Here is a 46,936-nt window from a genome sequence, read left to right on the forward strand (position 1 = left end):
GGACCCGCTGATGCTGCGTCTTCTGGGGGGTAACCCCCAGACCCCCAGCCGCCTACGTGGTGTCCCGGGAACGTCGAAGGACCCCCCGCTCCCACGAGAGGCCCTTCTGTGGTGCGCCGCCAGGGACTCGAACCCCGGACCCGCTGATTAAGAGTCAGCTGCTCTAACCAACTGAGCTAGCGGCGCGTGACTCTCGTCGACTGCGTTTTGCGGCTTTTGCCGTGTCTCGCGGTCGGCGACGAAGAAAATAGTACCTGGTCCGGGAGGGTGCTTCTGACCACCCTCAGATGGTGAGGGAGAGCAGTAGCGGTGCCGCGTTCCGGTTGAGGGTGTCCGCGGCCTGGCGCAGGCGGTGGGCGTGTTCGACCGGGAGGGACAGGGCCAGGCAGCCCACTCGGGAGCCCGCGGTGATCGGTACGGCCGCGCAGACCGTGCCGATCGCGTACTCCTGGAGGTCGAGGTGGGGCACGGTCGGCGGCTGGGACTCCAGGCGGGACAGCAGCAGCCGGTCGCTCGTGATGGTGCGCGAGGTGAGGCGGGGCAGCTTGTGGCGGGCGAGATGGTCGCGCCGGCCGTTGTGGTCGAGCTGGCCCAGCAGGCTCTTGCCGATCGCGGTGGCGTGAGCCGAGTAGCGGAAGTCCACCCACTCGTTGACCACGGGCGTGGTCGGCCCGTCGGCCCACTGGGCGACCTTCACCTCGCCGTCGACGTAACTGCTGAGGTAGACCGCCGCCCCCACCGAGTCCCGCAGCCGGTCCAGGGTGCGCTGGAGCTTGTCGCGCAGCGCGGCCTCGCGGCCCTGGGCGGAGCCCAGGCGGGTGAGGGAGTCGCCGGTGATGTAGGCGCCGTCGGTGATCTGCTCGATGTAGCCCTCGCGGCGCAGCATCCTCAGGAGGGTGGTCAGCCGCTCCGGGTCGAGGCCTGTCTCGCGGACGAGCTCGGTGTCGTTGATTCCGGTTGTGTGCCGTGCCACCGTCTCCAGTACGCGCAGGGCGTCCTGGGCCGAGTGGTACGGCGCGGTCGGCTCGTGCTTCAGCGCCACGGTTTCCCCCCGCGCTCGGGCCGTAGTCCAGTCAGCGAATCACTCCATGAATCTCTTTCACGATAACGGCCAAGAGGCTTGTTGTGGGCGGTTGTTGACGAGATTCCCGCGCCCCCGCACGGCTCTCAGCAGGGGCGCAGACACTCTGGCATATGCCGATGGAATGATCCGAAGCTTGGACCTCGGAGATTGAACCGCGTTCAATCCCTGCGGTCACAGCACCGCGCTCAAAAATTCCCGGGTCCGGTCCTGTTCGGGCTCGCTGAAGATCTTCTCCGGCGATCCCGACTCCACGACCCGGCCGGAGTCGAACATCAGGACCTGGTCGGAGATGTCCCGGGCGAAGTTCATCTCGTGGGTCACACAGAGCATCGTGATGTCGGTGGTGCGGGCGATGTCCCGCAGCACGTCCAGGACCCCCGCGACCAGCTCCGGGTCGAGCGCGGAGGTCACCTCGTCGAGCAGCAGCACCTGCGGCCGCATGGCCAGCGCCCGAGCGATCGCCACGCGCTGCTGCTGGCCGCCGGAGAGCTGGGTCGGGCGGGCGCCCGCCTTGTCGGCGAGACCCACCAGGTCCAGCAGCTCACGGGCGCGTTCCCCGGCCTCGTCCCGGGACATCCCGAGGACGGTCACCGGCGCCTCGGTGATGTTCCGCAGCACGCTCATGTTCGGGAACAGGTTGAACTGCTGGAAGACCATCCCGATGTTCTTGCGGACCTCGCGGACCTGCTTCTCCGGCGCGGGGAACAGCTTCTGCCCGGCGACCGTGATGGTGCCCTCGTCCGGCTTGGTGAGGGTCATCAGCAGCCGCAGGATCGTCGTCTTGCCGGAGCCGGACGGGCCGATCAGCGTGACGTGCTTGCCGGACTCGACGGAGAAGTCCAGCCGGTCCAGCACCGTGTTCTGCCCGAACCGCTTGGTGACCTGGTCGAACCGGATCAGCTCGCTGCCGTCCACCGGCGGGTTGGCGTGGGCGTCGGGTTCGTTCATCAGGGGGGCGTCAGTGGACAAGGCGTCGCTCCAGGGCTCGCAGAACAAGGGAGGCCAGATAGGAAATGACGATGAAGGCCACGCCGATCACCGTGAGGGGCTCGGTGAACTGGAAGTGCTGCTGGGAGAAGAGCCGTGCCTGCCCCAGCATCTCCAGCACGGTGATCGCCATCAGCATGGGCGTGTCCTTGAGCATCGCGATCACGTAGTTGCCGAGGGCCGGCACGACCCGGCGGATCGCCTGCGGCAGGATCACCACCCGCCAGGTCCGCAGCCGCGGCAGGTTCAGCGCCGTCGCGGCCTCCCACTGACCGGCCGGCACGGCCTCGATGCCGGCGCGGTAGACCTGCATGGTGTACGTCGAGTAGTGCAGGCCGATGCCGATGACACCGGTGGTCAGGGCGGACAGGGTCAGCCCCCACTCGGGCATCACGTAGAAGAGGAAGAAGAGCTGCACCAGCAGCGGGGTGTCGCGCACGAACTCGGTGACGACCCCGACCGGCCAGCGCACCCACCTGCTCGGCGTGCGCATCAGCAGCGCCCACACCAGCCCCAGCGCGAAGGAGATCAGCGAGCCGAGGGCGAGGGCCTGCAGGGTGACGAGCACACCGTCCCAGAAGTGCGGCATGAAGTCACCGACCGCGTTCCAGTCCCACTTCATCAGGAACCCCCTCCGATCCCGGCGCCGACCCCGGCACCGACGGGCCCGGGCTCGGTGACGGTCTTACGCGCCGGCCCCTTGCCCACGCCCGCCTTCAGCTTCTTCTCGAGGCCCCGCATCACACGGGTGAGCAGGAAGGCGATCACGAAGTAGATGAGCAGGACGTATGTGTAGATCTCCGCGCTCTGCTGCAGCGCGAGCCGCACCAGGTTGGCGCTGAAGGTCAGGTCGCCCATGCCGATGACCGAGACCAGGGCGGTGCCCTTGAGCAGCTCGATCAGCAGGTTGGAGAACGGCGGGATCATCTCCGGCACGGCCTGCGGGAGCAGGATGAGCCGCATCCGCTGCCAGGGCGTGAAGCTGAGCGCGATCCCGCCCTCCTTCTGCGCCGGGTCGACGGCGCTCAGCGCACCGCGCACGATCTCGGAGCCGTAGGCGCCGTACGTCAGCCCGAGCGCGAGCGTGCCCGCCCACAGCGGCACCAGCTGCCAGCCGAAGGCGAGGGGCAGCACGAAGTACACCCAGAAGATCATGATCAGCGCGGAGGTCCCGCGGAACACCTCGGTGTAGAAGCCCGCGAGGAAGCGGACGATCCACAGCCGGTGGGTGCGTGCGATGCCGACGACGAAGGAGACGGCCGCGGCGAGGAGCGAGCTGAACACGAGGAGCTGGACGGTGACCCAGATCCCCTTGAGTACGAGTTCCCAGAGTCCGGAGGTCATCGGTTCCCGCCTCCCCCGCACAGCTCCTCGGCCGTCAGATCGGTCATCTCGGCCCGGGTGAAGCCGAACGGCCTGAGGATCCGGAAGAGTTCGCCGCTCTTCTTCAGCTTGCGCAGCTCGACGTTGAAGGCGTCGCGCAGCCGGGTCTCCCCGAGCCGGAACGCGAAGGCGCCCCCGTCGATGTGCGGCTTGCCCCCGACGAGCGGGGCGAACGCCTTGGTGGCCTCCGCCTTGCGGGACTTCTTCACCACTTCCCGCGTGGTGAGCGCGGTACCGGCGAACACGTCCACCCGGCCCGCCTCGACCGCGTTCAGCCCGGCCACCTGGTCCTGCACGACGACGATGTCGCTCTGCTTGTACCCCGCCTCGACGGCGTACTGGATCTCGGCGTACCCGGTCCCGGTGGCGAACCTGGCCTTCTTCTCGACGACGTCCTTGTAGCTGTGCAGCCCCTTGGGGTTGCCCTTGCGCACGATGAAGGAGTCGAGCATCTGGTAGTCCGGGTCGGCGAAGACGACCTGCTGACACCGCTCGGGATTCACATACATCCCGGCGGCGACGACGTCGAACTGCTGGGAGTTCAGCCCGGGGATCAGGGAGCCGAACTCGGTGGGCACGGGCTGGACCCGGTCCACCCCCAGACGCTTGAAGACGACCTTCGCCAACTCCGGTGCCTCACCGGTGAGCTGACCGTCCTTGTCGATGTACCCGAAGGGAATCTCCCCCGCGATCCCGAGGCGTACGACCCCTGCGGCCCTCAGCCGCTCGAGCAGGTCACCCCCGTTCTTCGTCTCCGCGGTGGCCACACGACTGCAGCCCGCGGCACCCAGCGCGCCGAGCGCCGCCACCCCCGCGAGCAGCGATCGGCGTGTGGTCGCGGGTATGTCTCTCTCGGTCCCGATGTCGTGGTCGTGTGCGAAGTCGTTCTGGTTAGGTGGAGCCATGGCGGCGCGGCTACCCGAGAGCATGCGATGTATGCACCATGGAGGGCATGGCTGACCGCTACATCGAAGTCTCGCTGGTCAAGCGCGGAATCAGTTGCACCGCAAAACTCCTGGACGACCGCGCCCCGCTCACCTGCGCGGCCGTATGGGACGCACTCCCGCTGAGCAGCGACGTCTACCACGCGAAGTACGCCCGCAACGAGATCTACGCCCTGTTCCCACCCTTCGCGGACCGGGAACCCCCGCTGGAGAACCCGACCGTCACCCCCATCCCCGGCGACCTCTGCTACTTCTCCTTCGCCGGCACCGAACTCGGCACCAGGGCCTACGGCTACGACCGTGAGGTCCGCGCCGGCACCACCGTCGTCGACCTGGCCCTCTTCTACGAACGCAACAACCTGCTCCTCAACGGCGATGTGGGGTGGGTGCCCGGGATCGTCTGGGGGCAGGTCGTCGAAGGTCTTGAACAGATGGCCGACGGCTGCAACGACCTGTGGAGGTCGGGAGCGGCGGGCGAGACGCTCAGCTTCCGGCGGACCTGAGCTCCGGCCGTGGTGTTCCGGCGGCTCCCGCCTCGTACAGGGCGTGCGCGGCCCGCAGCACCAGGTCGTCCCGATGGCGGGCGGCGACGATCTGCAGGCCCACCGGCAGGCCCTCGCCGTCCACCCCGACCGGCACGGTCGCCGCCGGCTGCTGGGTCATGTTGAAGGGGTAGGTGAAGGGCGTCCACCCCGTCCACCTGCGGTGGCCCGAGGCCTTCGGCACCTCCGCGTCCGCCTCGAACGCCGTGAGGGGCAGGGTCGGGGTGACGAGGAGGTCGTAGGACTCGTGGAAGCGGCCCATGCGGCGGCCGAGTTCCATGCGGACGTCGACCGCGGCGAGGTAGTCGAGGGCGGACAGACGGGCGCCGGCCGCGCAGATCTCCCGCAGTCCCGGGTCGAGCAACTTCCTCTGGTGAGGGCCGAGTCGCTGGGTGACGCGGGCCGCGCCCGCGAACCACAGGGTGTGGAAGGCGTCCACGGGGTCGGCGAAGTCGGGGTCCGCCTCGGTGACATAGGCGCCCAGTTCGGCGAGGCGCTCCACCGCTCGCCGGACCGCGGCGGCCACGGCCGGCCGCACCGCCACCTGCCCGCCGAGGGAGGGGGAGTACGCCACCCTCAACCCCCTTGTTCCGTGCGGCAGTTCGGCGGTGAAGGGGCCGGGTGCCGCCGCCAGGGCCGACCAGTCGCGGGCGTCCGGCGCGCCGATCACGTCCAGCAGCAGCGCCGCGTCCGCCGCGTCCCGGGTCATCGGGCCCACATGGGACAGCGTGCCGAACGCGCTCGCCGGGTAGAGGGGCACCCGGCCGTACGTCGGCTTCAGCCCGAAGATCCCGCAGAAGGCCGCCGGGATACGGACACTGCCCCCGCCGTCCGTCCCGAGGGCCAGGGGACCCGCGCCGAGGGCCACGGCCGCCGCCGCGCCCCCGCTCGAACCGCCCGCGGTGCGCGTGAGGTCGTAGGGATTCCTGGTCGGCCCGGACAGGGGAGAGTCCGTCACGCCCTTCCAGCCGAACTCGGGGGTCGTGGTCTTGCCGACGAACACCGCGCCGTGCTCGCGCAGCCGGGCGACGGAGGGCGCGTCCTCGTCCCAACGGCCCTTCTCCGAGATGGTCTTGGAGCCCCTCAGGGTCGGTGCGCCGCGCAGCAGGATGATGTCCTTGACGGTCGTCGGCACCCCGTCGACCAGCCCTTTCGGCTCCCCTCGCCGCCACCGCTCCGTCGACTCCCGCGCCTGCGCCAGCGCCTCGTCGGCGAGCAGCCGTACGAAGGCGTTCACCTCCGGCTGGATCCGCTCGGCCCGCTCCAGGACCGCCCGCGTGGCATCCACCGGACTGAACTCGCCCTTGCGGTAACCCTCGACGAGCCGTACGGCGGTCAACTCCGTCAGGTCGAGGTCGAGGTCGAGACCGGAATCCGTCATCTGCCCTCCAGCGTCCGCAGGTTCACCGTCCGGGTACGTACCCACGTTCCTTGTCGACCACGTTCAGCAGCGGCCGGCCCGCCTCCCAGCGCTCGTACAACTCCACGAACTGCCTGCCCAGTTCGTCCCGCCAGCCGATCGTGTCGCCGCTCATGTGCGGGGAGACGATCAGGCCCGGGACCTCCCACAGCGGACTGTCGGGGGTGAGGGGCTCGTGCTCGAAGACGTCCAGCGCGGCCCCGGCGATCCACCGCTTGGCCAGCGCCTGAGCCAGCGCCTCCTCGACCACCAGCCCACCCCGCCCGATGTTGATGAACCGCGCCGACGGCTGCATCACGCCGAAGCGGCGGGTGTCGAACATGCCGGTGGTCTGCTCGGTGAGCGGCGCGGCCGCGATCACCCAGTCGGCTCGGGCGATCAGCCGGTCGAGGTCGTCCGGGCCGTGGATGCCGGTGTGCGGGGTCCGCCCGACGAGCGCCACGGTGATGTCCAGCGCCTTCAGCGTGCGGGCGATCGTACGGCCGATGGGGCCGGAGCCGACCACACAGGCGCGGGTGCCCGCCACCCGCTGGGACTCCCGGTGCCGCCAGGTCCGCTCCCGCTGCAGCCCCCAGGTCGTCGGCAGGTCCTTGGCCATGGCCAGGACGAGCGCGGCGACGTACTCCGCTATGGGCTGGTCGAAGATCCCGCGCGCGTTGGTCACCACGGTGTCGGAGGCGGCGAGTTCCGGACACATCAGATGGTCCACACCCGCGCTCGCGGTGTGCACCCAGCGCGGCCGCGGTCCCTCGCCCGGCCAGGCGGAACGCACCGCCCGGGACGCGAAGTCCCAGACCAGCAGCACATCGGCGGCCGGCAGCCGCTCGGCGAGCGTCGACTCGTCGGCGTGCTCGACACGGGCGCGACCGGTGAGGCGGCCGAGGCGGGGGAGAGGGTCGGCGTCCAGGACGAGGAGGGTGGGGACGGTCATGCGGAAGCCGTTTCTCGGGGTGGTTGCGGCCGTCTGACATGCGAGGTTTGACCACGCTCGCACCCGAACCTACCTTCGTCAACACGGGCGTGCGCACGGTCCGTTGCCCATCCACTTCTCACAGTGAGGGCGGTGTCCGTCATGGACGTTTCCTTCCTCGGTGGACCCCTGCCGCAGCGCGGTGTCGGGGTGGTCGCGCCCTTCGACTTCGCTCTGGACCGCGAGCTGTGGCGCTGGGTGCCGGACGACGTCTCGCTGCATCTGACCCGCACCCCGTTCGTGCCGGTCGAGGTGAGCCTGGACCTGGCGCGGCTTGTCAGCGAGCACGAGACCCTGGACGACGCCGTCCGCACCCTGATCGCGGTCTCGCCCGAGGTCGTCGCGTACGCCTGCACCTCGGGCAGTTTCGTCGGCGGGATCGCCGGCGAGCGGGCGATGTGCGAGGCGATGACGCGCGCGGGCGCCGTCCCCTCGGTCACCACCTCGGGCGCGCTCCTGGAGGCACTGGCGGCGCTCGGCGCCCGCCGGGTCGCCCTGGTCACGCCGTACACCGTGTCGGTGACCCGGGCGCTGGAGGAGTACCTGGCCGAGGCGGGCGTCACGGTCACCGGATGCGCGTTCATGGGGCTGACCCGGCACATCTGGAAGGTGCCGTACCGCGAGGTGGCCGCGATGGCCCGCAAGGCCGTACGGACCGGCGGGCGGCGGGGTGCCGACGCGCTGTTCATCAGCTGCACCAACCTTCCGACCTACGACGTCATCCCACAGCTGGAGGCCGAGCTGCGGATGCCGGTGATCTCGGCCAACCAGGTGACGATGTGGGCGGCGCTCTCCCTGCTGGGTACCCGGGCGATGGGGCCGTATCAGGCGCTGATCGATCCGGCGGCGCGTTCCGGTCCCGTACTGCCGGAACTTCCGGACGGTGAACAGCAGCAGGAAGGCATGGCATGACGGCACTCGGATTCCTCTACCCGGGCCATTCCGCCGAGGACGACTACCCGCGCATCGAGCAGTTGATCGGCAGCGACATCCGTCTCGACGTCGTGCACACCGACATCGGCGAGGACGCGCACCGGGTGGACGCGCTGCGGCGGATGGGCTCGCCCGAGCGGCTCGCGGCGGGCGTCGAGGAACTGCGCATGGCCGGCGCCGAGTCGGTGGTCTGGGCCTGCACCAGCGGCAGCTTCGTCTACGGCTGGGAGGGCGCCCACGACCAGGTCCGCACCCTTGCCCGCGCGGCCGGGATGCCGGCGTCCTCGACGTCGTTCGCCTTCGTGCACGCGCTGCGGGAGCTGGGGGTGCGGAAGGTCGCCGTCGGCGCCACGTATCCCGAGGACGTGGCGGGGCTCTTCGGGGAGTTCCTGACGGCGGGCGGCGCCGAGGTGACGTCGGTCCGCGGCGCCGGGATCGTCACCGCGGCGGAGGTCGGCACCTGGGGCGAGGCGGAGGTCTTCCTGCTGGCCCGCGACGCCGACCGGGACGACGCGGACGCCCTCCTCCTGCCCGACACGGCCCTGCACACCGCCGCCCATATCCCCGCCCTGGAGAAGGAACTGGGCAAGCCGGTCCTCACCGCCAACCAGGTCACCGTCTGGGAGGGCCTGCGACTGGCGGACCGCCGGGTGAACGCGCCGACCCTGGGCGCGCTGTTCACCCGGGAGCCGATCGTGCAGGTGTGAGGGCGCTTTCCAGCCGAACGGGGGGCCGGGGGCGTGGCCCGCGCGGCCCCCCGGGAATAAACGGAGAGTGCCTCCTGTTAATGCCGGACGGACAGCGCACGGCCGAAACAGGAGGCACCCACCGTGACCGCAGACGAGATCCGGGGTACGACCCATGGCACCGCCCCCGTCCCCCTCTCCGTACTGGACCTGGTCACCGTCGGCGCCGGCAGCACCGCCACCGACGCGCTGCGCACCAGCGTCCTGCTCGCCAAGCTGACGGAGTCCCGCGGCTTCCACCGCTACTGGGTCGCCGAGCACCACTCCATGCCGGGTGTCGCCTCCTCCTCCCCGGCCGTGATCCTCGCCCACCTCGCCGCCCACACCGACCGCATCCGCCTCGGCTCCGGCGGTGTCATGCTCCCCAACCACGCCCCGCTGGTCATCGCCGAGCAGTTCGGCACGCTGGAGGCGATGGCCCCGGGCCGTATCGACCTGGGCCTCGGCCGCGCCCCCGGCACCGACGGCGCCACCGCCGCCGCCCTGCGCCGCACGGACACCCTCAACGAGGGCGCCGACGACTTCCCCGAGCAGCTGGCCGAGCTCACCCGCTTCCTGGACGACGACTTCCCGGACGGCCACGCCTACCGCCGTATCCACGCGATCCCCGGCCCGGTCCAGGCCACCAGCCCCGGCGGCGTCCAGTCCCCGCACCGGCCCCCGGTCTGGCTGCTCGGCTCCTCCGGCTTCAGCGCCCGCCTCGCCGGCGTCCTCGGTCTGCCCTTCGCCTTCGCGCACCACTTCTCCGCGCAGAACACCGTCCCGGCGCTCGACCTGTACCGCGAGTCCTTCCGGCCCAGCGAGGTCCTGGACGAGCCGTACGCCCTCATCGGTGTCTCCGTCCTCGCCACCGACGACGAGCACGAGGCCCGCCGGCAGAGCCGGGCCATGGCCCTCAACATGATCCGGCTGCGCACCGGCCGCCCCGGCCTCTTCCCGGACCCGGAGGAGGCCGAGAAGCACGAGTTCAGCCCGTACGAGGAGGAGTTCGTCCGCTCCTGGACCGGCAACATCGTGCAGGGCGCCGTCGACGAGGTGCGCGAGGGTCTGGACTCCCTCCACAAGCGCACCGGCGCCGACGAGTTGATGCTCACCTCGCACGCGCACCGTGGGGAGCTGCGGTTGAGGTCCTACGAACTGATTGCGGACGCCTACGGGTTGCCGACCGCGTAGGTCTGACTGTCCATCAACTCCGAGATCCTCTCCGGCGACACCGGACGCGAGTACAGCCACCCCTGTCCGGTGTCGCAGCCGATCCGCCGCAGCCGGGACGCCTGGGCCAGGGTCTCCACGCACTCCGCGGTCACCGTCAGCCCCAGCCGGTGGGCGAGTTGGATCATCGCCTCCACCACGACCTCGTCGGCCGGGTTGGGCGGCACTCCCGCGCCCTCGTACTGGAAGCCCCGTACGAAGGAACCGTCCAGCTTCAGCACCGACACCGGCAGACGGCTGAGGTAGGCCAGGTTCGAGTACCCGGTGCCGAAGTCGTCGATGGCGATGTGCACCCCCATGTCGCTGAGGGCCTGCAGTGCCTGGAGCGGGCGGCCGGCCGAGCCCATCACGGCCGACTCCGTCAGCTCCAGCTGGAGCAGTCGGGGTTCGAGGCCCGTCTCCGCGAGGGTCTCGGCGACGTCCGCCACCAGGTCGGAGTCCCAGACCTGGCGGACCGCCACATTGACGCTGACGAAGAGCGGCGGCTCGGTCGGGTGGTCCAGCTGCCATCGGCGGGCCTGACGGCAGGCGGTGGCCAGGATCCAGCGGCCCAGCGGGACGATCGAGCCGTCCTCCTCGGCCAGTGCGATGAACCGATTCGGCGTCAGCACACCGAACTGCGGGTGGTTCCAGCGGATCAGCGCCTCGACCCCGCGCAGCCGCCCGTCCTCCATCCCCACGAGCGGCTGGTACTCCAGCACGAACTCACCGCGCTCGATGGCGGGGCGGAGGGTGGAGGCGAGGGCCTGGCGGGTCATCAGATTGGCGTTGCGCTCCGGGTCGAACAGCGTCCAGCGGGCCTTTCCGTCGGCCTTGGCCCAGTAGAGGGTGGTGTCGGCCGCCTGTACCAGCGCGGTGGGGGTGGTGCCGGCCGCGAGCCGCTCGACGACGCCGATCGACGCCGACACCGACAGACGCTGGCCGGCGATGTCGAAGGGCGCCTGGACGGCCTTGAGCAGCGACTCGGCCAGCTCGGCGAGTTGGTCCGTCCCGGTCGAGTCCTCCACCAGCAGCGCGAACTCGTCGCCGCCCAGTCTCGCCACCAGCGGTGCGCTCGTTCTGGCGTAACCCGCCTCGTCGGCGCAGCGCGTGAGGCGTTCCGCGACGGCGGCCAGCAGCCGGTCGCCGATCCGGTGGCCGAGGGTGTCGTTGATGGCCTTGAAGCCGTCGAGGTCCAGGTAGCACAGGCCGATCCGGCCCGTCCCGCCCTCGTCGTACGACTCCTCCTCCAGGGCCGCCGTCAGCCGCTCGAAGAACAGGGTGCGGTTGGGCAGCCGGGTTACAGGGTCGTGCATCTGCAAGTGCCGGAGCCGGCCCTGGAGTTCACGCTGGGCGCTGATGTCGCTGACCGACAGCAGGACGCCGTCGGCGGGGGCGGGCAGCGGGGTGACGGCGACCTGGACCCAGACGGACTGTCCGTCGGGGTGCTTGAGCCGCCGGGTGCAGCGCAGCCGGGCCTCCCGGCCGCGCAGCACCTCGCGGTAGGCGTGCCAGGTGCGCGCGTCGGACGACAGGTCCACCAGATCGGCGCCGATCCGGCCCACCAGGGTGTCCGGGTCGCTGCCGAGCAGGGCGCCGAACCCGTCGTTGGCGGTGACGACCAGGCCCTCCCGGTCCACGACCGCCATGGCCAGGGGCGCGGCCGTGAAGACCGAGCGATACGGCGGTGGCGGCTCGGTACCCACAGACGTGCGGCCATTACTCTCTGTTACGGCGTCCCGGTCGAGGTCTGCCGCGGGCGCCGGCCCTTCGGACGTTCCGCTCACCGCTAGCTCCCGCAGTGCACTCGTTACCTGCCGTGCCGGAAAGTGTGCCGATCATAGAGGCAGGCCCAGGGGCCTTCCAGCCACTGTCCAGTGTCCCGGATCGAGCGGCACTTCTGACAGATCGTTTCTGCCCGCAGCTGGACGGGTTCTCCGTGGCTCCGACCACTTGTGACGTTCCGTGAGCGATTCGGGGGTGTCGGACCTGACGGACTGTCGGTCGGCTCACTCGTCCGGGGCAGTCAAACAGGGCGCAGTATGACAAACCAACACAAGCTGGGTGCGGTGTCCCGTGTTACCGCTCCCGGAGGTGTCCGTGCCGCGTCAGTTCGCCCTCAAGTACCTCAGGGCCCCCCGACTGCGCAGCACCGCCGCCGTGTGCACCACCCTGTCCGCGCTCGCCGCGACCTCGCTGATCACCGGTCCCTCGGTCGCCGAGCCCTTCTCGTCCATCCCGTGCGCCCTGCAGCGCACCGAGGCCCATCACTCGGAGGGCCTCGACACCTGGAACGCCGCCTATCCGCGCCCGGCCCGCAGGCTGGACGCGGTCATGGTCTTCCTGTCCTTCCCGGACTCCACCCCGCGCACCACGCCCGCCCAACTCGCCGCGGACCACTTCCCCGCCACCAGCCGCTTCTTCGAACGCGCTTCGTACGGCAGGTTCACCCTGCGGCCGCACCCGCTCAAGCGGTGGATCCGGATGCCGAAGCCGTCGACGGCGTACGCCATACAGCGCGACTGGGATCCCGCGGACCGGGCCGCCTATCTGCGTGACGCGCTCGCGGTCGCCGATCCGCGGGTCGACTTCTCCCGGTACGACGTCGTGTACTTCGTCGCCGACCCGGACGCGCCCGGCGTGGACTCGGACGCGACGAAGGTCGTCAACCTGGACACCCCGCTCAGGGCCGACGGCACGGACATCCGCCGGGTCGTCACGGTCTTCGAGAAGCACCCGCCGGACCGTCTGGTGCTCGCCCATGAGACCGGGCACGTCTTCGACCTGCCCGACCTGTACCACCGGCCGGCCGACGGCAAGGGCGACTGGGACACGTACGTGGGGGACTGGGACCTGATGGGCAGCCAGTTCGGACTCGCGCCCGACCTCTTCGGCTGGCACAAGTGGAAGCTGGGGTGGCTGGAACCGCGCCAGGTGGTGTGCGTGAAGGAGGTCGGCGTCACCCGGCTGACGCTGGAACCGCTCGACGCGGGGCCCGGAATGCCGGTCACCGGTGCGGCCGGGTCGCCGATCTTCGGGTTCGGCCGCGGCACCAAGCTCGCGGTCGTCCGCACCGGCCCCGACAGCGTCCTCGCCTTCGAGGCACGCGGCCCGGTCGGCAACGACACCGCCGCCTGCCGCTCCGGCATCCTCGTCTACCGCGTCCGCAGCGGTACGGCGTCGGGCGGCGGCCCCATCCAGGTCATCGACGCCCACCCCCACACCGAGGCCTGCTGGGAGACCTCCGTCTACCCACCCCTGGCAGACGCCCCCATCACCCTCGGCCAGACCTTCCCGGTACCCGGCACAACCGTACGAGTAACCGCAGAATCCCGAACAGCGGCAGGCGCCTGGACAGTAAAGATCACAGCGGGGTGATACCGGGTTTGCGGGGGTGTCGGGGGTGGTGAGGCGGTGCGGGGGCGCCGAGGGGTGGGGAGTGGCGGGGAGGGGGTCGGGGTGCTGGGCCGCCTGCGGCTGCATTGGTGGGGGTGGGTACGTGCGGATGAGGCCGGATGGCAGCCGGGGATAGTGCGCGGGGCGGGCTGGGTGCTGGGCATGCGGCTGCATCGACCGGTGGCGAGGTGGGCGCCGATGTGCGGGTGGCGGGAGGGAGAGTGCGGCGCGGTGGGGGCCGGGTGCTGGGCCGCCTGCGGCTGCATCGGTCGGTGGTGAGGGTGGGTACGGGTTGATGCCGAGGGTGGATGGCGGCCGGGCGAGAGTGCGGCTGGGGCTGGGCCTACGGTCACCTCGGTCGGCGGTGAAGGGGGTGTGGGTGGCGGAGCCCCCACAACACGCGGCGAAGCCGCGCACAAACAACGATGGCGAGGCCGGTTCGCGCTTTCCGCGAACACACCTCGCCATCGCCATCGTGCGCCGCCAGGGACTCGAACCCCGGACCCGCTGATTAAGAGTCAGCTGCTCTAACCAACTGAGCTAGCGGCGCCTGCTGACGTCGTAGACCTTAGCATCCTGATCGGCGGGAGGAAAAATCGATATCCGTACGGCCGCCCGGGCCGCCCGCACCGCGGCCCAGAGCACGATTTCCGGGCCCGGCAGCCAGGGGTGACGGGTGTCCGGGGCGACCAGCCAGCGTGAGTCGCCGGAGGTCGGCGGGGTGGTGGAGAGCAGGGCCGGGACGGTGACCGCGTCGCCGACGCCGTGACACAGGAGGGGTGGGATCGCGCCCGTACGGCCGAACTCCTCCCATGCCAGCAGCGAGGGCAGCCGCTGGGCCGTACCCGGCGCGGCGAACAGCATCATCCGGCCCCGGAAGGCGGCCACCGGACCCGAGCCCGGTCCCTCCGACCAGAGCCGGTCGACCATACGGCGGCCGAAGACCGCGGGTACGCCGACGACATCGAAGACGGAGCCGCAGGGCAGCACGACCGGGGCGTCGGGGCGTTCCCGCCACAGGGCGAGCGTGCTGCGCGGAGACGTTCCTGCCGAGGCGAGCCAGGCGGCTCCGTCCGGGGTGGTGAGGTCACTGCTCATGGCATCTACATCTACCGGCTGTGAGCGGGCCGTTCCCGAGGGTTGTCGAAAGCCGGGACAGGGCGGGCAGGGGACGGGTATCTTGCCCACCTGGCATATGCCAGACCGAAGTGGTGTGTATTCAGAGTGGGCCGCAGGGCGAGGCGTGCGAGGGGTCAGGTCCGGGTTCCGCTCAAGGCGGTCACACCGGGTCCGCCGACCCCAGTTCGCCCTCGGCACCCCGCATCAGGTCGCGTCCGAACTCGACCATCTTCTTGGCGTAGTCCTCGGTCCACTCGGCCCGCTCCGCGATGTCCGCCGGCGTCAGCCGGTCGAACCGCCGCGGGTCCGCGAGCTGCGCGGCCGCCATCGCCTGGAACTCCACGGCCCGGTCCGCCGCCGCGCGGAAGGCGTGCGTCAGCTCCGTGGCGCGGGCCAGCAACGCCCGTGGGTCGTCGATCGACTCCAGGTCGAAGAAGTGCTCAGGATCCGAGGCCACCTCCGCGGGCTCGAAGAGCAGGGGCGCGGGGCGCAGCCGCGGTTCGTTCCGACGCGGCGTCTGCTCCGCCATGTCTTCTCCTCCTCGTACGTCACGCTCATCCGTCACAGCCGGCCGACCATGAACCGGCCACCGGGCCAACGTCCATTGTCTCGCGGCTGCGCAAGAGGGTCAGGGGTACGAGGGCTCAGCCCCCGCTCAGCCCCTCATCCCGGCATTCTCAAGGCCTCCGGACCACGCGATGTTCCCGCTCCCCCGCTTCACGGATCCGTCGCTCATGCCCCCCAGGCCACCCGGTGCTCCGCCAGCCTGGCGAGTACCGCGTGGTTCGCCTCCCAGCCGTCCGGGCTGTGTCCATTGGCCGCCTTCGGCGGCGTGCCGGACACCGTCCGGCGAGGAGGCGCCTGTCCGGCGTTCGTCGGCCCGCTTCAGGGATCCGTCGCTCATGCCCCCCAGGCCACCCGGTGCTCCGCCAGCCTGGCGAGTACCGCGTGGTTCGCCTCCCAGCCGTCCGGGAACTTCACCAGGGTTCCCAGCTGGACCGGTTCTGTGGACGGGTAGTCGTCGAGGAGGTCGCTCACGCCCGCGCGGCACACGACGATGCAGGCGTGGCGGTGGCGGGAGGCCAGGACGCAGAGGCGGCCCGTCTCCAGGTGGAAGGCGGTGGCGTCGGGGCGGCCGGAGAGAGGGTGGAGGACGACCGTGACGTCGTACTCACGGCCCTGGAGCCGGTTCGCCGTGTCGACGGTGACGTCCGTGACGCCCAGCTCGGCCAGTGCCGCCCGGACGGCCGCCGCCTGGTCGCGGTGGGCCGTGCCGACGGCGATGCGGTCGGGGGTGAGGGGCGCGGGCCGCGGGGAGCGCTCCGAGCGCGCCGCGCCCTCCCGGTCCAGCAGGCGCCGTACGACCGTCGCCACCGCCCGCACCGCCTCCGGGTCGGTGCGGGGCGTGTGCCGGGCGGGCAGCTCCAGCAGGCCCCAGCCCGACTCGGCGGCCGCGTCGATCACCCGGTCGGGGCCGGAGCCGTCCGAGGCGACCGCGAAGGACAGGCTCCGGTCGCCGTGGTCCGTGCCGCTGCGGAACGGTGTGTACGGGTAGAACGCGTCGGAGACCAGGGGCGCGGCCGACGCGGGCAGACGCCAGGAGACCGGCAGCCGGTGCTGCGGCAGTTCGGGGTTGTGGGCCAGAAGGGTGGTCACGGCGGAGGCGGAGGGGTCGTACGACAGTCCCGCCCACTGTTCGCCGCCGACGATCGAGAACGGGTCGAGCTGGCCGGGGTCGCCCACGAACAGGGCCCGCTCGAACAGGCCGGCGACGGCGAGGAGGGAGTCCGAGCGCATCTGGTACGCCTCGTCGACGATCGCGTGCCGCCATGGCTCGTCGACCTTCACATGCGCCCACTTGGCGGCGGTGGAGATCACGACCGGGAGGCCGGTGAGGTCACCCGCCTTCGCCGACTTGCGGACCTGCGGCAAGTCGTCCAGCGCCTTGTCGTACGGGTCGGCGTCGCTGCTGTGGAGGCGCCCGACGGGAAGTTCGGCGTTCTTCTCGGCGAGCCGCAGGACGAGATCGTCGACCTGCGCGTTCGTCTGCGCGACCACCATCAACGGGTGCCCCGCGTCCGCCAGTTCGAGGGCCGCCCGCACCACGAGCGTCGACTTGCCGGCGCCGGGCGGGGAGTCGACGACCACGCCTCGCGCGGTGCCGTGCAGGGTGTCGTGGAGGATCGCGTCGGTCGCCCGGGAGGCCGCGGTCCCGGGGTCGAGAACACCCTGGTCGGAAACCGTCGTCACAGCACGTCCTCCGCGGTCGTCGGGTCGGCGCTCTCCGCCACGGCCTCACCGGGCGGCCCGCCGTGCGTCCACGGCGTCTCCTCCGGGTCGGGCAGCTTGGGGCCGCCGCGCTGCTCGTGCTCGAAGAGGGTGAAGCAGAGCCGGTCGCCCTTCTCGGGGACCGATCCGGCCTCCGGCTCCTTGCCGCGGCCCATCCTGTCGAGGACCCGCAGCACCAGCAGGAAGCTGCCGTCGGGGGACTCCTCGTGGCCGACGAACTCGGTCGTCTGCGGCTTGCCGCCCAGCGAGCGGTACGCCTTCGCCCGCTCGCCGAGATGGGGGCGGTCGTCGGTGCGGACGGTGACCAGCGGGCGCGGACTGGGGCGCTTGCTCTCGCTGTACGCCATCACCACATCGGTGACCTCACCCGCGAACGCCTCCCCGGACAGCCGCCGACCCGCCATCACCAGCGGGTCGTCGAGGGCCTCCTGCGCCTCCAGACGGGCCTGTTCGCGCTCGCGCGAGGCCAGCTTGCTCGCGGCGGTCACCGCGTCGTCGCGGCGCGGCTGCGGGGGCTCGCCCGCGGTGATCCGGTCGCGGTGAGCGGTGAACGACCAGCGGTCGCGGGTCCACCGCCCCTCGACATGCGCGCCGACGGGGAGCGTGCGCAGCAGGTCCAGGCCGTCCCACACCTTGTCCCAGGTGGGCCGGGTCACGCTCGCGACGAGAGCGCGGATGTTCCGCTCGGCGTCGGTGAGTTCACCCAGCCGGTCGTCCGCCTCCAGACCGTCCTCGGCGGCGGCGAGGGCGGTACGCGCGCGGTCGTAGCGCTCGATGGCCGGGGCGAGGAGCTTGTTGTCGAACGCCGGGTCGGTGGCGGGGCCGGCGGGCGGGCAGAGCAGCCGGCCCCCGGGGTCGCGGGCGAGTTCGGCCCGCAGCGCCGCCTCGGCGCCCGTGCTTCCCTCCGGCGGGGCGATCCAGGCGAGCAGGGCGCCCAGATGCTGGTCCTCCAGAGTGGACTGGCCGGTGGCCCAGTGCCGGGACAGGACGTCGGTCATGGCGAGCAGCAGGGAGGAGCCGGGGACGCGGGCGCGCTCGCCGAAGTGGGTCAGCCAGCGGCCGAGGAGCGGTACGCGCGGGGGCGCGGGGTGCGGGGTCTCCGGGTCCTGCTCCGCCGTACGCCGGAAGCGCATGGAGCGGCCGAGGAGCCGTACGAAATCGGTGCCCGCGCGGGAGGGCACGATCAACTGCGGGGCGTCCGCGCACAGTTCGACCTCGACCTTGACCCGCTTGCCGGTCTCGGGGTCGGTCTCGTTGCGCTCGGCGGCCTCCACCTCGCGCGCGTACTCGTCGATGTACGGCAGGACGACGTCGGCGAGCTCGGCCAGGAACGCGAACCGCAGGTCGCGGTCGCGCGGCTGCGGTACGACGAGCAGGCGCGGCGCGTCCCGGTCGGTACCGACCAGCGCGCCGAGCGGGGCACCGGCCTCACCGGCGGTGGTCAGTGGCACGAGCACCAGGGGGCGGTCGGCGAGATGCCGGTGCCGGACGGTGGCGGCGGGCTGGGCGCGGCCGGTGGCGACGGCTTCGAGGCGGGCGAGGGTCGAGATCAGCGACATGGCGTGACCTCCCCGGCCGACTCGGCGTGTGCGGCCACGGGGGCGTGCGTGAGTCCGGTCATCCGGCCGCACCTCCCGCCGCCACGGCCCCGAGCGCCTCCGCCCGCAGCCGCGCCGCCCGCCGGAGGGCCGCCACCGCCGGGTCGTCCGGATCGCCGGCCTCCCCTCGGGCGGCCGCCAGGACGTCCGCCACCGTGGTGAGGCCGCCCAGTTCGGCGCGGACCGAGCGGCCCAGGGACGTCACCGCGCCCGACGCGCGGGAACGGTCTCGGCAGTGGAAGGCCAGTTCGCAGGCGGAGAGGCACTCGGGGGCGTAGGTCGCCGGGACCGACTCGACCGCGGAGGTGAGGTCGGCCGCGGGCAGGCCGGGGGAGAAGCAGGTGCCCTCGGGAAGGGTGTCGGCGATGTCCTCGACGCGGGTGAGCCGGGCCAGCTGCCGGCCGGTGACGGCGCGCTGCTTGCGGATGTCGACGGCCGAGGCGGTGGGGAGGTTGGAGAAGTCCTTGGGGCAGACGAGGAGGACGTGGGGGCTCACCTCCGGCACCGGGTCCAGCCGGGCGGCGACCTCCTCCAGGGCCAGCACGTACACCGCCGCCTGCCGGGCCGCCGCGCCGACCTTCGCCGGGTCGGCCGCACCGTCCAGCATCGGGAAGGACTTGATCTCCACGACCGTCCAGCGGCCGTCCGGGTGCACGACCACGGCGTCCGGCTCCAGGAAGGCGGGGGAGCCGGCCACGTCGAGGGCGAGCATGGGGTGGTCGAGGAGCGTCCAGGTGCCCGCGGCGGCGGTCGCCTCGCGCAGGGCGAGCGCGGTACGGGCGGTGCGGCCCTCGGGGCCGATCGCCGTGAGGTCGGGCACCTGCGCGCCGGCGGGCGGTTCGGCGCGACGGTCCAGCTTCTCGTGCACCAGCCGCAGCAGCTCCGCGCCGCCGTCCGCCTTGACCTTGGCCTCGAAGGCGTTGCCCCGCGTCAGCGCGAACTGCGACTGCCCGAAGGCGGACGGGGAGCCCAGCGCGCTCGCCAGGGCGGTCTTGTCCACCCCCGCGCCGTCCAGGAGCGCGCGGCGCCTGCACCCCGGGTTGGCGGCGAGGGCGGCCAGGGCGCGCGCGTCCAGCGCCTTGGCCGGTACCTCGGGACCGCGCAGCTCAGCGAGCCGCTGCCGGAGCGCCTTCCCCCGCGTCCGTGGGGGAGGCACCGGGCTCGGCCCTCGGTCCTGGCCCGGACCCGGCCCGGGACTCGCGCTGCCGTGGAAATCGCTCACCCGCGGAAGTCTGGCATCCGCCACTGACAATTGAGGAACCCGCGACCTGAGAGCCCCCTGTGGCGAAGGGCAACCGCTCCCTGATCCGGTCCGCGCCCCGCATCACATACGGCGTCAGGAACAGCCCCACCCCCATCACGGCCGCGCCCGCCACCGCGTCGAGGAAGTAGTGGTTCGCGGTGCCCATGACCACGATCGTCGTCAGCAGCGGATAGGCCACGGCGGCGACCTTCGTCGTACGCGTCCTGCCGTACCGCCACAGCATGACCCCGCACCACAGCGCCCAGCCCACATGCAGGCTCGGCATGGCCGCGTACTGGTTGGTCATGCCCCCGAGACCGCGCGGTGCGCTGGCCTCGCCGCCCCACCAGCCGTACGAGCTGTACTGGGCCATCGTGTCCACGAAGCCGTGGCTCGCGTCGAGGAGACGGGGCGGGCAGGTGGGCAGCAGGGTGAAGCCGATCAGGCCGAAGAAGGTCGACGTCATCAGCCAGGTGCGGGCCGCGCGGTAGTGCACGGCACGGGACCGGAACAGCCAGACCAGGATCGCGGGCGTGACCAGGTAGTGCAGCGACGCGTACCAGAAGTCGGCCGGCACGCCGAGCCACGACTCGCGCGTGAAGAGGCGGTTGAGCGGGTGCTCGGCGTTGATGTGCAGGAACTTCTCGATGCGCAGGATGTCCAGGCCGTGGTCGACGGCGCCGGTGCTGTTGCCGCGCGCCAGGAGCCGGCCGGCCGAGTAGCAGGCGTACACCAGCAGGATCAGCGGCAGCTCCGTCCACCAGCGCAGACGCACGCGCGGGGCCGCTTCCTCGATGCCCGGTGTCGTCTCGGTCTTCGGCATCCGATCGCCTCCCCCTTCATTCTCGCGTGGCGCCCGGTGGCCGGGGCGTGCTGATCGGTCGTGCCACTTTACGGCGTACGCGCGCGCCCTCCGTGGGGCGCCCTCGGTCACCGAAGACGCAGAGATCGGCCGCCGGGTTGCCCCCGGACAGCGTGCGCGATGATGGAGGGGTTCCGCCCCTGGTTTCTTCTGGAAAGGCCCCCTCCGCTCATGGCACCGCGCATCCTGCTGGCCCGGCACGGACAGACCGAGTGGTCACTGTCCGGCAAGCACACCGGCAGGACCGATGTACCGCTCCTGGAGGAGGGCCGCCGGGGCGCGAAGCTGTTGGGCGAGCGCCTGCACCGGGCGCCGTTCGAGGGGCTGGTGGACGTCGAGGTGCGGACCAGTCCGCTGGCACGCGCGCGTGAGACGTGCGAACTGGCCGGGTTCGGTGAGCGTGCGGCCTCCTGGGACACGCTGATGGAGTGGGACTACGGCGCCTACGAGGGCATGACGCCGGACGAGATCCAGGTGCTGCGGCCCGGCTGGCTCATCTGGCGGGACGGGGTCCCGGAGGGCGAGTCCCTCGCCGACGTCACCGCGCGGGCCGACGAGGTGGTGGCCTGGGCGCGGGAGGCCGACCGGGACGTGCTGGTGTTCGCCCACGGGCACATCCTGCGGTCGATCGGGGCGCGCTGGCTGGGCCTGCCGATCGACTTCGCGGCCCGGATCAGGTTGAACCCGACGTCCCTCTCGATCCTGGGATGGGCCTACGGGGAGCCGGCGCTCGAGACCTGGAACGACCTGGGGCACCTGGCCTAGGGCCTTTCTGGTGGATGTCCGCGGTGGAAGGAGCGGCGTCCGGTGCTTGCGATCGGCGTGCGGCATGGGGCCCCCGCTCGAGCGAAGCCGGGAGTGGGGGAGGGCGTGCCGGGCGCTGTGACGCCGCGGAGATCCACCAGAAGCGCCCTGGGGAGGGCTCGGCCGATGTCCCGGGCGGGTGGCTCAGGCCGTGCGTGGCAAGGAGGCGTGGCGTTCCAGGAAACCCGAGACGCCGGTCGCCCGGCGGTGTGGCAGCAGCACCCTCGCCGTGCCCGCGAGCATCGTCTGGATGCGGGAGGACTGGACCTGGTCGAGGAGGTCCAGGACGCGCATCCCGGCCGCCGCGGCCTCGTCCGGGCGGCCGCCCCGGGCCAGGTCGTCGGAGAGTTCCGCCGTGTACAGGGCGATGTTCCGGCTGAAGTGCGGGTCCTGGAGACGGGCCGCCTGCCGTGCGTGCCGGGCCGCGCGCCGCCAGTCGCCCAGCGTCGACCAGCACTGCGCCTCCAGGCCCTCCAGCTCGGCCTCTCCGTAGAAGCTCATCCACTCGGGGTCGGCGTCCGAGGGGCCCCGCTCGAAGAGGGCCTGCGCGCGGGCGAGTGCCTGCTCGCAGCCCGCCCGGTCGGCGAGCCCCGCCCAGCCGCCCGCCTCGCGCAGCGCGAGCAGGGACATCAGCCGGGCGGAGCCCAGGGGGCGCCCGACGCGCTGTGCGGCCTGCGCGGCCCGGACCGCCTCCCGCGGCCGTCCGGCGTCACGGGCGAGGAACGCCGTGTTGCAGAAGGCGTGCGCCTCCAGGGCGTCGTCGCCGGTCATCCGGGCGGTCGCGAGCGCCTCCGCGTAGTGCGAGCGGGCGTCGTCGAAGCGGCCGGAGTCATGGGCCAACCAGCCGACGGAGATGGCCAGTTCACCGGCGCCCGAGTGGAGTCTGTCCGCGGTCGCCTGCCGGGTCGCGCCGGCGTCCAGGAGCGCGTACGCGGCGCGCAACGGCGCCGACGCGCGCCGGTACAGGCCGTCCGCGCCGTGCCGGTCGTCGAGCAGCCGGATTCTGCGTACGGCGTCCTCGAGCGCGTACGCGTCGCTCGTCCCGGGCCGGCGGACGGCGCGTCCCGCCGCCGCGGCGTCGAAGGCGAGCCCGATGGGGCCCAGCGAGGCGGCGGCCACGGTGGCGCCCCCGCCGGTCATGAATGCGCGACGCAGCACGTCGCTCTCCTCGTAGTTGTCGTACGTCGGGTGGTTCTCGTGGTGCGCGTGGTGCACGTCCGGCTCGTCGTGCTCTCGGTCCTGCGTGCCGTACGGCTCCTCCCGCTCATACGGCTCGTACGCCCCCGGTGTCTCATCGGCCGTGTGGGTCCTGCGCCCGCGTACGGACGACCGGGGCGCGAAGCCCAGGTCGGTGAGGGTGCGGCCGGGGAACATGTGCAGGAACACCCGTTCGTACGCGTAGTTGGGGCAGCGGATCTCGCCCGCCTCCACCCGGCCCACATAGCGCGCGTCGCAGCTGACCCGCTCCCCGATCTCGCGCGCCGCGCGGCGCACCGCCGCGGCGAACTCGGCCGGCGAGCGCCTGCCGCGCAGCTGCCGGAAGGCGAGGTTGGGCCGGGGTGGTGGGGTGGGCATGGGCGGGGACGAGGTCGCCTCTGACGACGCCATGGCCGGGTCCTCTCGTGCGAACCGTCGAACCATGCCGGAATTGGGGTGAGTTGTTCGTGTGACACCCTGTTTCCGGCGGGCAAGAACGTACCCGCTGTGCCGGACCCGCCACGCAGGGTTTGCCTACAAACCGGATATCTCATCCGGGATCTGCCATGAACTGCCATCCTTTGTGGCTGACTTCCGCCGTAGCCGTTGACGGTCGCGAGCGTTTGACCCGGTGGACCGGGAGCCGCCCGACTCCCGACCCGCTTCGTTCAAGGAGGGGTTTTGTGGTGGAGACCGGGATGCGGACGACGATGCCATTGACGACGGAGCAGCTCACGGCGCCCTTGACGACGATGGGGCACCCGCCGACCCCGGACCACAGCGCGCCTCCTCTCCCCGAGGGCCCCTGCGATCTCGTCACCGTGCCGGCCCGGCAGGGTCTCGAGGCCGTCGACATCCTGCGGCGCGGGGCCTGCGACGCGGTGGGGCCCGTACTGCACGACGACGGCTGCGACACCCTCGGCTTCCTGGTGCCGCCCGGTACGGCCGCCGCGTGGGACGTCCCCGGCAGCACCTGTACGGAGACCGACGGGCGGGGGCTGAGCCTGAACCCCGAGCCGCCCGTGGAGGGCTCGGACTGGCTGCTGCCGCCCGGCGAGGCGGACCTCGCGACCGACCCGGCCGTGCTGCGGCAGGCCCTGGGGGAGGCGGCGCGGCTGATCGAGGCGGCGGACAACTGCCGGTGACCGTCGCCGCGCGGGCGGCCCCGCTCGCGGCCGTCGATAATGGGTCAATGGGAAAGTCCAGGAACCCCCGGCGGAACGGTGCCGGCGCCGAACCCGTCGTCGAGACCGTCGACGGTGGGCTCGCCGAGCTCATACCCGACCGGGACCGGGCGCGGGCCTGGACGCTGCTGATCGACGGGGCGCCGCAGTCGCACGTCGATCTGGACGAGCCCTCCTACCTCTCCTTCGAGTACCAGCGCCGCCTCGGGCATGTGATCGACCTCGCCGCACCTCCCGGCAAGCCCGTGCACGCCGTGCACCTCGGCGGGGGCGCCCTCACACTCGCCCGCTATGTCGCCGCCACCCGCCCCCGCTCCACCCAGCAGGTCGTCGAACGCGACGCGGCCCTCGTCCAACTGGTGCGCAGGCGGCTGCCGTTGGACCAGAACGCCCGGATCAGGGTGCGTGCCGTGGACGCCCGGGAAGGGCTGGCCAAGGTCCTCGACGGCTGGGCCGACCTCGTCATCGCGGATGTGTTCAGCGGCGCCCGCACCCCCGCCCACCTCACCTCGACCGAGTTCCTCGACGAGGTCCGCCGCACCCTCCGCCCCGGTGGGGTCTACGCCGCCAACCTCGCCGACGGTCCGCCGCTGGCCCACCTCCGCGGCCAGATCGCCACCGCCGCCGACCGCTTCCCCGAACTCGCCCTGGTCGCCGACCCGACCGTGCTGCGCGGCAAGCGGTTCGGCAACGCGGTCCTCGTCGCCTCCGACACCCCGCTGCCGGTCGCGGAACTCACCCGCAGGGCGGCGGGCGATCCGCACCCCGGCCGCGTCGAACACGGCCGCCCACTGGTCGACTTCACCGGAGGGGCCGCGCCGGTCACGGACGCGGCGGCGGTCGCCTCCCCGGCGCCACCGCCCTCGGTGTTCCGCTAGAGCGGTTTCCCGAACTCCGGGCCGACGGTCGGCACGCTTCGGGTGGACCCTAGTAGTTGCCCACCTCCACATGGGGCGGCCCGTCGTGCCACGTGCAGATCACCGAGACCTTGTTCGTGCCGGAGGTGAACTCCACGCGGATCCAGGTGTCCGTCTTCCACGTCTGCATCGACCAGCCGGCCGCCGGGGTCGCCATCACGAGCGACGCCGTGGTCTCGCCGAGGTCGAAGACCGCCCGCCCGCCGTCGGTGTCATAGCTCTTGACCTGGCCGGAGGCGGTGGGGGAGCCGGCCGGGGCGGGGCTGCTGGGCGCCGGTGTCCGCGACGCGGCGGGTGTGGGCGTCGGGGACGGCCTGCCCGCCGGGGTCCGCGACGGAGCGGGGCCCGCCGTCGACGACGCCAGCGGCTTCGACTCCTGTGTGGTCGCGTCGGCCGCCGTGATCGGCAGGGCGCGCGGCGGGTCGTACGCCGTGCCCGCCATCACCGTGTGGACACCCCACCACGACAGCGTGACCGCCGCGCCCGTGGCGAGCGACCAAGCCAGCATGTGTACGAGTCCTCTGCGCATCGCGGGCCATATTGCCTCACCCGCCCCACGGGCCGCACTCGGTCGGGAGTTGTCCACAGGCCCGGATGCGACCCGCCCGCATGGCGTACGGTGCCGCGCATGGCAAGTGTGCTCGTGGTCGAGGACGACCAGTTCGTACGCTCGGCGCTGATCCGGCACCTGACCGATGCCGCGCACACCGTGCGCAGTGTGGGGACGGCGCTGGAGGCGCTGCGCGAGGTCGCCCATTTCCGTTTCGACGTGGTCGTCCTCGACCTCGGACTGCCCGATCTGGACGGGTCCGAGGCGCTGAAGATGCTGCGCGGGATCACCGACGTACCGGTGATCATCGCCACCGCGCGGGACGACGAGACGGAGATCGTCCGCCTGCTGAACGCGGGCGCGGACGACTACCTCACCAAGCCCTTCTCGGTAGAACACCTGTCGGCGAGGATGGCGGCGGTGCTACGGCGGTCCCGTACCGCCCCCGGCGACGTCCCGCCCTCCTCCGTCCTGCGCGTCGGCGGCCTGACCGTGGACCCCCTGCGCCGCCAGGCGGAACTCGACGGCACGCGACTTGACCTCACCCGCCGGGAGTTCGACCTGCTCGCCTTCCTCGCCCGGCGCCCGGGCGTCGTCGTACCGCGCAAGGAGCTGCTCGCCGAGGTGTGGCAGCAGTCGTACGGCGACGACCAGACCATCGACGTCCATCTGTCCTGGCTGCGGCGGAAGCTGGGCGAGACGGCCGCGCGACCGCGCTATCTGCACACGCTGCGGGGCGTCGGGGTGAAGCTGGAGCCGCCGAGCGCATCGGAGCCGCCGCGATGAGATGGGCACTGGTCAAGGTCTGTCTGGCGGTCACCGCCATGGTCGTGGTCGCCTTCGCCGTGCCGCTCGGGCTGGTCATCAGGGAGATGGCCCGGGACCGCGCCTTCTCGAACGCCGAACGGCAGGCCGCCGCGGTCGCCCCGGCGCTGTCCATCACCACCGAACGCGACCAGCTGGAGCGGGTCGTCGCCTCGGCCGGCTCGGACTCCGGCATGGCCGTGCACATCCCGGCGGCGGGGGCCCAGGCGGCCGTCGACATCGGCCGGCAGCGCGCCGCCGACCAGGACATCGCGACCGTACGGAAGCTGGGGCGCGCCTCCACCACCGAGGTCGCCGGGGGCTCCACCCTGCTCTCGCCGGTGGCGCTCAGCTCCGGCGCGATCGCGGTCGTCGAGGTCTTCGTGCCCGAGTCCGAGGTCAGCAACGGGGTCGGCACGGCCTGGGCGGTGCTCGCGGGCGTCGGCGTGGCGCTGATCGTCGGATCCGTCGCGGTCGCCGACCGGCTGGGCGTGCGGATGGTGCAGCCGGCCCAGCGGCTGGTCGAGGGCGCGCACGAACTGGGGGAGGGCAAGCTGGGTTCCAGGGTGCCGGAGGAAGGGCCGACCGAACTGCGGCTCGCGGCGGTCGCGTTCAACTCCATGGCCGACCAGGTCGTACAACTCCTCGCCAATGAGCGGGAGTTGGCGGCCGATCTGTCGCACCGGCTGCGTACGCCGCTGACCGTGCTGCGGTTGAACGCGGCCTCGCTCGGAGAGGGGCCCGCCGCCGACCAGACGCGGGCCGCCGTCGCCCAGCTGGAGCGCGAGGTCGACACCATCATCCGCACCGCCCGGGACGCCAAACCGCAGACCGCGGCGGCCGGGCCCGGCGCCGGGTGCGACGCGGCCGAGGTGGTGCGCGAGCGGATGGGGTTCTGGTCGGCGCTCGCCGAGGACGAGGGCCGCAAGTGGCGGGTGGCCGGGGCCGACCGGCCGGTGCGGATACCCGTGGCCCGGGCCGACCTCGCGGCCGCGCTGGACGCGCTGCTCGGCAATGTCTTCCGGCACACCGCCGAGGGCACCGCCTTCGCGGTCGACGTGCACAACGGCGAGGACGCGGTGATCGTGCTCGTGTCCGACGCGGGCCCCGGGATATCCGACCCCGAGGCGGCGATGGCCCGCGGGCGGGGCTCGGGGCACGACGGCTCGACGGGGCTCGGCCTGGACATCGTCCGCCGTCTCGCCGAGTCCACCGGCGGCGACGTACGGATCGGCTCGTCCGTGCTGGGCGGGACCGAGGTGCGGATCTGGATCCAGCTGGACGGGCGGGAGCGGTCGCCCGGCGGGCGGGGGCACCGGTCGGCGCGGCGGCGCAGACAGAGCAAATTGGTCTCTACCTTTAACCGTCCCCGATCCCTTCCTTAAGCGCACCCTAAGATCCCCAACCCTCGTCCGGATCAGGCACTTTGCCCGTTTCCGGCTCGCTAGCGTGCTGCCGCACCCACCCCGGGAATCCCCCGTGAACAGCGAAGGCAGGCACGCGCATGAGCACGCACCGGCGCAAGGTCAGCGGCAGGAACAAGGCGATCGGCTCTCTCGTGGCCGCGGCCGTCGTGGGCGGTGGCGCCCTGCTCCTCACCGGCACCGCGCAGGCGGCCGGCGTGGCCGCCGCTTACACCAGGACCAGTGACTGGTCCACGGGTTACACCGCGCAGTACGTCGTGACGAACAACAGCGGCGGCCCGGAGAAGACCTGGAAGCTGGAGTTCGACCTGCCGTCGGGCGCCCGGCTCAGCTCCCTCTGGAACGCCGAGTCCAGCGTCAGCGGACAGCATGTCACCGTGACGCCGGCCAAGTGGGACACCGACGGTCTCGCGGTGGGCAAGTCGGTCACCGTCGGCTTCGTGGTCAACGGCAGCGGCGATCCGAGTGGTTGCCGTATCGACGGAGCCTCGTGTTCGGCGGACGGCGGCGCGACACCGGAGCCGAGCGGCCGCCCGACGCAGTCGCCGACCCCCACCCCGACGCCCACCACCCCGACCGCGACGCCCACACAGCCGGCGACCCCCACGCCCACGCCGACCCCGTCCCAGAGCACCGGCACCGGCACCACGGCGAGCGCCGGCTTCGCGCCCTACGTGGACACCTCCCTCTACCCGGCGTTCGATCTGCTCGCGAGCGCCGACGCGACCGGCGTGAAGACCTACAACCTGGCCTTCGTCACCGACGGCGGGGGCTGCACGCCCAAGTGGGGCGGGGTGACGGACCTCGGCAGCGACGGGGTCGCCTCCCAGATCGGCTCGCTCCGGGCGAAGGGCGGTGACGTCCGTGTCTCCTTCGGCGGCGCCTCCGGCTCCGAACTGGCGACGACCTGCTCCTCGGCGGACGCGCTGGCGGCGGCGTACGGGAAGGTGGTGGACGCGTACAAGCTGACCAAGGTCGACTTCGACGTCGAGGGCGGCGCGCTGCCCAACACCGCCGCCAACACCCGGCGCGCCCAGGCGATAGCGAAGCTCCAGGCCGCGCACCCCGGCCTGGATGTCTCCTTCACCCTCCCGGTGATGCCCGAGGGCCTCACCCAGGACGGCGTGAACCTGCTCTCCGACGCCAAGTCCAACGGCGTGCGGACCGGCACCGTCAACATCATGGCCATGGACTACGGCGCCTCGTACAGCGGCGACATGGGTACCTACGCCGAGCAGGCGGCCACCGCCACCCAGGCCCAGGTCAAGAGCGTGCTGGGCCTCTCCGACAGCGCGGCCTGGAAGACGGTCGCCGTCACCCCGATGATCGGTGTCAACGACGTCTCGTCCGAGATATTCAAGGTCGACGACGCCACCCAGCTGGTGGGCTTCGCCAGGTCCAAGGGCCTGGGCGGCCTGTCGATGTGGTCGGCGGCGCGGGACAAGCAGTGCGACGGCGGCGCGAAGAACTCCGCCGAGGCCACGTGCAGCTCGATCGTCCAGGACAGGTTCGCGTTCTCGAAGGCGTTCGGGGCGTTCAACTAGGCCGCGGACAAAGGCACCGGGAGAGAAGCCACGGGGGCACCGGGCAGGTGCCCCGTCCCGTCGTCGGATATTCGGGCGTGGAGGCCGGGTGCGCGGGGTCAAGGTGGGCGGATGCTGCTGTATCTGACCGGATCGAGCTGCTCGGGCAAGACCACGATCGCGTGCGCCGCGGCTCGGCGCTTTCCGGAGCTGGCCTTTCATGACGTGGACGAGTCCGGTGCCCCGCGTGACGCCCCGAGCGAGTTCTGGGTGCGTCGCGCTCTGGAGTGTCAGGAGCGCGGCACCGACCTGCTGGTGACCGGGCAGGCGCCCCTGGGCGAGGTGCTGGCCGCGCCGTCCGCGCCGCTGCTGGACGGCATCGCCATGTGCCTGGTCGACGTCGCCGACGACGAGCGCCGGGAACGGCTGGAGCGGCGCCAGCCGGGAACGTGGGACGCGCCGGCCGTCGACGCGTTCCTGAACTGGGCCGACTGGCACCGGGGTCACGCGCGCGACCCGCGCCACCGGCCGGAGGTCCTCGTCGAGAGCGGCCGTCAGGGGCCGGCATGGCACCGGTGGGCCGGCTGGGTCGCCGGGGACCCGCGATGGTCCGTCCAGGTGCTCGACACCACGGGCAGGCCGATCGACCGCTCCGTGGCCGCGGTCGAGGCCTGGATCACGGACCGGCGCGCCGCACGCACCGCCGGACTGCTTCCGCTCGGACGCGGCTGGGACACCCGCTGAACGGGGGCCGTCCCCTTCCGTGCGAACGGACAACCGGGGCGCGGCATCCCCCCTCGGCATGCCGCGCCCCGCCCCCCGGTCATGGGCCCCTACGGGGCGGTCTCCACCGGTGGCAGGGTGCCGGTCCGGGCCGCCTGCCCGTACCACAGGGCGCTCGACTTCGGTGTGCGGGTGAGGGTGGCGTAGTCGACGTAGACCGCGCCGAAGCGCTTGTCGTAGCCGTACGCCCACTCGAAGTTGTCCAGCAGGGACCACAGGTAGTAGCCCCGCACGTCCGCGCCGTCGGTGAGGGCGCGGCGGACCGCGGAGAGATGGCCGTGGAGGTAGGCGATGCGCTCCGGGTCGTGGACCTTGCCGTCCGGGTCGGGCTTGTCGTCGTAGGCCGCGCCGTTCTCGGTGATGTAGAGGGGCAGGCCGGGCGCCTCACGGGTGTAGCGCATGATCAGCTCGTGCAGGCCCGTCGGGTCGATCGTCCAGCCCATCTCCGTGCGCTCGCCCGGGGTCTGGTGGAAGGCGACGTCGTCGGCGCCGGGCCACGGGGAGTAGGAGCTCGCGCCGTGGCCGTCGGTGCGCGGGCCGGCCGGGGGCGCGTCGGCGGCCGAGACCAGGGTCGGCGTGTAGTAGTTGAGACCCAGCGCGTCCAGCGGCTGGTTGATCGTGCGCAGGTCGCCGTCGAGGACGTACGACCAGTCGGTGATCAGCTCCGTTGCCGAGAACAGGGTCTCCGGGTACGCGCCGCGCAGGATCGGCCCGTGGAAGACACCGTTCGCCAGGTCGTCGATCTTCTGGACCGCCGCCAGGTCCGCGGGGTCGGAGGGCGAAAGGGGGCGTACCACCGAGGAGTTGAGGCTGATGGCGACCGAGTTGCGGGCCGGCATCACCGAGCGGAGCGCCGAAGTGGCCAGGCCGTGCGCCAGGTTGAGATGGTGGGCGGCGCGCAGGGACGCCTCGGCGTCGGTGCGGCCCGGGGCGTGCACCCCGGAGGCGTAGCCCAAAAAGGCGCTGCACCAGGGCTCGTTGAGGGTGATCCAGTTCTCCACCCGGTCGCCCAGCGCCTCGCCGACGATCCGCGCGTAGTCGGCGAACCGCAGTGCCGTGTCCCGCTCCGGCCAGCCGCCCGCGTCCTCCAGCTCCTGCGGCAGGTCCCAGTGGTAGAGGGTGATCGCCGGCTTGATGCCGTGGGCGAGCAGTTCGTCGACCAGACGGCGGTAGAAGTCCAGGCCCACCTGCACGGCCGGGCCCCGGCCGGTGGGCTGCACCCGTGACCAGGAGATCGAGAAGCGGTACGCGGACAGGCCCAGGTCGGCCATGAGCGCCACGTCGTCGCGGTAGCGGTGGTAGTGGTCGACAGCGATGTCACCGTGCTCACCGCCGACGGTCTTGCCCGGCGTATGGCTGAAGGTGTCCCAGATCGAGGGCGTACGGCCGTCCTCCCGCACCGCCCCCTCGATCTGGTACGCGGAGGTCGCCGCGCCCCAGAGGAAGGCGGGAGGAAAGGTCACCGGGGTGGCCGGCGTCGCGGGTTGAGGCATGGAAGCGCTCCCAAAAAAGGTCGTCAGGACCGAAGGGTCGGAGGAGGGAGGGGTGGGGAGAGGAGGGGAAGGGAGGGGGCCGAGGCGGCGCTGACGCGGCCCCCGAAGCGGAACTGCCGTACGGACTCAGCCCTTGACCGCGCCCTGCATGATGCCGCCGACGATCTGCTTGCCGAAGATCGCGAACACCAGCAGCAGCGGCAGTGTGCCCAGCAGCGCGCCTCCCATGATCAGGGACTGGTCCGGTGTGTAGCCGCGGCCCAGGCCCGCCAGGGCGACCTGCACGGTCGGGTTGCCGTTCTGGGTGAGGACCAGGAACGGCCACAGGAAGTCGTTCCAGGACTGCACGAACATCAGCATGCCCAGGACGGCCATCGCGGGACGCGCCGCCGGGAACACGATGTGCCAGACCACCCGCCAGCTGCTCGCGCCGTCCACCCGCGCCGCCTCGATCAGCTCGTCCGGCAGCGCCTGGATCAGGTACTGCCGCATGAAGAACACACCGAACGCGCTCACCAGCGAGGGGAAGATGACCGCCTGCAGTTGGTCGGCCCAGTTCAGCTTGGCGACCATCATGTACAGCGGGATGACGCTCAGCTGCGGCGGGACCATCATCGTGCCGATCACCATCAGCATCAGGATGTTGCGGCCCTTGAAGCGCAGCTTGGCGAAGGCGAACCCGGCGACCGTCGACAGGACCACGACCGTCACGGCCGAAGTCCCCGCCACGATCGTCGTGTTGACGAAGGCCTTGCCCAGGTTGGCCTCGTTCCAGGCCACGTTCATGTTGTGGAAGAGGTTCCCGCCGAACCAGAACGGCGGCGGGGTCTGGGCCAGCCGGTTGTTGTCGCGGGAGGCGGCGATCGCCGTCCACACCAGCGGGAAGAGCGAACCGATGGAGAAGAGGATCAGGATGGCGTAGGCGATGGGGCCCGCGTGCAGGGTGCCGCCCGCCCGCGCCGCCTTGGAACGCCTCTGGCGGCGGGACTCCTTCGGGGCGGTGCCCACGGGGGTCGTCAGTGTCGTCGTCACGGCCGGTACTCCTAACTACTGGCGCGCAGCCGGCGCGAGATGACGTAGTTGACGATCCCGATCACGATCAGGATCAGGAACATCGTCCAGGCGATCGCCGAGGCCCGGCCCAGGTGCATGTTCACCCAGCCCTGCTCGTACAGATACAGACCGAGCGTCTGGAACTGGTGCTCCGCGCCGCCGGACGCCCCCTTGTTCGCGTCGAAGATCAGCGGCTCGCCGAACACCTGGCTCGCCCCGATGGTCGACACGACACAGGTGAACAGGATCGTCGGGCGCAGCTGGGGCAGCGTCACATGGATGAACTGCCGCCAGCGGTTCGCGCCGTCCAGGGCCGCCGACTCGTACAGATCGGTCGGGATCGCCTGCATCGCCGCCAGGTAGATCAGCGCGTTGTAGCCGGTCCACCGCCAGATGATGATGGTCGAGACCGCGATCTGCGAGGGCCACTTGTCGTTCTGCCAGTCGATCTTGCCGATGCCCACGTAGTGGAGCGCCCAGTTGATCATGCCGTAGTCGCGGCCGAACAGCAGGACGAAGACGAGGGAGGCCGCGGCGATCGAGGTCGCGTACGGCGCGAGCATGATGACCCGGTAGAAGGTCGAGGCGCGCAGCTTGTAGTTGAGGATGTGCGCGAGGCCCATCGCCATCGCCAGCTGCGGAACCGTCGAGATGATGCCGATCGTCAGCGTGTTGCGTGCCGCGTTCCAGAAGAAGTCGTCGTCGAAGATCCGGGTGTAGTTGTGCAGACCCGCCCACTGCATGTCGTTGGGCGCGGTCAGCTCCACCGTGTGCAGCGAGGCCCACGCCGTGTAGATCAGCGGGAACAGGCCGAAGGCGACGAAGAGCAGGAAGAACGGGGAGATGAACCCGTACGGGCTCCACCTGAGGTCCCGCTGCCAGCGACGCGAGAGACGGGCGCGGCGCCGCCGCTCCGCCTCCGTGGGTTCGGCGGGCGGGCGGGCCGGGGCCGCGCCCCCCTCCTTCGCGGGGGGCGCGGCGATGTCGTGCCGGGTGGCCATGCCGGTCACTTCTCCAGGTTGTTGTCGATGGTCTTCGTCGCGGTCGCCCACGCCTCGGCCGCCGACTTGCCCTTGGTGACCAGGATGACGCCGTTGTCCGTCAGACCCTGCTGCACGATCTGGTCCTTCGGGCCGATGACCTGCGTCGGGATGGCCTTGGCGGCGTCGGCGAAGATCTTGCCGATCGGCGCGTCGGCGGTCATGGCGTTCTTCGCGTCGGTGACGAGCGGCAGGGTGTACGAGCCCGGGGTGCTCGGGAAGCTGCCCTGCACGCTGAACAGCTTCGCCAGCTGGGCGGGCGCGGTCAGCCACTGGGCCAGCTTCTCGGCCTCGGTGACGTTCTTGCCGCTCTTGGGCACGGCCAGGAAGGTGCCTCCCCAGTTGCCGGCCTTCGGCGGTGCGGCCACGTCCCACTTGCCGGCCGCCTCGGGCTTCGACTGGCCCTTGAGGTAGCCGAGCATCCACGGCGGGCAGGCGATCGCGGCGAACTTGCTGTTGGCGATGGTCGAGTTCCAGGCCGGCTGGAACTGGGTCTGCGGCTGCGTCAGTCCTTCCGAGGCGGCCTTGGCGGTCAGGTCGAAGGCGCTCTTGATCGCCGGGTTCGACTTGTAGATGACCTTGCCGGAGGTGTCGTAGAACTTCTCCTGGTTGCTGCTGATCATCGCGTTCAGCAGACCGCCGGGGGAGTCCATGAAGTAGGTGCCCGCGGGGGCCTTCTTCTTGTACGACTCACCGGCCGTGACGAGCTTCTTCCAGTCGCCCGCCCACAGCTGGCCGACCTTGTCGCGGTCGGTCGGCAGACCGGCCTGCTGGAAGAGGTCCTTGCGGTAGCAGATCGCCATCGGGCCGATGTCGGTGCCGAGGCCTATGGTCTGGCCGTCCTTGGTGGTGGCCTGCTGCCACTTCCAGTCCAGCCAGTCGCTCTTGTTCACGCCGGCGACCTTGGAGAAGTCCACGAACTTGCTCGCGAAGGTCTGGGTCGCCTCGGCGATGTTGCCGACTTCGATGGCCTGGATGTCCTGGAGACCACTGTTGGTGGTGAGGTGGTTGACGAGGGCCGGGTAGTAGACCTCGTTGCGCTCGACCACGTTCTCCTGGATCTTGATGTTGGGGTGGAGCTTCTCGTACTCGGTGTAGAGACCCGCCTCCTTGAAGCCCTGGGTGCCGAAGAGGCCCAGTGTGATGGTGGTCTTGCCCTTGCTACCGCCACCGTTCGACGAGTCCGACTTGCCACCGCTGTCGTCGGCACAGCCGGCCAGCAGCCCCGCGCCCAGCGTCGCGACGGCCGCGAGGACCACCGTCTTGCGGGCGGTTCGGGTACTTGCTCGCATTGCGTCCTCCTGTTGCCCTGACGTGCCGACCCCCCGGCCAACTGCTTTGTTGGGCCCGTTTGTTCACGCTGCGGCTCGGGCGGGGAACGTGCGGGATGTGTATGTGTCAGGTACCGTGGGAGCGCTCCCACAGGTGATGTGTTGAAGGTTCGTCGGTTCGAGCGGGGGTGTCAAGGGAGCAGACGCCGAGATATGCGTTCAGTTATCAGGCCGTTAAGTGGAACAACGGAGTCCGTGACCGGGTCCCTTTGCAGGGGTTCCGGCCCGGGAACGCTTGCCCCCGGCGGCCGTCACCGCAGCTGGCGGGGCTGTTAGATTCCAGCCAACGTAGGTCCATGGGAGGGCGGAGCCAATGGCAACAGGCCACGGAGCGCGGAGCCGGAGCGGGGGTCGGCCCACCCTCGAGGAGGTCGCCGCGCGCGCCGGTGTCGGCCGCGGCACGGTCTCCCGGGTGATCAACGGCTCGCCCAGGGTCAGCGACGCGACCCGCGCGGCGGTGGAGGCCGCGGTCGCGGAACTCGGCTACGTCCCCAACACGGCGGCCCGCGCCCTCGCCGCGAACCGCACGGACGCGATCGCGCTGGTCGTCCCCGAGCCGGAGACCCGCTTCTTCGCGGAGCCGTACTTCTCCGACATGCTCAAGGGTGTGGGCGCGGAGCTCTCCGAAACGGAGATGCAGCTGCTGCTGATCTTCGCGGGCAGCGACCGTGAGCGCCGGCGGCTGGCCCAGTACCTCGCGGCGCACCGTGTGGACGGGGTGCTGCTGGTCTCGGTCCACGCGGACGACCCCCTGCCCGATCTGCTGGCCCAGCTGGAGATCCCGGCGGTCATCAGCGGCCCCCGCTCGGCCGGCGAGACCCTGACCTCCGTGGACTCCGACAACTACGGCGGCGGCCACTCGGCCGTGGAGCACCTGCTCTCCCGGGGCCGCCACAAGATCGCCCACATCACCGGCCGCCTCGACGTCTACGGCGCCCAGCGCCGCGTCGACGGCTACCGGGACGCCCTGCGGGAGGCGGGGCAGGAGGTGGACGAACGGCTGATCGAGCCGGGCGACTTCACCGAGGAGGGCGGGCGCCGGGCGATGACGAATCTGCTGGCCCGCTGCCCCGACCTGGACGCGGTCTTCGCCGGCTCGGACGTCATGGCGGCGGGCGCCCGCCAGGTGCTGCGCGAGGAGGGCCGCCGTATCCCCGACGACGTGGCCCTCGTCGGCTACGACGACTCGGCCATCGCCCGCCACATGGACCCGCCCCTCACCAGCGTCCGCCAGCCCATAGAGGAGATGGGCCGCCGCATGATCGACCTCCTCCTGGAGGAGATCGCGGACCGGCGCCCCGCGGTCTCCCGGGGCCTGGAACGACGCCAGGTGGTCCTGGCGACGGAACTGGAGACTCGGGCGTCGTCGTAGGGGGCGGCTCGGGGGCGGGTGCCTCGGTGGGCGCGGCCTTGCGGGGTTGCGTCGCGTCGGGTGGCTTTGGTGGCCGAGGGCATGGTGGGCGCGGCCTGCTGGGGTTGGCGGCGCCGGGTGGGTTCGGAAGTCGGGGGCGCGGTGGATGCGGCGGGGGGCAAGGTCGCGTCGGGGGTTTTGGAAGGCGGGGGCTCGGGGGGCGCGGCCCTGCCGGGTTGCGTTATGGCTGGTGGTTTTCGGGGGGTCTGGTGAGGGGGAGGTGCCAGCGGCGTTCGTCGGTTCGGGTCTTGTCGGTGGGGGTGAGACCTGCCGCTCGGGCCACCGCTTCCGAGGCGTGGTGGTCGGGGTGGATGTGGGCGATGACCGTGTGCAGCGTGGGCTGGTTCCGGAGGTGGGCCACGAGTGCTCGGGCCGCCTCCAACGCGTAACCCCGCCCCTGCCACGGGGTGCCGACGACCCAGGCGATCTCCGCGGTGGCGCCGGTGACCGTGGCCTGGACGGTGCCTACCAGGCGGGCGTTCTCACGGAGGCCGAGGACCCAGTTGCACCAGGAGACGGACGGGTCGGGGGAGCCGGCCACGAGACGCTCGTAGCGGAGCCTGAGGGCCTCGGGGGACGCCGGGCTGCCGCCGATGAACGAGTGCAGGGCCGGATCGGCCAGGACGGCGGCCATCTCCGGGGCGTGTTCCACGCGGAGGGGGAGGAGGTCCAGGCGGGGGGAGCGGAGGGTGCCGGTGGTCATGGCCATGAGACCGAGCCCCACACCCCGGCCGTGAGCCCAGGATCTGTGTCCGTCGCAGGCATGGGCCCCGCTCCCGGATCTGTGTCCGTCGCAGGCATGGGCCCCGCTCCCGGATCTGTGTCCGTCGCAGGCATGGGCCCCGCCCCCGGATCCGTGTCCGTCGCAGGCATGGGCCCCGCCCTCGGATCCGTGTCCGTCGCATCCTGGTCAGCCGTTCGGATTGTCCGTCGCGTCACAGTACCCTGAGCTACCGGACAGACCGGGGCCGTAGACCCGGCCGATGGGGGGACCGTGGAGTTCATCGGTCGGGATGGACAGCTGGATCTGTTGCGCCGGCTGCTGGCCGAGCCGCGGAGCCAGGACAGCGCGGTGCTGGTGCGCGGCGCGCCCGGCATCGGGAAGACGGCGCTGCTCGACGAGGCCGCCGCCCTGGCCCAGGCACTCGGGCACCAGGTCCTGCGCACCAGCGGGGCCGAGGCCGAGAGCGACATCCCCTACGCCGGTCTCCAGCTCGTCCTGCGCCCACTGGCCGCGGGAGCCGCCGAACTCGCCGCGCCGCACCGCCAGGCCCTGGACACCGCGCTCGGACTCGCCGGGGCCGGTGTCCCCGACGTCCACCTGGTGGGACTGGCGGTCCTCAACCTCCTCGCCGACGCGGCCGCCCTCGCACCGGTGCTGGTCCTGGTCGACGACGCCCACTGGCTCGACGACGCCACCGCCAGCGTCCTGGCCTTCGTGGCGCGCAGGGTCGCCACGGAGCCGGTGGTCGTCGTGGGAACCGCCCGCGAGGGCTACCGGTCGCGGCTGAACTCCGACGAACTCACCTCCCTGACCCTGGGCCCGCTCACCGACGGCCAGGCCACGCGACTCCTGGCGGACCGCGCCCCCGACCTTCGGCCGACCGCGCAGCGCCGCCTGCTGGCCGAGGCCGCCGGCAACCCCCTGGCCCTGACCGAGCTCTCCCGCACCCTGCGCGCGTCGGCCGACCCGCACATGGACCGACTACCGCTCACGGAACGGCTCGAACGGGCCTTCACCGACCGCCTGGAGACCCTGCCCGGCATCACCCGCAGCCTGCTGCGGATCGCCGCCCTCGACGACAGTCCCTCGCTCCCCGAGATCTACCGCGCGACCCGGCACTTCACCAGTGCGACGGCGGGAACCGCGGAACTCGACCCGGCCGTGCGGGCCCGGCTCGTCCAAGTCGTCGGTACGGAACTGCGGTTCGGGCATCCGCTGATGCGGTCCGCGATCCACCAGACCATGCCCACCGACGTCCGCCACGCCGCCCACGCCGCGCTCGCCGCCGTACTCGACGAACACCCGGACCGCCGGCTGCGGCACCTGGCCGCCGCGGCACAGGCACCTCAGGAGACGGTCGCCGCCGCGTTGGAGGACGCCGCCCACCGGGCGGCACGCCGTGGCGGCATCGCGGCGGCCGTCACCACGCTCGAACAGGCCGCCGGGCTCAGCGAGGACGCCGACCGCAGGACCGAACGGCTGCTGCGCGCCGCGGACTTCGCCGTAGAACTCGGCCGCCCCGAGACCGTGACCCGGCTGCTGGACCAGGCGCTCACCGGGCCCCTGTCGCGGCGGCAGCACGCCACGGTCGTCTGGCTGCGCGGCAGCTTCGACGAGGGACTGCACAGCCACTCGGCCGGCGCCCACTCCCTGACGGCGCTCGCCGAGGAGATGGCCGGGGAGGACCGTACGCTGGCGCTGCGGATCCTGTGGAGCGCCGCCCAGTTGTGCTTCTGGTCCGACCCGGGCGCCGAGGGCCGCCGCACGGTTCTGCGGACCGTGGAGCGGCTGGAGCTCGACGAACTCGATCCGTGGCGGCTCGCCATCTGCGCCTACGCCGCGCCGGTCGAACGCGGTGCCTTCGTCCTGGACCACGCCCGGCACGTCGCCCTGAAGGAGGGCGACGACGGCCGCGCCTACCGCATGCTCAGCACCGCCGCGCTGCTGGTCGGCGGCTTCGACCTGGCGCGGGCCTTCTCGGCGGCCGGCGGCGCGCCGCTGCGTGCCCAGGGGCGCCTGGGGCTGCTGGCCCGGACGGTCGGCGCGGACGCGTGGAGCGCTCTCGTGGTCGGTGACCTCGGCGCGGCGATCGCCGCGACCGAGGAGTCACGCAGGCTGGCGCGCGAGACCAGCCAGACCATGATGTACGCGCTGATGACCGCCACCGCGGCCAAACTCGCCGCGCTGCGCGGTGAGGTGGACACCGCGCTGGAGCTCGCCGAGGAGGCGGAGCGGATCGGGCTGCCGGCCGGGGCGCGCCCGGTGCTGGCCACCGCGTCGACCGCACGGGGGCTGGCCGCGCTCGGCGCGGGGCGCTTCGAGGAGGCCCTCGGTCATCTCCGCCGGCTGCACGATCCGGCGGACCCCGCCTTCCAGGCCGCCCTGCGCCTCACGGTCGTCGGTGACCTCGTCGACGCGGCGGCGCACTGCGGCCGGCTGGACGACGTGCTCCCGGTGGTGACGGAGCTGGAGGAGGTCGCCACGGTGACCCCCGCGCCGGTGCTGCACGCCGAACTCCGCCTGGTCCGGGCGCTGTTGGCCGCCGACGAGGACGCCGACCCGCTCTTCACGCGGGCGCTCGGCGCCGACCTCGGCGCCTGGCCGCTGATCAGGGCCCGCACCCATCTGGCCTACGGCGAATGGCTACGGCGCCGTCGGCGCAGCGTAGAGTCCCGCGACCACCTCCGGGCCGCCCGCGACATGTTCGACGCGCTCGGCGCGATCCCCTGGGGAGAGCGGGCGCGCCGGGAACTGCGCGCCTCGGGCGAGACCAGCCGCCGCCGGACCCCGGACGCCCGGGACCGGCTGACCGCCCATGAACTGCAGATCGTCCGGCTCGCCGCCGAGGGACTGACCAACCGCGAGATAGGCCAGCGCCTCTACCTGTCGCACCGCACCGTCAGCTCCCATCTCCACCGGATCTTCCCCAAGCTGGGCGTGGTCTCACGCGCCGAACTGCGCACGGTGGTCAGCGCGCTGCGCTGACCACCGTCACATGACGCTCGCTTCCGCCCACGCGGCGTTCGTACGGTTTTCGCGCCAGGACATCGACGAGGGAGGAGCGGTCCCATGAGGGGGAACGGCGTCCAGCATGTGTCCGGGCCGCCGATGATCGGCCGGCACACCGAACGCGAAGCCATCGGGCGGCTGTTGGACGCGGTGCGCGAGGGCCTCGGCGGAGCCCTGGTCCTGACCGGCGAACCCGGTATCGGCAAGACCCGGCTGCTGGAGTACGCCGCCGCCCGGGCCGCGGAACTGCGCGTGGTGCGGCTGACCGCGGTCGAGCAGGAGACCGGTCTCGGCTTCGGCGCGCTGCACCGGCTGCTGCGGCCGTTCCTGAACCGGACGGACCGGCTGCCGGGGCCGCAGCGGGCCGCGCTGGACGCGGCGCTGGGGCTGCTGTCGGGTCCGCCCGCCGACCGTCATCTGGTCGGGCTCGCGACCCTGACCCTGCTGTCCGAGGCCGCCGCCGACGAGCCGCTGCTGTTTCTGGTGGACGACGCGCAGTGGCTGGACCGGGAGTCGGCCGAGGCGCTCGCCTTCACCGCTCGCCGGCTGCACGCCGACTCGCTCGGGCTGATCATCGCCGTCCGGGACGGCCTCGGGGACAACGGCGTGTTCGACGCGTTGGACGCGCGCTCGGTGACAGGTCTGCCGACGGCGCAGGCCACGTCCCTGCTCTGCGCGGGCCCCCGGCGCGTGGACGCGGCGGTGGCCGAGCGGATCGTCGCCGGCACCGGCGGCAATCCGCTCGCGCTGCTGGAACTGGTGGCGGCCCTGGCCCCCGAACAGCTGTCGGGCATCGCCCCGTTGCCCGATCCGCTGCCGGTGGGCCGGCTGCTCGAGGGCCACTTCCGGAGCCTGGTGCGAGCCCTGCCGCCCGAGACCGCGACCCTGTTGCTGCTGCTCGCGGCGGCCCCCTCGGACGACATGGGGACGATGTGGCGGGCCGCCGGGCGGCTGGGCCTGTCGGCCCGCGCCGTCCGGCCCGCGGTCACCGCGGGCGTCCTCGACCGGGACACGCCGACGGCCTTCCGGCATCCCCTGATCCGCTCGACGGTCTACGCCGCGGCCGAACCCGGCGAGCGCCGCCGGGTCCACGCGGCGCTGGCCGCCGTATGCGATCCCGTACGGGACGCCGACCGCCGTGCCTGGCACCGGGCCGAGGCCGCCGAGGGCTTGGACGAGGGCGTCGCCGACGACCTGGAAGCCGCCTCCGAGCGGGCCCGCTCCCGCGGCGGCCACTCCCAGCAGGCCCTGTTCCTCTCGCGCGCCGCCGAGTTCACCGGCGCCCCCGACAAACGGGCCGAGCGGCTGCTCGACGCGGCCCAGGCCCATCTGATGTCCGGCGACGCGTCGGCGGCGCAGACCGCGCTGGACCTGGCCGCCGCCGATGTCCATGGCCCGGTGATGCGCACCCGCGAACTGCGGACATGGGCGACCGCACAGATGTTCCAGCTCGCCGTCGCCGACGTCCCGGCGATGCTGATGGCCGCCGTGGCCAGGCTCGGCACCCAGGACCCGCGGCTGACCTGGGAGCTGCTCTGCGAGGCGCTGAACGCCGCGGTGGTCGCCCACGACACCATGCGGGGCATGTCGCTGACCGAGGTCGCGGCGGCCGTCGTCGCCGCGCGGCACGACCCGGACTCCGCCGGCCGCTACCGGGACCTGCTGATGGAGGGGCTGGCCCGCCGCGCGGCCGAGGGCTACGAGCACGGCGCTCCCGTGCTGCGGACCGCTCTGGACGGGCTGCGCGGCGGCGGTGGGATCGGGGACGCGCACAGCCCGTTCGCGGTGATGCTGTGCACGGCCTGCAACGACCTGTGGGACGTCCGGGCCGGGCGGGAACTCACCGCCCGTCTGGCGGTGACGGACCGCGACACCGGCGCGCTGTACGCGCTGGGCATGACGCTTCTCGGCGAGGCGGGTTACGCGCTCTGGGACGGACGGTTCACGGAGGCGGAGGTCCACTACGCGGAGTTCGACGACATCGCGGCCGCCACCGCGTTCCCCGGCGCCGGAGACATCAACCGGCTCCAACTGCTCGCCCTGACCGGCCGGGAGGCCGAGCTGCGGGCGGCGGTACGACGCGCCGCGGAGCTGAGGAGCATGGGCCACGGAGTGCTCCAGCTGATGGCGCAGCACGCGCTGGCCCTGTTCGAGCTGGGGCGGGGCCGCTACCGGCAGGCGCTGAAGCACGCGCGGACGGTCTTCGAGGAGGACTCCCCGGTCGGCGGCAACCTGGTGCTGCCGCTGCTCATCGAGGCCGGGGTCCGCGCCGGTGACCGGGACGCCGTGACCCGGGGCCTGTCCCGGCTGGAGGAACGGGCCCCGCTCGCCGGTACGCCCTGGGCGCTGGGCACCCTCGCCCTGGGGCGGGCGCTGACGGCCGACGGCGACGAGGCCGGGAAGTTCTACCAGGAGTCGATCGACCTGCTGGGGCAGGCGCCGCTGGCCCTCGAAGTGGCCCGTACCCGGCTGCTGTTCGGCGAGTGGCTGCGCCGCCGCAAACGGCGCTCCGACGCCAGGAAGCAGCTGCGCGCCGCCTGCGAGAGCTTCGACACCTTCGGCGCGGTGCCGTACGCCGAACGGGCCCGGACCGAGCTGCTGGCCACCGGCGAGACGGCCCGCAGGCGCACGGAGGAGACCAGGTCCGATCTCACCCCGAGGGAACGGCAGGTGGCGTCCATGGCCGTCTCGGGGCTGACCAACGGGGAGATCGCGACGCGGCTGTTCGTCACCGCCTCGACCGTCGAGTTCCATCTGAACAAGGTGTTCCGCAAGCTCGGCATCACCTCCCGGAGGCAGATCCCCCGCGCGATCGGCGAACCGGGCGCCGTCGTCGGCACGGACCCGCCCCGGGAGTCATGAGGCCTCCCGCGCCTACTTGGCCAGGAAGGACAGCAGCGCGGCGGTCACCTCCTCGGCGTGGGTCCACAGCAGACCGTGCGGGGCGCCCTCGATCTCGACGTACTCGGCCGAGGGCAGCAGCGCGTGGAAGGGCCGCCCGGTGGCGTCGACCGGCAGGATCCGGTCCGCCGTGCCGTGCAGGATCAGCGTCGGTACGTCGATCTTGGCGACGTCGGCCCGGAAGTCGGTGATCCAGGTGGGCACACAGGCGACCGACGCGTACGCCGACGCGCCCGCCGCCACGTTCCAGCTCGCCCGCACGGCCTCCTCGCTGATCCGGCTGCCGAGCGTCTGGTCGAGGTTGTAGAACGCCTCGTAGAAGCTGGTGAAGTAGGCGTAGCGGTCCTTCGTGACCGCTTCCAGGATGCCGTCGAAGACCGACTGGTCGACGCCGCCGGGGTTGTCGTCGGTCTTGACCAGGAAGGGTTCGAGGGACGCCAGGAACGCGGCCTTGGCGACGCGCCGCGAGCCGTACGCCCCCAGGTACCGGCCGACCTCCCCCGTGCCCATGGAGAAGCCGACGAGCACCGCGTCGGTGAGGTCCAGTTCGGTCAGCAGCGTGTGGAGATCGGCGGCGAAGGTGTCGTAGTCGTAGCCCGTGGTCGGCTGTGACGACCGGCCGAAGCCGCGCCGGTCGTAGGTGATGACCCGGTGGCCCGCGTCGAGCAGGGCCGGCAGCTGCTTCTCCCAGGAGTGGCCGTCCAGCGGGTAGCCGTGGATGAGTACGACGGGCTGCCCGCTCCCGTGGTCCTCGTAGTACAGCTCGATGTCGGCGGAGTTCTCCCGGCCGACGGTGATGTACGGCATGTCGGTTTCCCTTCGTGTGCTCGGTGGATCGGCGGGCGGCCCCTCACAGGGACGGCGGCGGTCCGGTGACGCGCAGGTGGAATGCCTCGGCGGAGGCGATGACCGCCCCGAGGTCGAACTCCGGCGGCAGGTCCCCGGCTTCGGCCACCGGGGTGCCGTTGGCCCTGAAGTACTCCTCGATGAAGGCCGGGCTGAACAGCACGGCGATCCGGGCCCCCTCGGGCGAGCGCACCAGATAGCTGTGCGGGACCCCGCGCGGGCCGTACGCGACCTGACCCGGCACCAGGTCGTGGCGCTGGTCGCCGACGAAGAACGTCACCTCGCCGTCGAGGACGAACCAGACCTCCTCCTCGTCCTCGTGGACGTGGTGCGGGGGCGCGTGGCCGGCCGGGTCGGCGAACTCCATCAGGCTGAGCCGGTTGTCGGTCGCGGCGCCGGGAAGCAGGATCCTGGCCCGGCCGCCGAGGAACCAGAACGGTTCGTGCTCGGCCGTCGGGCCGAAGGTCGGAAAGAACCGGGTCGTTTCCGTCCCTGATGTCATCGATGGCCTCCCTGGAGGCGCGGTGGCGTGTCGGTCATCTCTCGGTTGCTCCTCGTGGATGCGGTGGCTGGAGCCGGGATGAAAGCCGTTGTGCGCGCGGCATCGTGACGGTCTGTCAGAGGGATTCGACGAGGCCGCCGTCGATCACGAAGTCCGCGCCGGTGATGTTCGCCGCCCGGGGGCCGGCGAGGTAGAGCACGAGCTCGGCCACCTCGGACGGCCGGGTGAAGCGGCCGGTGACCGACTGGCCCGCCGCGCCCCGGGCCACGTCCCCGGGGTCGACGCCCTGGGACCGGCCGACCGTGGCGGCGACGCCGTCGGCGCCCTGCCACAGCGCCGTCTCCACCGGACCGGGACCGATGGTGTTCACCCGTACTCCACGCGGCCCCACCTCCTTGGACAGGGCCTTGCAGAAGTTGGTCAGCGCCGCTTTCGCCGCGCCGTAGTCGATGACCAGCGGGTCCGGCAGCCGGGCGTTGACCGAGGAGACGGTGACGACACGGCCCGCGCCGGTGGCGAGCAGATGCGGCAGCGCGGCCCGGGTGGTGCGGACGGCGGCCATGAAGTTGACCGTGAACGTCCAGTCCCAGTCCTCGTCCGTCACGCCGAGGAATCCGTCGACCCGCGGCCGCACCGCACCGACGTTGTTCACCAGGACATCGACCCCGCCGTGGATCGCGACGGCCTCGGCGACCAGCGCGGCCGGCCCGTCGGGCGTCGCGAGGTCGACCTCCACGACGGTGAGCTCGGCACCCCGCTTGACGAGCCCGTCCAGGGCTTCGGTGCGTTGCCTCGATCCCGCGACGACGCGGGAGCCGGCCGCGAGGAAGGCCTCGACGACGGCCAGCCCGATGCCGCGCCCCGCGCCGGTGACCACGACGGTCCGTCCGGCGAGGCCCGCGTCCGCACCGGACGGTCCGGCGCTTCCGGACCCGTCCGAGGTCATCGCCCGGCCTCCGGTTCCTGCTTCCGCAGCCAGGTGAGAACGGTCTCCGCGACCTGGCGCCAGCCGCCGTCGATCGTCAACGAGTGCCCGCGGTCGGGGAAGTTGATGATGTCGGTGACCGCGTCGGAGTGCCGGTACTGCTTGAGGGTGGCCCGGGTGACGACCTCGGGCACCGTGTGGTCCTTGCCGCCGGAGATGAGCAGCAGCGGGCCGCGTCCGCTGTTCCTGGTGTCGACCTTCGCGGGGGAGTGGGGGTTGAAGTTGGCGGAGGCCGCCTCGTACAGCGGCTTGCCCGGGGCGGGAACGGTCCACCGCTCGTACAGGTCCGCCGACTCCTCCTCCGAGATCGCGTTGCCGAACGCGAACCGGAACTGCTCCGCGCTCAGCGAGACCGACCGTCGCTTGTTGGCCGGGTTCTTGAAGACCGGGAACGTCGCCTTCAGCGCGGACAGCGGCAGCGGCAGTACGCCCTTGATCTGGGCGGCGTCGATCGCGACCGCCGCCGCGGCGCGGTCCTGGCCGAGCAGCTTCTGCGCGATCATCCCGCCGAAGGAGTGACCGATCACGACGGGCCGCACCGGCAGTGCCTCGATCAGGGCCGCGTAGTGTTCCACGACGTCGTCGATGCCGTAGCCGGCGACGCTCTCGGGGTTCTGGCGGGCCTCCTCGACGGTGTCGGGGTCACCGGGCCACCCCGGCGCCGACGGCTCGTAGCCCTGCTCGCGGAACAGGTCGATCCACGGCTGCCAGGAGGTGCTGTGCAGCCAGAGTCCGTGGACGAAGACCACGGGAAGCGGGACGGTCATGGCTGGACCTCTCTTGTGGGTGCTGAGCCGGGCATGTGTCCACCAAACCGGGAATCCCGCGCCTTCGCACCGGGGAGGCACCCCAGTGGTGAAAAACGAAGAAGGCCCCCGGCCCGTGTTTCCACGGGCCGGGGGCCTTCTTCACCAAGGGTGAGTGACGGGACTCGAACCCGCGACATCCTGGACCACAACCAGGTGCTCTACCAGCTGAGCTACACCCACCACGACCGGCGGTTCTTCTTGTGGTTCACCGACCGGCCGAGAAAAAGTGTACAGGGTCCGAAGGGGTGCTCGCGCACGGCTTTATCCGGCGGGCAGGACGTGCTTCGCGGCGATCGACCTGGCCGTGTCCGAGTCGGGGCCGGGCTGGGGTACGAAGATGGCCTCGCGGTAGTAGCGGAGCTCGGCGATCGACTCGCGGATGTCGGCGAGGGCGCGGTGGTTGCCGTTCTTCTCGGGGCTGTTGAAGTAGGCGCGCGGGTACCAGCGGCGGGCCAGCTCCTTGACCGACGACACGTCGACGATGCGGTAGTGGAGGTAGTCCTCCAGGGTGGGCATGTCGCGGAGGAGGAAACCGCGGTCGGTGCCGACGGAGTTGCCGCACAGGGGGGCCTTGCCGGGCTCCTTGACGTGCTCGCGGACATAGGAGAGGACCTGGTCCTCGGCGTCCTGAAGCGTCGTGCCGCCGGGCAGCTCCGTCAGCAGCCCGGACGCGGTGTGCATCTGACGCACCACCTCCGGCATCGTCTCCAGCGCCCGGTCCGGCGGGCGGATGACGATGTCGACTCCTTCGCCGAGCACGTTCAGCTCGGAGTCGGTGACGAGGGCGGCCACCTCGATGAGCGCGTCTTCGGACAGCGAGAGGCCGGTCATCTCGCAGTCGATCCACACCATGCGATCGTTCATGCGACCACCCTAAAGCTGACGCTCGCTTTTGGGATGCCCGGTGTCATGGTCGGCGCACCAGGGGGCGGCAGCCCC

At 71.9% G+C, this 46,936-nt stretch carries 41 protein-coding genes and 3 tRNA genes; 15 read left to right on the forward strand and 29 right to left on the reverse strand.

The window, feature by feature from the left end; translation table 11 throughout:
- Positions 1-109 precede the first annotated feature (109 nt).
- From ABZT17_RS33800 to ehuB, 6 genes are all read right to left on the reverse strand, one after another.
- Positions 110-186, reverse strand: a tRNA-Lys gene (locus tag ABZT17_RS33800).
- Between the two features lie 97 nt (positions 187-283).
- The gene (locus tag ABZT17_RS33805; protein ID WP_356354630.1) at positions 284-1,042 is read right to left on the reverse strand and encodes an IclR family transcriptional regulator C-terminal domain-containing protein; all 759 of its coding nucleotides are present in this window, start codon (positions 1,040-1,042) and stop codon (positions 284-286) included.
- A 213-nt stretch (positions 1,043-1,255) separates the two neighbouring features.
- The gene (gene ehuA / locus ABZT17_RS33810) at positions 1,256-2,032 is read right to left on the reverse strand and encodes an ectoine/hydroxyectoine ABC transporter ATP-binding protein EhuA (RefSeq protein WP_356354706.1); all 777 of its coding nucleotides are present in this window, start codon (positions 2,030-2,032) and stop codon (positions 1,256-1,258) included.
- 10 nt (positions 2,033-2,042) lie between these two features.
- Positions 2,043-2,693, reverse strand: a complete 651-nt coding sequence (gene ehuD, locus ABZT17_RS33815; protein ID WP_356354632.1) for an ectoine/hydroxyectoine ABC transporter permease subunit EhuD — start codon at positions 2,691-2,693, stop codon at positions 2,043-2,045.
- A complete protein-coding gene (gene ehuC, locus ABZT17_RS33820; protein WP_356354634.1) occupies positions 2,693-3,415 on the reverse strand; it encodes an ectoine/hydroxyectoine ABC transporter permease subunit EhuC in 723 nt (240 codons plus the stop codon). The genes ehuD and ehuC overlap by 1 nt, the downstream gene beginning before the upstream one ends.
- Positions 3,412-4,263: an ectoine/hydroxyectoine ABC transporter substrate-binding protein EhuB gene (ehuB, locus tag ABZT17_RS33825; RefSeq protein ID WP_356354708.1), complete on the reverse strand. Its 852-nt coding sequence runs from the start codon at positions 4,261-4,263 to the stop codon at positions 3,412-3,414. Before ehuB ends, ehuC begins: the two co-directional genes overlap by 4 nt.
- A gap of 143 nt (positions 4,264-4,406) precedes the next feature.
- Between ehuB and ABZT17_RS33830 the strand changes: the two genes are divergently transcribed.
- A complete protein-coding gene (locus ABZT17_RS33830) occupies positions 4,407-4,901 on the forward strand; it encodes a DUF3830 family protein (RefSeq protein WP_356354636.1) in 495 nt (164 codons plus the stop codon).
- Here the strand turns inward: ABZT17_RS33830 and ABZT17_RS33835 are convergent.
- Both ABZT17_RS33835 and ABZT17_RS33840 read right to left on the reverse strand, forming a co-directional pair.
- Positions 4,882-6,321: an amidase gene (locus ABZT17_RS33835; RefSeq protein ID WP_356354638.1), complete on the reverse strand. Its 1,440-nt coding sequence runs from the start codon at positions 6,319-6,321 to the stop codon at positions 4,882-4,884. The genes ABZT17_RS33830 and ABZT17_RS33835 overlap by 20 nt on opposite strands.
- Positions 6,322-6,343: 22 nt before the next feature.
- Positions 6,344-7,291 carry a D-2-hydroxyacid dehydrogenase gene (locus ABZT17_RS33840; protein WP_356354640.1) on the reverse strand — a complete coding sequence of 316 codons (948 nt, stop codon included), beginning with the start codon at positions 7,289-7,291 and terminating at the stop codon, positions 6,344-6,346.
- Between the two features lie 141 nt (positions 7,292-7,432).
- Between ABZT17_RS33840 and ABZT17_RS33845 the strand changes: the two genes are divergently transcribed.
- From ABZT17_RS33845 to ABZT17_RS33855, 3 genes are all read left to right on the forward strand, one after another.
- Positions 7,433-8,242 (forward strand): aspartate/glutamate racemase family protein, encoded by an 810-nt coding sequence (locus ABZT17_RS33845; RefSeq protein WP_356354642.1) that lies wholly within the window; start codon positions 7,433-7,435, stop codon positions 8,240-8,242.
- Entirely contained in the window at positions 8,239-8,970 is a 732-nt protein-coding gene (locus tag ABZT17_RS33850; RefSeq protein WP_356354645.1) for a decarboxylase, read from the forward strand. The genes ABZT17_RS33845 and ABZT17_RS33850 overlap by 4 nt, the downstream gene beginning before the upstream one ends.
- A 123-nt stretch (positions 8,971-9,093) precedes the next feature.
- Positions 9,094-10,182 carry an LLM class flavin-dependent oxidoreductase gene (locus ABZT17_RS33855; RefSeq protein ID WP_356354647.1) on the forward strand — a complete coding sequence of 363 codons (1,089 nt, stop codon included), beginning with the start codon at positions 9,094-9,096 and terminating at the stop codon, positions 10,180-10,182.
- On the opposite strand, the gene ABZT17_RS33860 is transcribed toward ABZT17_RS33855, so the two are convergent.
- Positions 10,161-11,987, reverse strand: coding sequence for an EAL domain-containing protein (locus tag ABZT17_RS33860; RefSeq protein WP_356354649.1), 1,827 nt, complete (start codon positions 11,985-11,987; stop codon positions 10,161-10,163). The two genes, ABZT17_RS33855 and ABZT17_RS33860, sit on opposite strands and share 22 nt — an antisense overlap.
- Positions 11,988-12,300: 313 nt before the next feature.
- Here ABZT17_RS33860 and ABZT17_RS33865 point away from each other — a divergent pair, with 313 nt between their 5' ends.
- Complete coding sequence (locus ABZT17_RS33865; RefSeq protein ID WP_356354651.1) at positions 12,301-13,578, forward strand: M6 family metalloprotease domain-containing protein; 1,278 nt, start codon at positions 12,301-12,303, stop codon at positions 13,576-13,578.
- A gap of 494 nt (positions 13,579-14,072) precedes the next feature.
- Here the strand turns inward: ABZT17_RS33865 and ABZT17_RS33870 are convergent.
- The 7 genes from ABZT17_RS33870 to ABZT17_RS33900 form a co-directional block, all read right to left on the reverse strand.
- A tRNA-Lys gene (locus ABZT17_RS33870) sits at positions 14,073-14,146 on the reverse strand.
- Positions 14,137-14,694 (reverse strand): bifunctional DNA primase/polymerase, encoded by a 558-nt coding sequence (locus ABZT17_RS33875; RefSeq protein ID WP_356354653.1) that lies wholly within the window; start codon positions 14,692-14,694, stop codon positions 14,137-14,139. Before ABZT17_RS33875 ends, ABZT17_RS33870 begins: the two co-directional genes overlap by 10 nt.
- Positions 14,695-14,875: 181 nt before the next feature.
- On the reverse strand, positions 14,876-15,244 hold the full coding sequence (locus tag ABZT17_RS33880) for a hypothetical protein (RefSeq protein ID WP_356354655.1): 369 nt from the start codon (positions 15,242-15,244) through the stop codon (positions 14,876-14,878).
- Between the two features lie 371 nt (positions 15,245-15,615).
- Positions 15,616-16,965, reverse strand: a complete 1,350-nt coding sequence (locus ABZT17_RS33885) for an AAA domain-containing protein (RefSeq protein WP_356354657.1) — start codon at positions 16,963-16,965, stop codon at positions 15,616-15,618.
- Positions 16,962-18,563, reverse strand: a complete 1,602-nt coding sequence (locus ABZT17_RS33890) for a hypothetical protein (RefSeq protein WP_356354659.1) — start codon at positions 18,561-18,563, stop codon at positions 16,962-16,964. The genes ABZT17_RS33885 and ABZT17_RS33890 overlap by 4 nt, the downstream gene beginning before the upstream one ends.
- Before the next feature lie 58 nt (positions 18,564-18,621).
- Positions 18,622-19,758, reverse strand: a complete 1,137-nt coding sequence (locus tag ABZT17_RS33895; RefSeq protein WP_356354661.1) for a hypothetical protein — start codon at positions 19,756-19,758, stop codon at positions 18,622-18,624.
- Positions 19,709-20,668, reverse strand: coding sequence for a phosphatase PAP2 family protein (locus ABZT17_RS33900; RefSeq protein ID WP_356354663.1), 960 nt, complete (start codon positions 20,666-20,668; stop codon positions 19,709-19,711). Before ABZT17_RS33900 ends, ABZT17_RS33895 begins: the two co-directional genes overlap by 50 nt.
- Before the next feature lie 210 nt (positions 20,669-20,878).
- On the opposite strand from ABZT17_RS33900, the gene ABZT17_RS33905 reads away from it, so the two are divergent.
- Positions 20,879-21,472 (forward strand): histidine phosphatase family protein, encoded by a 594-nt coding sequence (locus tag ABZT17_RS33905; RefSeq protein ID WP_356354665.1) that lies wholly within the window; start codon positions 20,879-20,881, stop codon positions 21,470-21,472.
- Positions 21,473-21,655: 183 nt separating this feature from the next.
- Here ABZT17_RS33905 and ABZT17_RS33910 read toward each other — a convergent pair whose 3' ends face one another.
- Positions 21,656-23,119 carry a hypothetical protein gene (locus ABZT17_RS33910; RefSeq protein ID WP_356354667.1) on the reverse strand — a complete coding sequence of 488 codons (1,464 nt, stop codon included), beginning with the start codon at positions 23,117-23,119 and terminating at the stop codon, positions 21,656-21,658.
- A gap of 341 nt (positions 23,120-23,460) precedes the next feature.
- On the opposite strand from ABZT17_RS33910, the gene ABZT17_RS33915 reads away from it, so the two are divergent.
- Together ABZT17_RS33915 and ABZT17_RS33920 are read left to right on the forward strand one after the other, a co-directional pair.
- Positions 23,461-23,853 (forward strand): hypothetical protein, encoded by a 393-nt coding sequence (locus ABZT17_RS33915; protein WP_356354710.1) that lies wholly within the window; start codon positions 23,461-23,463, stop codon positions 23,851-23,853.
- 47 nt (positions 23,854-23,900) lie between these two features.
- Positions 23,901-24,770: a fused MFS/spermidine synthase gene (locus ABZT17_RS33920; RefSeq protein ID WP_356354670.1), complete on the forward strand. Its 870-nt coding sequence runs from the start codon at positions 23,901-23,903 to the stop codon at positions 24,768-24,770.
- A 49-nt stretch (positions 24,771-24,819) separates the two neighbouring features.
- On the opposite strand, the gene ABZT17_RS33925 is transcribed toward ABZT17_RS33920, so the two are convergent.
- Positions 24,820-25,338, reverse strand: a complete 519-nt coding sequence (locus tag ABZT17_RS33925) for a hypothetical protein (RefSeq protein ID WP_356354672.1) — start codon at positions 25,336-25,338, stop codon at positions 24,820-24,822.
- Positions 25,339-25,437: 99 nt separating this feature from the next.
- Here ABZT17_RS33925 and ABZT17_RS33930 point away from each other — a divergent pair, with 99 nt between their 5' ends.
- From ABZT17_RS33930 to ABZT17_RS33945, 4 genes are all read left to right on the forward strand, one after another.
- Complete coding sequence (locus ABZT17_RS33930; protein ID WP_356354674.1) at positions 25,438-26,145, forward strand: response regulator transcription factor; 708 nt, start codon at positions 25,438-25,440, stop codon at positions 26,143-26,145.
- Complete coding sequence (locus ABZT17_RS33935; protein WP_356354676.1) at positions 26,142-27,548, forward strand: HAMP domain-containing sensor histidine kinase; 1,407 nt, start codon at positions 26,142-26,144, stop codon at positions 27,546-27,548. The genes ABZT17_RS33930 and ABZT17_RS33935 overlap by 4 nt, the downstream gene beginning before the upstream one ends.
- Before the next feature lie 119 nt (positions 27,549-27,667).
- Entirely contained in the window at positions 27,668-29,131 is a 1,464-nt protein-coding gene (locus tag ABZT17_RS33940) for a cellulose binding domain-containing protein (RefSeq protein ID WP_356354678.1), read from the forward strand.
- A 111-nt stretch (positions 29,132-29,242) separates the two neighbouring features.
- Positions 29,243-29,854, forward strand: coding sequence for a hypothetical protein (locus tag ABZT17_RS33945; RefSeq protein WP_356354680.1), 612 nt, complete (start codon positions 29,243-29,245; stop codon positions 29,852-29,854).
- 89 nt (positions 29,855-29,943) lie between these two features.
- Here ABZT17_RS33945 and ABZT17_RS33950 read toward each other — a convergent pair whose 3' ends face one another.
- From ABZT17_RS33950 to ABZT17_RS33965, 4 genes are all read right to left on the reverse strand, one after another.
- Entirely contained in the window at positions 29,944-31,386 is a 1,443-nt protein-coding gene (locus tag ABZT17_RS33950) for a GH1 family beta-glucosidase (protein ID WP_356354682.1), read from the reverse strand.
- Between the two features lie 126 nt (positions 31,387-31,512).
- Positions 31,513-32,418 carry a carbohydrate ABC transporter permease gene (locus ABZT17_RS33955; RefSeq protein ID WP_356354684.1) on the reverse strand — a complete coding sequence of 302 codons (906 nt, stop codon included), beginning with the start codon at positions 32,416-32,418 and terminating at the stop codon, positions 31,513-31,515.
- Between the two features lie 11 nt (positions 32,419-32,429).
- Positions 32,430-33,440 (reverse strand): sugar ABC transporter permease, encoded by a 1,011-nt coding sequence (locus ABZT17_RS33960; protein ID WP_356354686.1) that lies wholly within the window; start codon positions 33,438-33,440, stop codon positions 32,430-32,432.
- Between the two features lie 5 nt (positions 33,441-33,445).
- Positions 33,446-34,771 (reverse strand): extracellular solute-binding protein, encoded by a 1,326-nt coding sequence (locus tag ABZT17_RS33965; RefSeq protein WP_356354688.1) that lies wholly within the window; start codon positions 34,769-34,771, stop codon positions 33,446-33,448.
- A gap of 352 nt (positions 34,772-35,123) precedes the next feature.
- Between ABZT17_RS33965 and ABZT17_RS33970 the strand changes: the two genes are divergently transcribed.
- Positions 35,124-36,182, forward strand: coding sequence for a LacI family DNA-binding transcriptional regulator (locus tag ABZT17_RS33970; protein WP_356354690.1), 1,059 nt, complete (start codon positions 35,124-35,126; stop codon positions 36,180-36,182).
- 220 nt (positions 36,183-36,402) lie between these two features.
- Here the strand turns inward: ABZT17_RS33970 and ABZT17_RS33975 are convergent, their stop codons facing one another.
- The gene (locus ABZT17_RS33975; protein WP_356354712.1) at positions 36,403-36,924 is read right to left on the reverse strand and encodes a GNAT family N-acetyltransferase; all 522 of its coding nucleotides are present in this window, start codon (positions 36,922-36,924) and stop codon (positions 36,403-36,405) included.
- A gap of 291 nt (positions 36,925-37,215) precedes the next feature.
- Here ABZT17_RS33975 and ABZT17_RS33980 point away from each other — a divergent pair, with 291 nt between their 5' ends.
- A complete protein-coding gene (locus ABZT17_RS33980; protein ID WP_356354692.1) occupies positions 37,216-39,930 on the forward strand; it encodes a LuxR family transcriptional regulator in 2,715 nt (904 codons plus the stop codon).
- 84 nt (positions 39,931-40,014) lie between these two features.
- Positions 40,015-42,816: an AAA family ATPase gene (locus ABZT17_RS33985; RefSeq protein ID WP_356354694.1), complete on the forward strand. Its 2,802-nt coding sequence runs from the start codon at positions 40,015-40,017 to the stop codon at positions 42,814-42,816.
- Between the two features lie 12 nt (positions 42,817-42,828).
- Here ABZT17_RS33985 and ABZT17_RS33990 read toward each other — a convergent pair whose 3' ends face one another.
- The 6 genes from ABZT17_RS33990 to orn all read right to left on the reverse strand — a co-directional run bounded on the left by ABZT17_RS33990 (position 42,829) and on the right by orn (position 46,861).
- Positions 42,829-43,662 (reverse strand): alpha/beta hydrolase, encoded by an 834-nt coding sequence (locus tag ABZT17_RS33990; protein ID WP_356354696.1) that lies wholly within the window; start codon positions 43,660-43,662, stop codon positions 42,829-42,831.
- A 43-nt stretch (positions 43,663-43,705) separates the two neighbouring features.
- A complete protein-coding gene (locus ABZT17_RS33995) occupies positions 43,706-44,203 on the reverse strand; it encodes a cupin domain-containing protein (protein ID WP_356354698.1) in 498 nt (165 codons plus the stop codon).
- 115 nt (positions 44,204-44,318) lie between these two features.
- Positions 44,319-45,149 carry an SDR family oxidoreductase gene (locus tag ABZT17_RS34000; protein WP_356354700.1) on the reverse strand — a complete coding sequence of 277 codons (831 nt, stop codon included), beginning with the start codon at positions 45,147-45,149 and terminating at the stop codon, positions 44,319-44,321.
- Positions 45,146-45,955, reverse strand: a complete 810-nt coding sequence (locus tag ABZT17_RS34005) for an alpha/beta hydrolase (protein WP_356354702.1) — start codon at positions 45,953-45,955, stop codon at positions 45,146-45,148. The genes ABZT17_RS34000 and ABZT17_RS34005 overlap by 4 nt, the downstream gene beginning before the upstream one ends.
- A 149-nt stretch (positions 45,956-46,104) precedes the next feature.
- Positions 46,105-46,177 (reverse strand) — tRNA-His (locus ABZT17_RS34010).
- Between the two features lie 81 nt (positions 46,178-46,258).
- Positions 46,259-46,861 carry an oligoribonuclease gene (gene orn, locus ABZT17_RS34015; protein ID WP_356354704.1) on the reverse strand — a complete coding sequence of 201 codons (603 nt, stop codon included), beginning with the start codon at positions 46,859-46,861 and terminating at the stop codon, positions 46,259-46,261.
- Positions 46,862-46,936: the final 75 nt, after the last annotated feature.

This window comes from Streptomyces sp. NPDC005648 (assembly GCF_040605395.1).
Classification (GTDB): domain Bacteria; phylum Actinomycetota; class Actinomycetes; order Streptomycetales; family Streptomycetaceae; genus Streptomyces.

Coding starts and splice junctions, on each gene's coding strand:
- ABZT17_RS33925 (WP_356354672.1), bottom strand. CDS start 25,338: ATGCGCAGAGGACTCGTACACATGCTGGCTTGGTCGCTCGCCACGGGC.
- ABZT17_RS33890 (WP_356354659.1), bottom strand. CDS start 18,563: ATGTCGCTGATCTCGACCCTCGCCCGCCTCGAAGCCGTCGCCACCGGC.
- ehuC (WP_356354634.1), bottom strand. CDS start 3,415: ATGACCTCCGGACTCTGGGAACTCGTACTCAAGGGGATCTGGGTCACC.
- ABZT17_RS33905 (WP_356354665.1), top strand. CDS start 20,879: ATGGCACCGCGCATCCTGCTGGCCCGGCACGGACAGACCGAGTGGTCA.
- ABZT17_RS33880 (WP_356354655.1), bottom strand. CDS start 15,244: ATGGCGGAGCAGACGCCGCGTCGGAACGAACCGCGGCTGCGCCCCGCG.
- ABZT17_RS33935 (WP_356354676.1), top strand. CDS start 26,142: ATGAGATGGGCACTGGTCAAGGTCTGTCTGGCGGTCACCGCCATGGTC.
- ABZT17_RS33985 (WP_356354694.1), top strand. CDS start 40,015: ATGAGGGGGAACGGCGTCCAGCATGTGTCCGGGCCGCCGATGATCGGC.
- ABZT17_RS33920 (WP_356354670.1), top strand. CDS start 23,901: ATGGGAAAGTCCAGGAACCCCCGGCGGAACGGTGCCGGCGCCGAACCC.
- ABZT17_RS33900 (WP_356354663.1), bottom strand. CDS start 20,668: ATGCCGAAGACCGAGACGACACCGGGCATCGAGGAAGCGGCCCCGCGC.
- ABZT17_RS33840 (WP_356354640.1), bottom strand. CDS start 7,291: ATGACCGTCCCCACCCTCCTCGTCCTGGACGCCGACCCTCTCCCCCGC.
- ABZT17_RS34000 (WP_356354700.1), bottom strand. CDS start 45,149: ATGACCTCGGACGGGTCCGGAAGCGCCGGACCGTCCGGTGCGGACGCG.
- ABZT17_RS33910 (WP_356354667.1), bottom strand. CDS start 23,119: ATGGCGTCGTCAGAGGCGACCTCGTCCCCGCCCATGCCCACCCCACCA.
- ABZT17_RS33845 (WP_356354642.1), top strand. CDS start 7,433: ATGGACGTTTCCTTCCTCGGTGGACCCCTGCCGCAGCGCGGTGTCGGG.
- ABZT17_RS33915 (WP_356354710.1), top strand. CDS start 23,461: ATGGGGCACCCGCCGACCCCGGACCACAGCGCGCCTCCTCTCCCCGAG.
- ABZT17_RS33875 (WP_356354653.1), bottom strand. CDS start 14,694: ATGAGCAGTGACCTCACCACCCCGGACGGAGCCGCCTGGCTCGCCTCG.
- ABZT17_RS33945 (WP_356354680.1), top strand. CDS start 29,243: ATGCTGCTGTATCTGACCGGATCGAGCTGCTCGGGCAAGACCACGATC.
- ABZT17_RS33850 (WP_356354645.1), top strand. CDS start 8,239: ATGACGGCACTCGGATTCCTCTACCCGGGCCATTCCGCCGAGGACGAC.
- ABZT17_RS33950 (WP_356354682.1), bottom strand. CDS start 31,386: ATGCCTCAACCCGCGACGCCGGCCACCCCGGTGACCTTTCCTCCCGCC.
- ABZT17_RS33930 (WP_356354674.1), top strand. CDS start 25,438: ATGGCAAGTGTGCTCGTGGTCGAGGACGACCAGTTCGTACGCTCGGCG.
- ABZT17_RS33990 (WP_356354696.1), bottom strand. CDS start 43,662: ATGCCGTACATCACCGTCGGCCGGGAGAACTCCGCCGACATCGAGCTG.
- ABZT17_RS34005 (WP_356354702.1), bottom strand. CDS start 45,955: ATGACCGTCCCGCTTCCCGTGGTCTTCGTCCACGGACTCTGGCTGCAC.
- ABZT17_RS33965 (WP_356354688.1), bottom strand. CDS start 34,771: ATGCGAGCAAGTACCCGAACCGCCCGCAAGACGGTGGTCCTCGCGGCC.
- ABZT17_RS33975 (WP_356354712.1), bottom strand. CDS start 36,924: ATGACCACCGGCACCCTCCGCTCCCCCCGCCTGGACCTCCTCCCCCTC.
- ABZT17_RS33960 (WP_356354686.1), bottom strand. CDS start 33,440: ATGGCCACCCGGCACGACATCGCCGCGCCCCCCGCGAAGGAGGGGGGC.
- ABZT17_RS33970 (WP_356354690.1), top strand. CDS start 35,124: ATGGCAACAGGCCACGGAGCGCGGAGCCGGAGCGGGGGTCGGCCCACC.
- ehuA (WP_356354706.1), bottom strand. CDS start 2,032: ATGAACGAACCCGACGCCCACGCCAACCCGCCGGTGGACGGCAGCGAG.
- orn (WP_356354704.1), bottom strand. CDS start 46,861: ATGAACGATCGCATGGTGTGGATCGACTGCGAGATGACCGGCCTCTCG.
- ehuD (WP_356354632.1), bottom strand. CDS start 2,693: ATGAAGTGGGACTGGAACGCGGTCGGTGACTTCATGCCGCACTTCTGG.
- ABZT17_RS33835 (WP_356354638.1), bottom strand. CDS start 6,321: ATGACGGATTCCGGTCTCGACCTCGACCTCGACCTGACGGAGTTGACC.
- ABZT17_RS33940 (WP_356354678.1), top strand. CDS start 27,668: ATGAGCACGCACCGGCGCAAGGTCAGCGGCAGGAACAAGGCGATCGGC.
- ABZT17_RS33830 (WP_356354636.1), top strand. CDS start 4,407: ATGGCTGACCGCTACATCGAAGTCTCGCTGGTCAAGCGCGGAATCAGT.
- ABZT17_RS33995 (WP_356354698.1), bottom strand. CDS start 44,203: ATGACATCAGGGACGGAAACGACCCGGTTCTTTCCGACCTTCGGCCCG.